At 73.1% G+C, this 56170-nt stretch carries 59 protein-coding genes (2 of these 59 cut by a window edge); 21 read left to right on the top strand and 38 right to left on the bottom strand.

The annotated features are described in order from the left end of the window. From gltB to hisI, 13 genes are all read right to left on the bottom strand, one after another. A protein-coding gene (gene gltB, locus E4198_RS21710) for a glutamate synthase large subunit (RefSeq protein WP_136185542.1) crosses the window boundary here: on the bottom strand, window positions 1-1907 show its start. Its footprint begins 2638 nt before the window's first position; 1907 of the gene's 4545 nt are visible here — the first part of the coding sequence; it begins with the start codon at window positions 1905-1907; its stop codon lies beyond the left edge, outside the window. Window positions 1908-2299: 392 nt separating this feature from the next. Then, window positions 2300-3031 carry a VIT1/CCC1 transporter family protein gene (locus tag E4198_RS21705; RefSeq protein WP_136184633.1) on the bottom strand — a complete coding sequence of 244 codons (732 nt, stop codon included), beginning with the start codon at window positions 3029-3031 and terminating at the stop codon, window positions 2300-2302. A gap of 199 nt (window positions 3032-3230) precedes the next feature. Continuing rightward, complete coding sequence (gene lgt / locus E4198_RS21700) at window positions 3231-4247, bottom strand: prolipoprotein diacylglyceryl transferase (protein WP_136184632.1); 1017 nt, start codon at window positions 4245-4247, stop codon at window positions 3231-3233. 223 nt (window positions 4248-4470) lie between these two features. After that, window positions 4471-5208, bottom strand: a complete 738-nt coding sequence (locus E4198_RS21695) for a thioredoxin domain-containing protein (protein ID WP_210732877.1) — start codon at window positions 5206-5208, stop codon at window positions 4471-4473. Window positions 5209-5362: 154 nt separating this feature from the next. Then, on the bottom strand, window positions 5363-6187 hold the full coding sequence (gene trpA, locus E4198_RS21690; protein WP_136184631.1) for a tryptophan synthase subunit alpha: 825 nt from the start codon (window positions 6185-6187) through the stop codon (window positions 5363-5365). Beyond that, window positions 6184-7455 (bottom strand): tryptophan synthase subunit beta, encoded by a 1272-nt coding sequence (trpB, locus tag E4198_RS21685; RefSeq protein ID WP_136184630.1) that lies wholly within the window; start codon window positions 7453-7455, stop codon window positions 6184-6186. Before trpB ends, trpA begins: the two co-directional genes overlap by 4 nt. Window positions 7456-7819: 364 nt before the next feature. Beyond that, window positions 7820-8008: a hypothetical protein gene (locus tag E4198_RS25845; protein ID WP_136184629.1), complete on the bottom strand. Its 189-nt coding sequence runs from the start codon at window positions 8006-8008 to the stop codon at window positions 7820-7822. A gap of 6 nt (window positions 8009-8014) precedes the next feature. Next, on the bottom strand, window positions 8015-8824 hold the full coding sequence (trpC, locus tag E4198_RS21675) for an indole-3-glycerol phosphate synthase TrpC (RefSeq protein WP_136184628.1): 810 nt from the start codon (window positions 8822-8824) through the stop codon (window positions 8015-8017). Window positions 8825-8960: 136 nt separating this feature from the next. Then, entirely contained in the window at window positions 8961-9401 is a 441-nt protein-coding gene (locus E4198_RS21670) for a DUF2752 domain-containing protein (RefSeq protein ID WP_168711489.1), read from the bottom strand. A gap of 169 nt (window positions 9402-9570) precedes the next feature. Then, complete coding sequence (locus E4198_RS21665; RefSeq protein WP_136184626.1) at window positions 9571-9786, bottom strand: HGxxPAAW family protein; 216 nt, start codon at window positions 9784-9786, stop codon at window positions 9571-9573. An 80-nt stretch (window positions 9787-9866) separates the two neighbouring features. Next, window positions 9867-10496 (bottom strand): TIGR02234 family membrane protein, encoded by a 630-nt coding sequence (locus tag E4198_RS21660; RefSeq protein ID WP_136184625.1) that lies wholly within the window; start codon window positions 10494-10496, stop codon window positions 9867-9869. Further along, on the bottom strand, window positions 10493-12061 hold the full coding sequence (locus tag E4198_RS21655) for an anthranilate synthase component I (protein ID WP_136184624.1): 1569 nt from the start codon (window positions 12059-12061) through the stop codon (window positions 10493-10495). The genes E4198_RS21660 and E4198_RS21655 overlap by 4 nt, the downstream gene beginning before the upstream one ends. A gap of 70 nt (window positions 12062-12131) precedes the next feature. Continuing rightward, window positions 12132-12506: a phosphoribosyl-AMP cyclohydrolase gene (gene hisI / locus E4198_RS21650; RefSeq protein WP_027762495.1), complete on the bottom strand. Its 375-nt coding sequence runs from the start codon at window positions 12504-12506 to the stop codon at window positions 12132-12134. Window positions 12507-12650: 144 nt separating this feature from the next. On the opposite strand from hisI, the gene E4198_RS21645 reads away from it, so the two are divergent. From E4198_RS21645 to E4198_RS21635, 3 genes are read left to right on the top strand one after another with little or no spacing between them, the layout of a single operon-like run. Continuing rightward, window positions 12651-13541 carry a hypothetical protein gene (locus E4198_RS21645; RefSeq protein ID WP_136184623.1) on the top strand — a complete coding sequence of 297 codons (891 nt, stop codon included), beginning with the start codon at window positions 12651-12653 and terminating at the stop codon, window positions 13539-13541. A 27-nt stretch (window positions 13542-13568) separates the two neighbouring features. After that, window positions 13569-14216, top strand: coding sequence for a TIGR03085 family metal-binding protein (locus tag E4198_RS21640; RefSeq protein WP_136184622.1), 648 nt, complete (start codon window positions 13569-13571; stop codon window positions 14214-14216). After that, window positions 14213-14941, top strand: coding sequence for a type 1 glutamine amidotransferase (locus tag E4198_RS21635; protein ID WP_247597790.1), 729 nt, complete (start codon window positions 14213-14215; stop codon window positions 14939-14941). The genes E4198_RS21640 and E4198_RS21635 overlap by 4 nt, the downstream gene beginning before the upstream one ends. A 76-nt stretch (window positions 14942-15017) precedes the next feature. Here E4198_RS21635 and E4198_RS21630 read toward each other — a convergent pair whose 3' ends face one another. Then, on the bottom strand, window positions 15018-15728 hold the full coding sequence (locus tag E4198_RS21630; RefSeq protein ID WP_136184621.1) for a phenylalanine--tRNA ligase beta subunit-related protein: 711 nt from the start codon (window positions 15726-15728) through the stop codon (window positions 15018-15020). Between the two features lie 310 nt (window positions 15729-16038). Here E4198_RS21630 and E4198_RS21620 point away from each other — a divergent pair, with 310 nt between their 5' ends. Next, window positions 16039-16863, top strand: a complete 825-nt coding sequence (locus tag E4198_RS21620) for a glycine betaine ABC transporter substrate-binding protein (protein ID WP_210732876.1) — start codon at window positions 16039-16041, stop codon at window positions 16861-16863. A gap of 34 nt (window positions 16864-16897) precedes the next feature. Here E4198_RS21620 and E4198_RS25090 read toward each other — a convergent pair whose 3' ends face one another. Further along, window positions 16898-17194 (bottom strand): acyl carrier protein, encoded by a 297-nt coding sequence (locus tag E4198_RS25090; protein WP_168711488.1) that lies wholly within the window; start codon window positions 17192-17194, stop codon window positions 16898-16900. A gap of 175 nt (window positions 17195-17369) precedes the next feature. Here E4198_RS25090 and E4198_RS21610 point away from each other — a divergent pair, with 175 nt between their 5' ends. After that, window positions 17370-17978 carry an HAD family phosphatase gene (locus E4198_RS21610; RefSeq protein WP_136184618.1) on the top strand — a complete coding sequence of 203 codons (609 nt, stop codon included), beginning with the start codon at window positions 17370-17372 and terminating at the stop codon, window positions 17976-17978. A 33-nt stretch (window positions 17979-18011) separates the two neighbouring features. On the opposite strand, the gene E4198_RS21605 is transcribed toward E4198_RS21610, so the two are convergent. Next, a complete protein-coding gene (locus tag E4198_RS21605) occupies window positions 18012-18899 on the bottom strand; it encodes a LysR family transcriptional regulator (protein WP_136184617.1) in 888 nt (295 codons plus the stop codon). Window positions 18900-18981: 82 nt separating this feature from the next. On the opposite strand from E4198_RS21605, the gene E4198_RS21600 reads away from it, so the two are divergent. Genes E4198_RS21600 through E4198_RS21590 form a run of 3 tightly spaced genes read left to right on the top strand, consistent with a single transcriptional unit; the run spans window position 18982 to window position 22413 of the window. Beyond that, window positions 18982-19683, top strand: a complete 702-nt coding sequence (locus E4198_RS21600) for a succinate dehydrogenase (RefSeq protein ID WP_136184616.1) — start codon at window positions 18982-18984, stop codon at window positions 19681-19683. 1 nt (window position 19684) lies between these two features. Next, entirely contained in the window at window positions 19685-21646 is a 1962-nt protein-coding gene (locus tag E4198_RS21595) for a fumarate reductase/succinate dehydrogenase flavoprotein subunit (protein ID WP_136184615.1), read from the top strand. A 17-nt stretch (window positions 21647-21663) separates the two neighbouring features. Then, on the top strand, window positions 21664-22413 hold the full coding sequence (locus E4198_RS21590; RefSeq protein WP_136185540.1) for a succinate dehydrogenase/fumarate reductase iron-sulfur subunit: 750 nt from the start codon (window positions 21664-21666) through the stop codon (window positions 22411-22413). A gap of 53 nt (window positions 22414-22466) precedes the next feature. On the opposite strand, the gene E4198_RS21585 is transcribed toward E4198_RS21590, so the two are convergent. From E4198_RS21585 to hisD, 11 genes are all read right to left on the bottom strand, one after another. Beyond that, entirely contained in the window at window positions 22467-23633 is a 1167-nt protein-coding gene (locus E4198_RS21585) for a helix-turn-helix transcriptional regulator (RefSeq protein ID WP_247597789.1), read from the bottom strand. Between the two features lie 93 nt (window positions 23634-23726). Next, a complete protein-coding gene (locus E4198_RS25615) occupies window positions 23727-24047 on the bottom strand; it encodes a hypothetical protein (protein WP_247597788.1) in 321 nt (106 codons plus the stop codon). Between the two features lie 107 nt (window positions 24048-24154). After that, window positions 24155-25114 carry an alpha/beta hydrolase gene (locus tag E4198_RS21580; RefSeq protein WP_136184614.1) on the bottom strand — a complete coding sequence of 320 codons (960 nt, stop codon included), beginning with the start codon at window positions 25112-25114 and terminating at the stop codon, window positions 24155-24157. Window positions 25115-25233: 119 nt separating this feature from the next. Then, the gene (gene hisF / locus E4198_RS21575) at window positions 25234-25998 is read right to left on the bottom strand and encodes an imidazole glycerol phosphate synthase subunit HisF (protein WP_136184613.1); all 765 of its coding nucleotides are present in this window, start codon (window positions 25996-25998) and stop codon (window positions 25234-25236) included. Between the two features lie 23 nt (window positions 25999-26021). After that, on the bottom strand, window positions 26022-26420 hold the full coding sequence (locus E4198_RS21570; protein ID WP_136184612.1) for a RidA family protein: 399 nt from the start codon (window positions 26418-26420) through the stop codon (window positions 26022-26024). Continuing rightward, the gene (priA, locus tag E4198_RS21565) at window positions 26417-27163 is read right to left on the bottom strand and encodes a bifunctional 1-(5-phosphoribosyl)-5-((5-phosphoribosylamino)methylideneamino)imidazole-4-carboxamide isomerase/phosphoribosylanthranilate isomerase PriA (RefSeq protein WP_136184611.1); all 747 of its coding nucleotides are present in this window, start codon (window positions 27161-27163) and stop codon (window positions 26417-26419) included. The genes E4198_RS21570 and priA overlap by 4 nt, the downstream gene beginning before the upstream one ends. Further along, window positions 27163-27801: an imidazole glycerol phosphate synthase subunit HisH gene (gene hisH / locus E4198_RS21560; protein ID WP_247597787.1), complete on the bottom strand. Its 639-nt coding sequence runs from the start codon at window positions 27799-27801 to the stop codon at window positions 27163-27165. Before hisH ends, priA begins: the two co-directional genes overlap by 1 nt. Next, window positions 27798-27962, bottom strand: coding sequence for a hypothetical protein (locus E4198_RS25085; RefSeq protein WP_027762513.1), 165 nt, complete (start codon window positions 27960-27962; stop codon window positions 27798-27800). The genes hisH and E4198_RS25085 overlap by 4 nt, the downstream gene beginning before the upstream one ends. An 88-nt stretch (window positions 27963-28050) precedes the next feature. Beyond that, complete coding sequence (hisB, locus tag E4198_RS21555) at window positions 28051-28653, bottom strand: imidazoleglycerol-phosphate dehydratase HisB (protein WP_136184609.1); 603 nt, start codon at window positions 28651-28653, stop codon at window positions 28051-28053. After that, window positions 28650-29777, bottom strand: a complete 1128-nt coding sequence (locus tag E4198_RS21550; RefSeq protein ID WP_136184608.1) for a histidinol-phosphate transaminase — start codon at window positions 29775-29777, stop codon at window positions 28650-28652. The genes hisB and E4198_RS21550 overlap by 4 nt, the downstream gene beginning before the upstream one ends. Further along, the gene (gene hisD, locus E4198_RS21545) at window positions 29774-31129 is read right to left on the bottom strand and encodes a histidinol dehydrogenase (protein ID WP_136184607.1); all 1356 of its coding nucleotides are present in this window, start codon (window positions 31127-31129) and stop codon (window positions 29774-29776) included. The genes E4198_RS21550 and hisD overlap by 4 nt, the downstream gene beginning before the upstream one ends. A gap of 155 nt (window positions 31130-31284) precedes the next feature. Between hisD and E4198_RS21540 the strand changes: the two genes are divergently transcribed. Genes E4198_RS21540 through ybaK form a run of 3 tightly spaced genes read left to right on the top strand, consistent with a single transcriptional unit; the run spans window position 31285 to window position 34309 of the window. Further along, window positions 31285-32898: an oxidoreductase gene (locus E4198_RS21540; RefSeq protein ID WP_136184606.1), complete on the top strand. Its 1614-nt coding sequence runs from the start codon at window positions 31285-31287 to the stop codon at window positions 32896-32898. A gap of 54 nt (window positions 32899-32952) precedes the next feature. After that, window positions 32953-33750 (top strand): LON peptidase substrate-binding domain-containing protein, encoded by a 798-nt coding sequence (locus E4198_RS21535; RefSeq protein ID WP_136184605.1) that lies wholly within the window; start codon window positions 32953-32955, stop codon window positions 33748-33750. A 55-nt stretch (window positions 33751-33805) separates the two neighbouring features. Then, on the top strand, window positions 33806-34309 hold the full coding sequence (gene ybaK / locus E4198_RS21530; RefSeq protein ID WP_136184604.1) for a Cys-tRNA(Pro) deacylase: 504 nt from the start codon (window positions 33806-33808) through the stop codon (window positions 34307-34309). A gap of 4 nt (window positions 34310-34313) precedes the next feature. Here ybaK and E4198_RS21525 read toward each other — a convergent pair whose 3' ends face one another. The 5 genes from E4198_RS21525 to E4198_RS21505 form a co-directional block, all read right to left on the bottom strand. Further along, window positions 34314-34676, bottom strand: a complete 363-nt coding sequence (locus E4198_RS21525; protein WP_247597968.1) for a hypothetical protein — start codon at window positions 34674-34676, stop codon at window positions 34314-34316. A 56-nt stretch (window positions 34677-34732) separates the two neighbouring features. Beyond that, window positions 34733-35323, bottom strand: a complete 591-nt coding sequence (locus E4198_RS21520; protein WP_247597786.1) for an ABC transporter permease — start codon at window positions 35321-35323, stop codon at window positions 34733-34735. A gap of 259 nt (window positions 35324-35582) precedes the next feature. Continuing rightward, window positions 35583-36383 carry an ABC transporter permease gene (locus E4198_RS21515; RefSeq protein WP_168711526.1) on the bottom strand — a complete coding sequence of 267 codons (801 nt, stop codon included), beginning with the start codon at window positions 36381-36383 and terminating at the stop codon, window positions 35583-35585. Window positions 36384-36525: 142 nt separating this feature from the next. After that, entirely contained in the window at window positions 36526-37530 is a 1005-nt protein-coding gene (locus E4198_RS21510; RefSeq protein ID WP_136185538.1) for an ABC transporter ATP-binding protein, read from the bottom strand. Window positions 37531-37877: 347 nt separating this feature from the next. Next, window positions 37878-39113, bottom strand: coding sequence for an NYN domain-containing protein (locus E4198_RS21505; protein ID WP_136184601.1), 1236 nt, complete (start codon window positions 39111-39113; stop codon window positions 37878-37880). A gap of 192 nt (window positions 39114-39305) precedes the next feature. Here E4198_RS21505 and E4198_RS25080 point away from each other — a divergent pair, with 192 nt between their 5' ends. Next, window positions 39306-39464 carry a hypothetical protein gene (locus tag E4198_RS25080; RefSeq protein ID WP_168711486.1) on the top strand — a complete coding sequence of 53 codons (159 nt, stop codon included), beginning with the start codon at window positions 39306-39308 and terminating at the stop codon, window positions 39462-39464. Between the two features lie 175 nt (window positions 39465-39639). Here the strand turns inward: E4198_RS25080 and E4198_RS21500 are convergent, their stop codons facing one another. From E4198_RS21500 to E4198_RS21490, 3 genes are all read right to left on the bottom strand, one after another. Continuing rightward, window positions 39640-40512: an AraC family transcriptional regulator gene (locus E4198_RS21500; protein ID WP_136184600.1), complete on the bottom strand. Its 873-nt coding sequence runs from the start codon at window positions 40510-40512 to the stop codon at window positions 39640-39642. A 113-nt stretch (window positions 40513-40625) separates the two neighbouring features. After that, window positions 40626-42230, bottom strand: a complete 1605-nt coding sequence (locus E4198_RS21495; RefSeq protein WP_136184599.1) for an MFS transporter — start codon at window positions 42228-42230, stop codon at window positions 40626-40628. Between the two features lie 63 nt (window positions 42231-42293). Beyond that, window positions 42294-42701, bottom strand: a complete 408-nt coding sequence (locus E4198_RS21490; protein WP_247597785.1) for a hypothetical protein — start codon at window positions 42699-42701, stop codon at window positions 42294-42296. Between the two features lie 276 nt (window positions 42702-42977). Between E4198_RS21490 and E4198_RS21485 the strand changes: the two genes are divergently transcribed. From E4198_RS21485 to E4198_RS21475, 3 genes are all read left to right on the top strand, one after another. After that, window positions 42978-43301 (top strand): hypothetical protein, encoded by a 324-nt coding sequence (locus tag E4198_RS21485; protein ID WP_136184598.1) that lies wholly within the window; start codon window positions 42978-42980, stop codon window positions 43299-43301. Window positions 43302-43423: 122 nt separating this feature from the next. Further along, a complete protein-coding gene (locus E4198_RS21480) occupies window positions 43424-43993 on the top strand; it encodes a TetR/AcrR family transcriptional regulator (RefSeq protein ID WP_136184597.1) in 570 nt (189 codons plus the stop codon). 51 nt (window positions 43994-44044) lie between these two features. Then, complete coding sequence (locus E4198_RS21475) at window positions 44045-45217, top strand: GDSL-type esterase/lipase family protein (protein WP_136184596.1); 1173 nt, start codon at window positions 44045-44047, stop codon at window positions 45215-45217. A 94-nt stretch (window positions 45218-45311) separates the two neighbouring features. Here the strand turns inward: E4198_RS21475 and dnaE are convergent, their stop codons facing one another. After that, window positions 45312-48854, bottom strand: a complete 3543-nt coding sequence (gene dnaE, locus E4198_RS21470; RefSeq protein ID WP_136184595.1) for a DNA polymerase III subunit alpha — start codon at window positions 48852-48854, stop codon at window positions 45312-45314. A 222-nt stretch (window positions 48855-49076) separates the two neighbouring features. Here dnaE and E4198_RS25075 point away from each other — a divergent pair, with 222 nt between their 5' ends. From E4198_RS25075 to E4198_RS21455, 4 genes are all read left to right on the top strand, one after another. Next, complete coding sequence (locus E4198_RS25075) at window positions 49077-49226, top strand: hypothetical protein (protein ID WP_168711339.1); 150 nt, start codon at window positions 49077-49079, stop codon at window positions 49224-49226. A 66-nt stretch (window positions 49227-49292) separates the two neighbouring features. Beyond that, entirely contained in the window at window positions 49293-49985 is a 693-nt protein-coding gene (locus E4198_RS21465; RefSeq protein WP_247597784.1) for a hypothetical protein, read from the top strand. Window positions 49986-50031: 46 nt separating this feature from the next. Beyond that, entirely contained in the window at window positions 50032-50952 is a 921-nt protein-coding gene (locus E4198_RS21460) for a thioredoxin domain-containing protein (RefSeq protein ID WP_136184594.1), read from the top strand. 106 nt (window positions 50953-51058) lie between these two features. Next, window positions 51059-52738, top strand: coding sequence for an alkaline phosphatase D family protein (locus E4198_RS21455; protein ID WP_136184593.1), 1680 nt, complete (start codon window positions 51059-51061; stop codon window positions 52736-52738). Window positions 52739-52755: 17 nt separating this feature from the next. On the opposite strand, the gene E4198_RS21450 is transcribed toward E4198_RS21455, so the two are convergent. Beyond that, entirely contained in the window at window positions 52756-53361 is a 606-nt protein-coding gene (locus tag E4198_RS21450; protein ID WP_210732875.1) for a dienelactone hydrolase family protein, read from the bottom strand. A 122-nt stretch (window positions 53362-53483) separates the two neighbouring features. On the opposite strand from E4198_RS21450, the gene E4198_RS21445 reads away from it, so the two are divergent. Further along, the gene (locus E4198_RS21445) at window positions 53484-54617 is read left to right on the top strand and encodes a mechanosensitive ion channel domain-containing protein (protein ID WP_136184592.1); all 1134 of its coding nucleotides are present in this window, start codon (window positions 53484-53486) and stop codon (window positions 54615-54617) included. A 231-nt stretch (window positions 54618-54848) separates the two neighbouring features. On the opposite strand, the gene E4198_RS21440 is transcribed toward E4198_RS21445, so the two are convergent. Beyond that, a complete protein-coding gene (locus E4198_RS21440; protein WP_136184591.1) occupies window positions 54849-55790 on the bottom strand; it encodes an RluA family pseudouridine synthase in 942 nt (313 codons plus the stop codon). A 138-nt stretch (window positions 55791-55928) separates the two neighbouring features. Between E4198_RS21440 and E4198_RS21435 the strand changes: the two genes are divergently transcribed. Next, window positions 55929-56170: the start of a peptidase M6 gene (locus E4198_RS21435; RefSeq protein WP_136184590.1), read on the top strand. 970 nt of this gene lie beyond the right edge of the window; only the first 242 of its 1212 coding nucleotides appear in the window; the start codon lies at window positions 55929-55931; its stop codon lies off the right edge, out of view.

Genomic DNA, 56170 nt, shown 5'->3' with positions numbered 1-56170 from the left:
ACGGCCGAGGTCAGCAGCAACGACGGGATGGGCGCGTGCTCGGCGTCGGAGTGCCGGTCGGAGAGCACGACGAGGCGTGCGCCGGCCGCTATGGCGGCGTCGGCCTCCTTGCAGATCTCCTTGATGCGGGCGGCCAGGCCCTCTCCCCCGTCGTGCACCCGGTACAGGCCGGACAGGGTCGTGGACTTGAAACCGGGCAGGTCGCCGTCGGCGTTGATGTGGATGAGCTTGGCCAGCTCGTCGTTGTCGATCACCGGGAACGGCAGCGTGACGCTGCGGCAGGACGCCGAGGTCGGCTCCAGGAGGTTGCCCTGCGGGCCGAGCGACGAGATCAGCGAGGTGACGAGTTCCTCGCGGATGGCGTCCAGCGGAGGGTTGGTGACCTGCGCGAACAGCTGGGTGAAGTAGTCGAAGATGAGCCGGGGCCGGGTGGACAGCGCGGCGATCGGTGAGTCGGTGCCCATGGAGCCGATCGGTTCGGCGCCGGTCTGGGCCATCGGCGCGAGGATGACGCGGAGCTCCTCCTCGGTGTATCCGAAGGTCTGCTGACGCCGGGTCACCGAGCGATGGGTGTGCACGATGTGCTCGCGCTCGGGCAGGTCGGCCAGCTCGATCAGACCGGCCTCCAGCCACTCCTCGTAGGGGTGTTCGGCGGCCAGCGTGGCCTTGATCTCGTCGTCCTCGATGATGCGGTGCTCCGCGGTGTCGACGAGGAACATCCGGCCGGGCTGGAGGCGGCCCTTGCGCACCACCCTGGACGGGTCGATGTCGAGGACGCCGACCTCCGAGCCGAGGACGACCAGGCCGTCGTCGGTGACCCAGTAGCGGCCGGGGCGCAGGCCGTTGCGGTCGAGCACGGCGCCGACCTGGGTGCCGTCGGTGAAGGTGACGCACGCCGGGCCGTCCCAGGGCTCCATCATCGTGGAGTGGTACTGGTAGAAGGCGCGCCGGGCCGGGTCCATGGATTCGCCGGAAGCAGAGTTCTCCCACGCCTCGGGGACCATCATCAGCACCGAATGCGGCAGCGAGCGCCCGCCCAGGTGCAGGAGTTCCAGCACCTCGTCGAAGGTCGCGGAGTCCGACGCGCCCGGCGTGCAGACGGGGAAGATCCGGGCCAGCTTCGCGTCGTCGCCGAACAGGTCCGAGGCCAGCTGCGATTCGCGGGCGCGCATCCAGTTGCGGTTGCCCTGCACGGTGTTGATCTCGCCGTTGTGCGCGACGAAGCGGTAGGGGTGGGCCAGCGGCCAGGAGGGGAAGGTGTTGGTGGAGAACCGGGAGTGCACCAGGGCGATGGCGCTGGTGAGCCGCCGGTCCGACAGGTCGGGGAAGAACGGCTCCAGCTGCCCGGTGGTCAGCATGCCCTTGTAGACCAGGGTGCGGGCGGACAGTGAGGCAAAGTAGGTGCCAGCCTCGCGCTCGGCCCGCTTGCGGGCGACGAACGCGATCCGGTCCAGGGCGACGCCGGTGCGCTCACCCGCCGCGTCGGCGAGGAACAACTGCCGGAACGTGGGCATGGTCTCGCGGGCACCCTCGCCCAGCAGCTGCGGGGCGACCGGCACCTCACGCCAGCCGAGGACGCTCAGGCCCTCCTCCGCCGCGATCTCACCGATCCGCGCGACGGCCTCCTCCTCGGCGGCCGGCTCGGCGGGGAGAAACGCCAGGCCTACGGCGTAGCCGCCGGCGGCGGGCAGGTCGAAGGGGACCTCCTCCCGCAGGAAGGCGTCGGGGACCTGGAGGAGGATGCCGGCGCCGTCGCCGGTGTCCGGGTCGGAACCGGTGGCACCGCGGTGCTCAAGGTTGCGCAGGACCGTCAGCGCCTGCTGCACCAGCTCGTGGCTGGGAACGCCGGTGAGTGTGGCCACGAAGCCGACGCCGCAGGCGTCGTGCTCGTACCGGGGGTCGTACATCCCCTGCTTGGCAGGGTGGGCCGCCTCGAATGCCGCACGCATCGGCTCTCCCGTCGTCGTCATGGCATGTGCTTGCGCCGAGGGACGACGTCGGCCCTGGCTGAACAGATTTTCGTGCAGGTTACAGGATGGCGCATCTTCCCAGCAGGCGGATTCCTCGTTCCAGCATGCGGACGACTCGCTCCGCGGCCGCAGCGCGGCGGAGGCCCCTGGGGCCGAAAACATGCAGGCCGGCGCGGGCATCGTTGCTCGCGGGCTTTCCAGCTTGTGCCCCGGAAGGCGGACGCTGAAACCGTCCGGTAACACGTGGATCATGCCCCGTCCGGAACGTCACACACCGTGTCCCGGGCCACACCGGCCACAGCGGGCCCCGTCTGCGTACCGCAGGGGCCTCAGCCCACGGCCACGCCGAAGACGGCACCCAGCCCGTAGGTCACCGCGGCCGCCGCGCCGCCCAGCAGCATCTGCCGCAGGCCGCTGTACCACCAGGACCGTGCAGTCACCCTCGCCACGACCGCGCCGCACAGGAACAGCGCGAGCAGCGCCACGACGACGGCCGGCCACAGGGCTCCGGCGCCGAAGAGGTACGGCAGTACGGGCACGGCCGCACCGACGGAGAAGGAGCCGAAGGACGACACGGCGGCGACCGTCGGGGAGGGGAGGTCGCCGGGGTCGACGCCCAGCTCCTCGCGGGCGTGCACGTCCAGCGCCTGCTCGGGGTCGCGGGATATCTGCTCGGCGACCTGCGCGGCCAGTTCCGGTTCCACGCCGCGGGCCTCGTAGGCGGCCGCCAGCTCCCGTATCTCGTCCTGCGGGTTGCTCCGCAGCTCGCGCCGCTCCACGTCCAGCTCGGCCTGCACCAGCTCGCGCTGCGAGGCCACGGAAGTGTACTCCCCCGCCGCCATGGAGAAGGCTCCGGCGGCGAGACCGGCCAGGCCGGCGATGACCACGGTCTGCTGGGAGGCCGAGGAGCCGGCGACGCCGGTCATCAGGCCGAGGTTGGAGACGAGGCCGTCCATCGCGCCGAACACCGCGGGACGCAGCCAGCCGCCGTTGACGTCGCGGTGACCGTGCGGTTCCGCGTCCGCGCCGGGGGTCGGCGTCTCTTTTTGGGCGCTGGCCATGGGGCGCACCGTCCTTCCTTCGCGGCCGTCGGATGCTTCGACCGTAGGCACGCCTGCGCGCTCCGCGCCACCAAGGAAGGCCGTACTTACCCCTCTGACCAGGTATTCTCCCCAGCCCCCGTCCTCACAAGACTCCGGGGTGCGGCCCCGGAGCCCGGCGAGGCACCCCGCCCCGGACGGGTGGGGGGAGGGGGGCGGTTCAGGTGCGGCGGCCAGGCCGCTCGCTGGGGGCCGTCGGTGCGTCGTCGGCGGCCGGGCCGGGAGCCGGGGGCTCGGTGCCCTCGTCGCTGCCCGCGCTCTCCGCTGCCGCGTCGCTCTGCGCGTCCTGGTCGCTCTGCGCACCCTCGTCGCTCTGCGGCGAGGCCGGCGGCGTGCCGTCGCCGTCGGCGGCGCCCGGTTCGACGACCTTCTCGCGCCCGGGCGACACCCGGTGGGAGATCACGATGTAGGCCACCGCGAGCAGGAACACCCCGAGCGCCGTCCAGTTGTTCAGCCGCAGCCCCAGTACCTGGTGGGCGTCGTCGATGCGCAGGTACTCGATCCAGAAGCGCCCCGCGGTGTACGCGGCGACGTACAGCGCGAACGCCCGCCCGTGGCCCATGCGGAAGCGCCGGTCGGCCCAGATGACCAGGAAGGCCACGCCGATGCACCACAGCGACTCGTACAGGAAGGTCGGGTGGTAGGTGGCGGCGTCGAGGGATTCGACGGGCCGGTGGGCGCGGTCGATCTCCACGGCCCACGGAAGGTCGGTGGGGCGCCCGTACAGCTCCTGGTTGAACCAGTTCCCCCAGCGCCCGACGGCCTGGGCCAGCGCGATGCCGGGTGCGACGGCGTCCGCGTAGGCGGGCAGCGGAATGCCGCGGCGGCGGCAGCCGATCCACGCGCCGACGGCACCCAGCGCGATCGCGCCCCAGATGCCCAGTCCGCCGTCCCAGATGCGGAAGGCGTCCACCCAGTTGCGGCCCTCGCCGAAGTACAGCTGGTAGTCGGTGATCACGTGGTAGAGCCGGCCGCCCACCAGCCCGAACGGCACCGCCCAGACGGCGATGTCGGCGACCGTCCCGGTACGGCCGCCACGGGCGGTCCATCGCCGGTTGCCGAGCCAGACGGCGAGGAAGACGCCGATGATGATGCAGAACGCGTAGCCGCGCAGCGGGACCGGACCGAGATGGATCTCTCCGGCCGAGGGGCTGGGAATGAAGGCAAGGGTGTTCATGGCTCCCCCGACGCTACCGTGCCCGGCCGCCGGGGGCCGCCGCCCGGCACAACGGCTGGATAACGCTGCCCGGGACGCACCGGGGAAACGTCGCGCAAAGGCACCGGAAAGGGCCTCGGAAAGGCGCCGCCGACGACGCCCGCGGACGTGCCCGCCGCCGACGCCCGGACCGCCGAAAGGGCCCGGGCGCCGGCGGCGGGCACGGAACAGTCCACGGCCGCGGTCAGTTCTTCCTCTCCACGATCTGCCGCAGCTTCTGCGGCGTCAGCGGGTCGGCCGGGTCGGCACCGGCCGGCTTGCCGTCGATGAGGACGGTGGGGGTCTGGTTGATGCCCGCATCGAGGAACGCGTTGTTCGTGCGGGCGACGCGGTCGGCGTTGTGACCGTCCCGCACGCACGTCTCGAACTCGGCGGTCGACAGCCCTTCGACCTGGCGGGCGAGTCGCAGCAGGTACTTCCTGTCGCCGAAGGCGTCCTTCTGCTCCGGCGGCTGGTTCGTGTACAGCAGGTCGTGGTACGGGACGAACCTCCCGGCGTCGTTCGCGCACATCGCCGCCTCGGCGGCGTACTGGGAGCCCTGGCCCCCGAGGTTGTCGTCGATGAGGGTGACGAGGTGGTACTCCACCCGCAGCTTGCCCGCGTCGCGCAGGTCGTTGATCGTCTCCCGGTACTGCGACTCGAATGCCTCGCATCCGGGGCAGCGGAAGTCCTCGTACACCGTCATGGTCACCGGCGCCCCGACCGGACCCGTGGTCACGGGGCGGGCCTCCCCCGACGCGTTGTCGCCCTTGCCGGTCACGGACACCGCCACGGCGACCAGCGCCGCGACCGCGAGCACGAGGACGACCAGGCCGGCCATCTTCAACGTCCGCAGCCGCTTGGCTGACTGGCGCTCGCGCTCCCGCTCCACGCGCAGGCGCTCGCGGGCGCTCGCGGCTCCCGGGGGCTTGTCGTCGGTCATCACACTGTCGCGATCCATCTGACTCGTCACGTCATGCTGCAACGAGCCGGGGGCGTCGCGGCATGCGCCCCGGAACGGGAGTTCCCCCGAAAGGGGTCCCCGCACACGGTGCGCTCCGCTGCGGGGACCCCTCACGGGGCGGGTTGGCGTCCCGTCAGGCTCGCGCCGCCCGGCGCACGCCGGAGGCGAGTTCGCCGGCCAGAGTCCGCACGTCGGCCAGGCCCGCCTCCAGGTCGTCCGCGGCGGCGAGCAGGCGTTTGACGAAGGCCGAGCCGACGATCACGCCGTCGGCGAAGGTGGCGACCTCCGCCGCGTGGGCCGCGCTGGACACGCCGAGGCCCACGCAGACCGGGAGCTCGGCGGTCGCCCGGGTGCGGGCGACCAGGTCCTTCGCCTCCAGCCCGACGGATTCCCGGGTGCCGGTGACGCCCATCAGGGACGCCGCGTAGACGAAGCCGCTGCCGGCCGCGGTGATCCTCGCCAGCCGCTCGTCCCGGCTGGAGGGCGCGACGACGAAGACCGTGGCCAGGGAGTGCTGCTCGGCGGCCTTCGTCCACGCGCCGGCCTCCTCGACCGGGAGGTCGGGGAGGATGCAGCCGGCGCCGCCCGCGTCGGCGAGCTCGGCGGCGAAACGCTCCACCCCGTACCGGTCGACCGGGTTCCAGTACGTCATGACCAGGACCGGCGCACCCGTCGCGGCGTGCGCCTCCCGGACGGTGCGGAGCACGTCGGCGATGCGGACGCCGCCGCGCAGGGCGATGTCGTCGGCAGTCTGGATGACGGGGCCGTCCAGGACCGGGTCGCTGTGCGGCAGACCGACCTCGACGACGTCGCAGCCGCCCTCCAGCAGGGCGGTACAGGCGCGGATGCCGCCGTCCACGGTGGGGAAACCCGCAGGGAGGTAGCCGATCAGCGCGGCCCGGTTCTCGTTCCGGGCGCGGGCCAGGGTGGCGGTCAGGAGTTCGATGTTTCCGCTCACTGGTCGCTCCCCGGGGTCTCGGTGCCGCCCGGCTGGTCACCCGGCTGGTCGTCGTAGAGCCCGAAGTAGCGGGCGGCGGTGTCCATGTCCTTGTCGCCGCGTCCGGACAGGTTGACCAGGATCAGCCCGTCCGTGCCGAGTTCGCGGCCGAGGTCGAGCGCACCGGCGAGGGCGTGGGCGCTCTCGATCGCCGGGATGATCCCCTCCGTCTCGGAGAGCAGGCGCAGCGCGCGCATCGCCTCGTCGTCGGTGACGGGCCGGTACTCCCCGCGCCCGCTGTCCTTGAGGTAGGCGTGCTCGGGGCCGATGCCGGGGTAGTCCAGGCCGGCCGAGATCGAGTACGGCTCGGTGATCTGGCCCTCGTCATCCTGGAGGAGGTAGCTGCGGGAACCGTGCAGGATGCCCGGCTCGCCCGCCGTGAGGGTCGCCGCGTGCTCGCCGGAGGCGACGCCGTGTCCCGCGGCCTCGCAGCCGACCAGCCGGACGCCGGGGTCGTCGAGGAAGGCGTGGAACAGGCCGATCGCGTTGGAGCCGCCGCCGACGCAGGCCACGGCGGCGTCCGGCAGCCGGCCGGTGCGCTCCTGGATCTGGCGCCGTGCCTCGACGCCGATCACCCGGTGGAAGTCCCGCACCAGTGCCGGGAAGGGGTGCGGGCCGGCCGCGGTGCCGAAGAGGTAGTGGGTGCGGTCGACGTTCGCGACCCAGTCGCGGAACGCCTCGTTGATCGCGTCCTTGAGCGTACGGCTGCCGGAGGTCACCGGTACGACCTCGGCTCCGAGCATGCGCATCCGGGCCACGTTCAGCGCCTGCCGCTTTGTGTCGACCTCGCCCATGTAGACGGTGCACTCGAGGCCGAAGAGCGCGCAGGCCGTCGCGGTGGCGACGCCGTGCTGCCCGGCGCCGGTCTCCGCGATGACCCGGGACTTGCCCATGCGGCGGGTGAGCAGGGCCTGCCCCAGCACGTTGTTGATCTTGTGCGAGCCGGTGTGATTGAGGTCCTCGCGCTTGAGGAAGACGCGGGCGCCGCCGGCGTGTTCCGCGAAGCGCGGCACCTCGGTGAGGGCGCTGGGACGTCCGGTGTAGTGGACCAGGAGGTCCTCGAGCTCCGCGGTGAAGGCGGGGTCCGCTTTGGCCTTGTCGTACTCGATGGCGACCTCGTCGACGGCGGCGACGAGGGCCTCCGGGATGAACTTGCCGCCGAAGGCCCCGAAGTAGCCCTCGGGTGTGGGCACCCGGCCCTCCGGGTCGGGGATGAAGTAGCGGGACATCTGCGTGGTGCTCCTTGCGGTTCGTCGTCTGAAGGGGGAGCGCCGGGTGGGCGCGGGGGGCCGGCTCCAGCCTCCTGCGGGGCCCGGGCGGCACGGCGGGGACGCGCCGACGGCAGGCCATCGCCCGCCTGCTCGGCCGTGCGGGGCGTGGACGGCGCCGCCGGAGCGCGGGCCGCACGCGCGGCGCCGTGGCAGGGTGGCGGAGGGTCCCGCCGACGGCGGTGCCCCTCGTCCCGGGTGCCGTCGGCGTCCCACTGTCATGAGGGGACGCCGACGGCACCCGTGGCGGGCGGGGTCCCGGGCGGGGCGGTGCCACGCGGCGTCACGGCCGGGCGGGCGGGGTCGGGAGCAGGTGCGGGTGCGGTCAGGCCGTCGCCGCGGCGGCGGGCCATCGCCGGCCGTTGACCTGACCGGGTTCGCAGCCGATGTGGTAGCGGACGCGACGCCCGTGCACCCGCCGCGCCGGGGCGCGGCACCCGCGGGGGCGGCAGCCGCGGCGCAGGCGCGCGTACGGGTCGCGCGGCGCGGCGGCGCGGTGCGGTCGCCGGTCCACCGGAGGTCAGCCCTTCCCGTGGCGCAGCGCGGGGTGCGCGCCTGCGGCGACGAGGTCGGCGACGGCGCTCTTGGGGTCCTTGCCTGTGACCAGGGACTCGCCGACGAGGACGGCGTCGGCGCCCTCGTTGGCGTAGGCGATCAGGTCGTGCGGGCCGCGTACGCCCGATTCCGCGACCTTGACGATGTGGTCGGGAATCTCGGGTGCGACGCGCTCGAAGGTGCCGCGGTCGACCTCGAGGGTCTTCAGGTTGCGGGCATTGACGCCGATGATGCGCGCGCCGGCGTCGACGGCGCGGGCGGCCTCCTCCTCGTCGTGGACCTCGACGAGCGGGGTGAGGCCGAGGGACTCGGCACGTTCGACGAGGGAGACGAGAGCCTGCTGTTCCAGGGCGGCGACGATGAGCAGCACGACGTCAGCGCCGTAGGCTCTGGCCTCCCAGAGCTGGTAGGACGTGACGACGAAGTCCTTGCGGAGCACGGGAATGTCGACCTTGGCGCGGACGGCCTCGAGGTCGGCGAGGGAGCCGCCGAAGCGGCGCTGCTCGGTGAGGACGGAGATCACGGACGCGCCCCCGGCCTCGTAGTCGGCGGCAAGGCCGGCGGGGTCGGCGATGGCGGCGAGCGCGCCCTTGGACGGGCTGGACCGCTTGACCTCGCAGATGACCCGGACGCTGTCGCCCTTGAGTGCCGCGACGCCGTCCTTGGCCTGGGGGGCGGCCGCGGCGCGCTGCTTGAGGTCGTCGAGGCTGATCCGCGCCTGCCGTTCGGCGAGGTCTTGGCGAACGCCGTCGATGATCTCGTCAAGCACACTCACGCGAGCGGCCCCCTTCGTGGCTGGGTTCGTGGCTGAGAAATGTCGATGGTCGGGCACTGCGATGGTATCCGGCCATGAACGGAGGGCCTGCATCCGGTTACCCCAAATCCCACATTGCGGACAGTTCCCACGAAACTCAGGGGGCGAGCGCCGCTCCGAAGGGGAGGTTGCGGACGACCGTGAAGACCAGGACCAGCCCGGTGCCGAGCCACAGGTGCACGGGTCGCACGGGCACGGTCACGGGCCGGGCTCGGATCACCCTGACGCACCAGTGGAGCAGGAAGAGGACGGCCAGAGCCATGCCGGCCAGCGCGAGCGCGTTGGCTCCGAGGGCCGCGGCCAGGTCGCCGTGGGAGACGGCGTGAGCGGAGCGCAGACCACCGCAGCCGGGGCAGAGGATGCCGGTGAGCTGCAGCAGCGGGCAGGCCGGGTAGTGGCCGGGCGCATTGGGGTCGCGAGCGGCGACGTACGCGAAGGCCCCTGCCACGGCGGCCAGGGCGCTCAGCGGGGCGGCGAGCCGGGTGAGGGTGCCTGGGGTGCGGGCGCCGGCGGGGGTGGGGGTGGGGGCGTGGGTCACTGTCCCAGCCTGTCTGGTGCGGGCGGTCGGCGCCAGCGCGTTTCCGGCGGAGTGTCCGGCCGGGCGGACGCCGGAGCGGTCCCGGCGTGCCGCGCGCGGCGCACGGGGTGTGCGCCGCGCGGGCGGGACGCCACCGGGGTGGCGGCCGTCGTAGAGGTCGGCGGAGAGGTCAGTGCGGGGCGTCCGGGTTCGGGTCGTGGCCGAGTCCCATGGAGCGCATCACCAGGCCGGCCACGCCGCCGAGGCCCACCACGACCAGGCCGGCCACCACTCCGATCGGCTGGGCCGTCACGGTGAAGGCACCGCCGATGCAGAAGCCGATGAAGGCGATGATGACGCCGGTCCAGGCCGCCGGGCTGTTTCCGTGGTGGTAGTGCTTCGCCATGGGTTGCTGCTCCTCGTCGTTTCCCTCGGTGGGCGGGCGCGCCGCCCGCACCATTGTGTCCGTTGGCCGTTCGCGGTGGATCACGGGGTGCCGTGCGTGGGGTCCTCGCCGCGGTCGAGGGCCTTCCACAGGTCCTCGGGCCGGTCGGGGTCGACGGGCGGCGGAGTGTCGCGGCGGGGGGCACGGGTCCCGCGCTCGTACCGGCCGGTGCCTGCCATGGAGGGCCAGCGCCGCCCGTACCCCAGGGCCAGCAGTCCGGCGAGCAGCAGCAGGGCTCCGCCCGTCGTGGAGATCCACGGCCAGGCGCTGACCTGCACGGCGTCGATGGCGCCTTCGGTGAGGCCGCTTGCCCGCGCGGCCTTCTCGGTGAGCGCGGCATGGTCGCGGGCACCGGCCACGGCGGCGGCGACGGTGCCGGCGCCGCTGAGGGCGAGCAGGCCGGCGACGACGACGCGGACCGCGCGGCGGACGGCGAAGACGGCGACCAGGGCCGCGAGGCCGGTCAGGGCGAAGGCGCTGGGCAGGCCGGTGATGTCGCTGCCGGTGGCGGTCACCGGAAGGGTGCCGCCGGCGAAGGTGGTGGTGGTCTCGCTCCACACCTGCCCGGCGGCGATCAGTGCCAGTGCCGCGCCCAGCGGGCCACTCAGCAGCGCCGCCGCGAGGGCGCGCCGGGGTGTGCGGGAGGTGCGGGGCGGTGGTGCGGAAGTCACGGGCCCACGCTACCGCCGGGGCCGGCGGCCCGGGGGGCGCCCCCGAGGTGTGCGGCGGTGTGCACGGCACGCAGCACGGCGGCGGCCTTGTTCTGGCATTCGGTGTCCTCGGCGGCGGGGTCGGAGTCGGCGACGACACCGGCCCCGGCCTGCACGTAGGCGGTGCCGTCGCGGAGGACTGCGGTCCGGATGGCGATGGCGGTGTCGGCGTCGCCGGCGAAGTCGAGGTAGCCGACGCAGCCCCCGTAGACGCCGCGGCGGGTGGTCTCGAGTTCCTCGATGATCTGGAGCGCGCGGGGCTTGGGGGCGCCGGAGAGAGTGCCGGCGGGGAAGCAGGCGGTGAGGGCGTCGAAGGCGGTGCGGTCGGGGGCGAGGCGGCCGGTGACGGTGGAGACGATGTGCATCACGTGGCTGTACCGCTCGATGGACATGAAGTCGACGACCTCGACGCTGCCCGGCCGGCAGACGCGGCCGAGGTCGTTGCGGCCGAGGTCGACGAGCATGAGGTGTTCGGCGCGTTCCTTGGGGTCGGCGAGGAGTTCGTCGGCGAGTGCGGTGTCGCGCTGCGGGGTGGCGCCGCGCGGCCTGGTGCCGGCGATGGGGTGCATCAGGGCCTGCCCGTCCTCGACCTTGACCAGCGCCTCCGGGCTGGAGCCGACGACGTCGAAGCCGCCCGCGCCCCCGTCGTCCGCCTCCCCGGCGAAGCGGAACAGGTACATGTACGGGCTGGGGTTGGTGGTGCGCAGGGCGCGGTAGACGTCGAGGGCGGAGGCCTGGCAGGGGGTCTCGAAGCGCTGTGAGGGGACGACCTGGAAGGCCTCCCCGGCACGGATGCGTTCCTTGATGTCCTCCACGGCCGCGCGGTAGGTGGCGCCTCCGCCGGTACGGGAGACCTGCTCGGGAAGGGCGGAGGGCGGCAGGGTCGCGGCGCCCGCGGGTGCGGGGCGGTCGAGGTCGGCAGCCATCGCGTCGAGGCGGGCCACGGCGTCGTGGTAGGCCTCGTCGACGCCGGTGTCGAGGTCGTTGTGGTTGATGGCGTTGGCGATGAGCAGCACGGTGCCGTCGCGGTGGTCGAGCACGGCGAGGTCGGAGGCGAGCTGCATGGTGAGCTCGGGGAGGCGCAGGTCGTCGCGGGTGCTGTCGCCGATCCGCTCCAGGCGGCGTACGACGTCGTAGCCGAGATAGCCGACCATACCGCCGGTGAACGGCGGGAGTTCGCCGCTCTCGTGGAGGTCGCGCGGGGTGTGCAGGGCCTCGACGGTGGCGCGCAGCGCGTGCAGCGGATCGCCGTCGGTGGGGACGCCGGCGGGCGGGTCGCCGAGCCAGTGGGCGCGGCCGTCGCGGACGGTGAGAGTGGCGGCGCTGCGGACACCGACGAAGGAGTACCGGGACCAGGTGCGGCCGTTCTCGGCGGACTCCAGGAGGAAGGTGCCGGCGCGTGAACCGGCGAGCTTGCGGTACAGGCCTACGGGCGTGTCGCCGTCGGCGAGGAGCCGGCGGGTGACGGGGATGACGCGGCGGTCCTTGGCGAGCTGGCGAAAGGTGTCGAGGTCCGGAGTGGTCATGTGGGCCTTGGGTCCTGTTCCTGGGGTCCGTGACGGGTGCGTGGCGGCGGGGCCGGGTGCGTGCCGGCGGTCAGCCGTCGGCGGTGACGGGCAGGGGCGCGGCGTCGAAGCAAGTGCGGTCGCCGGTGTGGCAGGCGGCGCCGGTCTGGTCGACCCTGACCAGGACGGTATCGCCGTCGCAGTCCAGGGCCACGGACTTGACATGCTGGACGTGGCCCGACGTGTCGCCCTTGACCCAGTATTCCCCGCGGCTGCGCGACCAGTAGGTGCAGCGGCCGGTGGTGAGGGTGCGGTGCAGGGCCTCGTCGTCCATCCAGCCGAGCATCAGCACCTCGCCGGTGTCGTACTGCTGGGCGATGGCGGGGACCAGCCCGTCGGCGTTGCGGCGGAGGCGGGCGGCCACGGCGGGGTCGAGTGCGGAGGAGTCGGCGGGGACGCGGGTCATGGGTCCATTCTGCCGCCGCTGGCGGTATGGTGCGCAACGCCGTTCGGGGTGCCGGTGTGACGTGCGGGGCGGGCATGATCGGGCATGTACCGGACATTCTCCCCCGCGGCCCCGGATGTCCGTGCCATGCGGCATCCTTGCGCCATGAGTCTTCCTCCGCCGCCGCAGGACCCGCAGGCCCACGGCAGTTCAGGATCGTCGGGCTTCGGACCGCCGCAGGGATTCGGGCCCGCGCCCGGCGGACCGGCTCCTCAGGGGCAGCCGGTCGGCGGCGGCTTCGGCCCACCCGGCAGCGGAGCGGGGACGGGTCCGGGCGGCGGATTCCCGCCCCCTCCGGGGTACGGCGCACCGCACGGGCAGCCCGGCTTTCCCGGCAGCCAGCCGTACGGGATACCCCCGCAGCCGCCCGGCGGCGGCAATCGCGGCGCAAAGGTCGCGGCGATCGTGGTGGGCTCGGTGCTGGCGGCGGCGGTCGCGGTCGGCGGCGTGGTGCTGCTGGTCGGGGGCGACGGCGGCAGCAGCAGGGCCGAGGCCACCGGAGACCATTCACCCGGCGCGGAGGAGGAGCCCGGCGCGGGCGCCGCCGACCCCTCCGGTGCCCCGGACGTTCCGGCCCCGGGCGCCTCGGAGGAGCCGGACTCCTCCCTGCCGACCTCTCCGGGGCAGGATCTGGTGCCGTTCGTCGTGCTGGAGCCCGGTCAGTGCTTCGACCACCCGGCGCTGAGCAGCGACGTCTCCCTGGTGGAGACGCGGTCGTGCGACGAGTCGCACGACGGTGAGGTCATCACCAACGACACGCTCAGCGGCACCTTCGCGGACGAGCAGGCGCTGCGCACGAAGGTGATGGAGCTGTGCCACTCCGACGTGAACACCCGGCTGAACTCGATGCCCAAGGACGGCCGGGTGTACTACTACTACGCGATCTACCCGGCGCTGCCGACGTACCAGCTGGGCGACGACGACACGATCTCCTGCGCGATCACCCTGAGCGACACGCTGGACGGCCCGAAACTCACCGCTCCGCTCCCGGACTGAGGAACCGCACGGGCGTACGCTGACGGCATGTCGACTCATGCCAGGCGGGAACGTCTGCTTCTCGCCGACCTGCTGGAGAGTGCCGGGCCGGAGGCCGAGACGCTGTGCGGCGACTGGCGGACACGTGATCTCGCCGCGCACCTGGTGGTGCGCGAGCGGCGCGCAGACGCCGCGGGCGGGATCGTCCTCAAGCCGCTTGCCGCGCGTCTGGAGAGGGTGCAGGCCGAGTTCCGGGACAAGCCGTACGAGGAGCTGATCCAGCTCATCCGCACCGGCCCGCCGAAGTTCTCCCCGTTCTCACTGAAGCAGGTCGACGAGGCGGCGAACGTGGTGGAGTTCTTCGTGCACGCGGAGGACGTCCGCCGGGCGCAGCCGGACTGGACGCCGCGCGAGATCGATCCGGTGTTCGCCGACGCGCTGTGGCGCCGGTTGGAGACCGTCGCACGGCTGTCCGGGCGCCGCTCGCCGGTCGGCTTGGTCCTGCGCCGCCCCAACGGCCAGACCGTGGTGGCGCACAAGGGCACCCCGGTGGTCACGGTGAGCGGTGAGCCGGCGGAGCTGCTGCTGTTCGCCTACGGGCGGCAGCGGGTGGCCCGGGTCGAGACGGAGGGCGACAAGGACGCCGTGGCCCGGGTGCTGGAGGCGGAGCTGGGCCTGGGAGACTCCCAGGCATGAGCGATCCTGCGGGGATACCCCGTGTGCTGGTGGTACAGAACGGCCCGGACGGCGGTCCGGGCCGTTTCGGCGCGTGGCTGACCGAGGCCGGGCTGGCGCTGGACGTGGCGCACGGCTACCGGGCGGAGGGTCCACCGGTGCCGGAAGAGCTCTCCCAGCAGGCGGTGGTGGTGCTGGGCGGCGGCTACCTGCCGGACGCCGACGACCGCGCGCCCTGGCTGGCGCGGACACGTGCGCTGGTGACGCGGGCACTCGAGCGGGAGGTGCCGGTGTTCGGCATCTGCCTAGGCGGGCAGTTGCTGGCGCAGGTCGCGGGCGGCACGGTCCGCGGGGAGCACGGGGCGCCGGAAGTCGGCAGCACCGCGCTGACGCTGCGCGCGGAGGCCGGTGAGGACGTGCTGTTCCGCGGCCTGCCCGAACGTTGCACCGCGATCGAGAACCACGTGGACGCCATCACCGCGCTGCCGCCGGGCGCGCCGTGGCTGGTGGAGAGCGAGCACTGCCCGTACCAGGCGTTCCGGGTCGGCGAGCGGGCCTGGGGCGTGCAGTTCCACCCCGAGGCGAGCGCCGCGCAGACCCGCGGCTGGGACCCGGAGCGGCTGCGCCGGCTGGGGTTCGACCCGGACGACGTCCCGGCGGGGGCGGAGCGTGACGAGGCGGCAGCGACACCGGTGTGGCGCGAGGTCGCGCGGCGATTCGCCGGCGTGGTGCACGCGGCGGCTTAGCGCGGACGCGTCCAGGCGCCGGAACGGCTCGCGCGGGCGGCCGGTCAGCGGGGCGGCCCGTCAGCCGGTCGGCCGGTCAGCCGGTGACGACCCGGGAGGCGAACGCGGCGCCGGGGCTGCCGTCGGCCAGCGCTTCGACCAGCGCCTCACCGGCGGCGTGCAGCGCGTCGTCGGTCATGGCGCCGAGCGCGTCAAGCACGAAGAAGGCGCGGGTCGTCTCGTGCGTGAGTCGGGTGCGGGCGCACTGGCGCCAGTTCCACCGGCGGCAGGTGACACCCGCGTCGTCCCGCCACACCACCTCACCCGGGCGGGGGTGTTCGACGGTCGGCTCGCCGCCGGCGACGACCTCGAACGGCTCGCTGCCGTCGGCCCGGACCAGCCGGGCCGGACCGCGATAGTGGTCGAGGTCCTCGCCGCCGAGCGGCACCAGGTGCGCCACCGAGACGGCGTTGTACACGTCGGTGAGCCGGTCGATGCGGGGCAGGCCGTCGTCCAGCCGGCGCAGCAGCGCCTCCGCGCTGGGGCGGGTGCGCCGGGGCTTGGCCCCGAAGGCCCGGAACGCCTCCTGCCAGGCGGCGAGGTGCGGGTGCTCCTCGGGCGGGAGGCCGCCCAGCAGGTCGCGGGCCCGCTTCTCGGCCGCCGCCAGATGCCGTTCGCCCGTCTCGTCGCTCGGTCCGGGCCGCAGGCCCTCGGCGACCACGACGAGCGAGCGGTAGTCGGGGCGCAGCGCGAAGACGGCCGCGTCGATACGGACAGCGTCGAGCCAGTGCTGTGCTTCGGCGGTCACGGTTCTCCCTGTGGGACGAGCACGACTGAGGTCATCATGCTGCACTTTGCGGTACACCGTACTGCATCGTCGCGGGCTCCGGTTGTCTGCACCGCAACCACCCTTGCGACCTGCGCCGACGGCCCGGTAGAACGCGCCCCCAGGGCGGGGAGAGACCCCGGGCCGGACAGCGGAGAGGGGTGATCCGCCGTGCGGATCGCACTGGCGCAGACCGACTGCGCGCTCGGGGACGTGACGGGCAACCTCGAGCGCGCCCACCGGATCGTCCGGCGCGCGGCGGCGGAGGGCGCCGATCTGGTCGTCCTTCACGGTGGGATCGAAGGAGTTCACCGAGCAGAAGATCCTCGGCAGCATCACGCAGTACGCGCTGCGTGCGGCGGGCGCCCGGACGAAGGACCAGACCGGGCTGAGCGGTTCGACCATCGTTCGCGGCGCACTGGAGAGCCGCGAGATCGACATGTACTGGGAGTACTCCGGCACCGGCTGGACGCAGTACCTCGGCCACGACCGGCCCGTGGAGGGCGCCCGGGAGCAGTTCCGCCGCACCGCGGCGGAGGACCGGGAGAAGAACGGCGTGGTGTGGCTCGGACCGACCCGCTTCGGCAACCAGTACGCGCTCGCGCGGGCGAGCGACGTCACCGGCGACCTCGCGGACGTCGACGAGCTGAGCGACCTGCGGCAGTACGGTGCCGCGCACCCGGAGGAGATGACGCTCTGCGGGGCGGCGGAGTTCCTGGACCGCGAGCTGCGGGCGATACAGAAGACGTACGACGTCGGTTTCCCGGCGCCTCAGGTCTACCAGAACGCGCTGGCGCTCAACTACGTCAACGTCGCGAAGGGCAGCCCGTGCACCTTCGCGGAGGTCTTCACCACCGACGCGCGCATCGAGTCCCTGGACCTGACGGTGGTGAAGGACGACCGGTACCACTTCACCACGGAGCTGGCCGCGCTGACGGTGCGTGAGGAGACGCTGAAGAAGCACCCGGAGCTGGAGCAGCTCGCACAGCGACTGGGCAAGAAGCTGACCGAGGACACGATGATCGAGCTCAACGGCATGGTGGACCTGGAGGGCCGCTCTACCGACGAGGCGGCGCTGCACTTCCTGCGGGAGCACGGCTTCATCGGCGGGCCGTGACCGCCTGAGCGCTCGCGCGGGCGGCGGAAAGGTTTCAGGCCCTCGCGCGGGCGGCTTCGACGCGCTGCTGCTCCTGCTCGGCGGCGGCCATGCGGTCCAGGTACGCGTCGGCCGCGTCGTCGATCAGGTCGGCGGCCTCGGTGAGCGTGATCTTGACCGGGAACGGCGGCACGGACAGGCCGGTGCGCTCCTCAATGAGCACGCTCAGCTCGGTGAGCGACAGCGAGTCCATCTCGAGCTCGGCGAAGGTGGCGTCGGGGTGCAGGTTCTGCTTGGGGAGGCCGAAGGTCTCCATGAGGATCTGCATCAGCAGGTTGAAGGCCACGGTCATGGCATCCTCCCGGTGGCGTGGACGGCCGCGCATCTCCCACAGTGCCGCCGCACCCCTGGGCCCCGGCGTATCCGCGGGGCGGAGGCCGCCGCGCTTCACCCGCGTGGGCCATGGCTCGCTCCGCGGTGTGGGCTGGTGGGGCTGGTGGGCGGGGTGGGAGGGTGACGGGGTGACGATGCCTTTCGACGCCGTGCTGTGCGACATCGACAACGTGATCCGGTACTACGACCACACCGAACTGGCGCGGCTGGAGGAGGCCGAAGGGCTGGAACCGGGGACGACGGCGAAGGTCGCGTTCTCCGACGGGGTCGACGGGCCCCTGCTGCGCGGCGAGATCACCAAGAGCCAGTGGCGGGAGTCGATCGTCCGGGGGCTCACCGGGCAGGTGCCGGAGGATACGGCGCGGAGGCTGGTCCGGGCGTTCGGACGAACGCCGACACGGGCGGACGAGACGGTCGTGGAGCTGCTGCGACGGGCGCAGCGACACGTGCCGGTGGTGCTGGTGACCAACGCGACGCGCGAGCTGGCGGAGGAGCTGGAGCCGTTGGGGCTGCTGGCGCACTTCGGTGACCGGATCGTCAACAGCGCGCTGGTGGGGGTGGCGAAGCCCGACCGGCGGATCTACCTGCGGGCGGCGGAGCTGGCGGGGGTGCCCCCGGAGCGGTGTGTGTTCGTCGACGACCGGGCGGAGAACGTCGAGGCGGCGGCCGCGATGGGGATGACCGGTGTGCACTTCCGCGGGGTGGAGGACCTGGCGCGGGCGCTGGAAGGGCTACCGGGGTGAGGGCCGAGCCGTGCCGCACGCCCCGGACAGGCCCTACGTGCGGCTGTGACCGTGCTCGGTGAGGATCCGCTGGAGTTCGCGGGCGGCACGGGGCGGTGAGACGTCGCTGCGGTGGGCTACGGAGACGGTGCGGTGCAGGCCGGGCGGGGCGAGCGGGGTGCGGCGCAGGCCGGAGCGGGCGGCGACCATGCCGGGGACGACGGCGACGCCGAGGCCGGCGCGGACGAAGCCGAGGACGGCGTCCATCTCGCCGCCCTCCACGGCGAACACCGGGTCGAATCCGGCGGCACGGCACGCGGAGACGGTGAGGTCGCGCAGGTCGTAGCCGCGGCGGAACATCACCAGGGGCCGGTCGCGCAGGTCGTCGATGCGCAGGCGGCGCCGGTGGGGGAAGCCGGTGCCGGGTGCGGAGACGACGACGAGTTCCTCGGTGAGGAGTTCGGTGGTCGTCAGCGCCGGGGCGGGCCCGGCGAGCGGGGTGATGACGAGGGCGAGGTCGAGCTCTCCGGCGGCCAGCACGCGCACCAGGTCCTGCGAGCCGCTTTCGTGGACGACGAGGTCGACACCCGGGTAGCGGGCGCGGAAGGTGCTGAGCACGTCCGGGACGAAGCCCGCGCACAGGCTGGGCGGGGCGCCGAGTCGGACGCGGCCGCGGCGGAGCCGGGCGACCTCCTGGACCTCGCGGCGGGCGGTCTCGGTGTCGGCGAGGATGCGGCGGGCCAGCGGGAGCAGGACCTCACCCGCGTCGGTGAGCGAGATGTGGCCGCGGGCGCGGTGGAACAGTTCGGCGCCGAGTTCCTTCTCCAGCGCACGGATCTGCTGGGAGAGCGAGGGCTGGGCCACGAGTTCGCGGGCCGCGGCGCGGGTGAAGTGCCGGGTCTCCGCGACGGCGGTGAAGTAGCGGAGCTGCTGGAGCTGCATCCACCCAGCATAGGTCTTCTCTATGGAAGGCAGCGTTTTCATGTCTTGGACGGATGAGCGTGGGGCTTCCTACCGTCGGGGCATGGCACTGGTGACGCGGGAGCGAAGGCCCTCCCTGGCGGGCATGCTGTGGCGTTCGACCGTCGGGAAGAAGGCCGTGATGGCTGTGACCGGCCTGGCGATGCTGCTGTACCTGGTCGCGCACATGCTGGGGAACCTCAAGGTGTTCCTCGGTCCCGGGGACATGAACGGCTACGCGCACTGGCTGCGGACGATCGGGGAGCCGTTCCTGGGGCCCGGCTGGTTCCTGTGGTTGGCGCGAGTGGCGCTGGTGGCCGCAGTCGTCGCGCACGGCGTGGCCGCGTACCAGCTGAGCCGCCGGGACCTGGCCGCGAGGCCGGTGGGGTACGCGCACCGGCGGCGCCGGGCGAGCTACGCGACGAGGACGATGCGCTGGGGCGGGATCATCCTGGCGCTGTTCGTGGTGTGGCACGTGCTGGACCTGACGACGGGGACGGTGCACCCCGGGTTCGAGCAGGGCCGTCCCCACCAGAACGTCGTGAACACCTTCTCCACCTGGTACGGCAACGTCGTCTACAGCGTGGCGATGCTCGCGGTGGGGCTGCACGTGCGGCACGGCTTCTGGAGCGCGGCGCAGACGCTGGGGGCGAACCGGCCGCACCTGGACCGTGCGCTCAGGCGCGCCGCGGACGTGCTCGCGGTGGCGCTGACCGCCGGGTTCCTCGCCGTACCGATCGGTGTGATGACGGGAGTCGTGAGCTGACATGAGCACGGACGGCACGGGTTTCCGGGTGGGTGAGCCACTGACGGACTCGGCGGCCCCGGACGGCCCGATCGCGGAACGCTGGCGGCGCCGGCGCTTCGAGGCGAAGCTGGTCAGTCCGGCGAACCGTCGCCGGCACACCGTCATCGTCGTCGGCACCGGCCTGGCCGGCGGGGCAGCGGGCGCGACGCTGGCCGAACAGGGTTACCGCGTCGTGCAGTTCTGCTTCCAGGACTCGCCGCGCCGCGCCCACTCGGTCGCCGCGCAGGGCGGCATCAACGCCGCCAAGGACTACCGCAACGACGGCGACTCCGTGCAGCGCCTTTTCTACGACACGGTCAAGGGCGGCGACTTCCGCTCCCGCGAGTCGAACGTGTACCGGCTGGCGGAGGTGTCGGTGGAGATCATCGACCAGTGCGTGGCGCAGGGCGTGCCGTTCGCCCGCGAGTACGGCGGGCTGCTGGACACCCGCTCGTTCGGCGGGGTGCAGGTCGCCCGGACCTTCTACGCGCGCGGGCAGACGGGGCAGCAGCTGCTGCTCGGCGCGTACCAGGCGCTGTCGCGGCAGATCGCCGCCGGGCGGGTGGAGATGCACCCGCGCACCGAGATGCTGGACCTGATCGTGGTGGACGGCAGGGCGCGCGGCATTGTGGCCCGCGACCTGGTGACCGGCAGGGTGGACGCGTACTTCGCGGACGCGGTGGTGCTGGCGAGCGGCGGGTACGGCAACGTCTTCCACCTGTCGACGAATGCGAAGAACTCCAACGCGACCGCCGTGTGGCGCGCGCACCGGCGCGGGGCGTACTTCGCCAACCCCTGCTTCACTCAGATCCACCCCACCTGCATCCCGCGCTCCGGCGCGCACCAGTCGAAGCTGACGCTGATGAGCGAGTCGCTGCGCAACGACGGCCGCATCTGGGTGCCGCGGAGGGCCGGGGACGGACGGGCGCCCGGCGAGATCCCGGAGGAGGAGCGGGACTACTACCTGGAGCGGCTGTACCCGGCGTTCGGGAACATGGTGCCGCGCGACATCGCGTCCCGGGCGGCGAAGAACGTGTGCGACGAGGGCCGCGGCGTCGGGCCGGGCGGGCAGGGCGTGTACCTGGACTTCGCCGACGCGCTGGCCCGGCTGGGGCGGGACGCGGTGGCAGAGCGGTACGGGAACCTGTTCGAGATGTACGAGCGGATCACGGCGGAGGACCCGTACGGGGTCCCGATGCGGATCTACCCCGCGATCCACTACACGATGGGCGGGCTGTGGGTCGACTACGACCTGCAGACCACCGTGCCCGGACTGTTCGCGATCGGCGAGGCGAACTTCTCCGACCACGGAGCCAACCGGCTGGGCGCGTCCGCGTTGATGCAGGGTCTCGCGGACGGCTACTTCGTGCTGCCGGCGACGCTGGGCGACTATCTCGCCCGCGGGGCCGCGGCGGGGGCGCTGGGCGAGGTGGGGCACGACCACCCGGCCGTGCACGAGGCGGTGTTCGCCGTCACCGACCGGCTGTACGCGCTGCTGTCCAACAACGGCGACCGCACCCCGGAGTCGTTCCACCGGGAGCTGGGCGCGCTGCTGTGGGACGCGTGCGGCATGTCCCGGACGGAGGGAGGGCTGCGCCGCGCGCGGGAGCGGATCCTGGAGCTGCACGCCGGGTTCTGGGAGCGCGTGCGGGTGCCGGGCGGCGGCGAGCAGCTCAACCAGTCGCTGGAGCAGGCCAACCGGGTCGCGGACTACTTCGAACTGGCGGACCTGATGTGCCGGGACGCGCTGCACCGCGAGGAGTCGTGCGGTGGCCACTTCCGGGAGGAGAGCCGCACCCCGGAGGGCGAGGCGCAGCGCGACGACGAGCGGTTCGGCTACGTGGCGGCCTGGGAGTTCACCGGCCCGGGCGTGCCGCCGGTACTCCACCGCGAGCAGCTCGCCTTCGCGTACGTCCACCCCACCCAGCGGAGCTACCAGTGAGCACGACACCGACGACGATGACGCTGACCCTGCGGATCTGGCGCCAGCCCGGCCCGGACGCGCCCGGACGGATGACGCCGTACCGGGTGCCGGGCGTCAGCCCGGACATGTCGTTCCTGGAGGTGCTCGACACCCTCAACGAACGGCTCGCCCAGGATGGCGAGGAGCCGGTGGCGTTCGACAACGACTGCCGCGAGGGCATCTGCGGCGCCTGCGGCGTGGTGATCGACGGGCAGGCGCACGGGCCGGAGCGCACCACCGCGTGCCAGCTGCACATGCGGCACTTCGAGGACGGCGCGACGATCGACGTCGAGCCGTGGCGCGCCGGCGCGTTCCCGGTGGTGCGGGACCTGGTGGTGGACCGTTCGGCGCTGGACCGCGTGATCGGCGCGGGCGGGTACGTGACGGCGCCGACCGGCAGCGCACCCGACGCGCACGCGGTGCCGGTGCCGAAACCGGCGGCGGACACGGCGTTCGACAACGCCGAGTGCATCGGCTGCGGCGCCTGTGTGGCCGCCTGCCCGAACGGGTCCGCGATGCTGTTCACGGCGGCCAAGGTCGTGCACCTGAACGCGCTGCCGCAGGGGGAGCCGGAGCGGGAGTCGCGGGTGCTGGACATGGTCGGGCGGATGGACGACGAGGGGTTCGGCGGCTGCACCAACACCGGCGAGTGCGCCACGGCCTGCCCGAAGGGCATCCCGCTGGCCAGCATCGCTACCATGAACCGCGAGTACCTCCGCGCCGCCCGCCGGCGCCCCGGGAGGTAGGCCGGAGCGGCGCCGCCTCGCGGGCCGTGGCCTCCGGGCGCCGTCGGGCCCGCTCAGCGCAGGCGCCGGGCGAGTTCGACGCGGGAGCGGACACCGAGCGTGGCGAACGTGTTGCGGAGGTGGTGTTCGACGGTCCGGGTGCTGACGGAGAGCCGTTCGGCGATCTCCCGGTTGGTGGCTCCCTCCGCCACACAGCGCGCGATCCGCAGCTGCTGGGGCGTCAGCGCCCGCAGGGCGTCGCCCGGTTCGGGATCCGGGCCGTCCACCGCCGCTCCCGTGGCGCGCAGTTCGGCGCGGGTGCGCGCGGACCAGTGGACGGCTCCACACCGCTCGAAGCCCGCGAGCGCGGACCGCAGCCGGTCACGCGCTTCGAGCAGCCTGCGAGCCCGCCGCAGCGCCGTGCCCCAGAGCAGTTCGGTGCGGGAGCGTTCGAAGTCGGCGCCCGCGTCGTCGTGCAGGGCGAGCGCACGGACGTAGTGGCTGCCCGCGCGGCCGGGGTCGGCGGCCAGCAGGGCCCGGCAGCGGGCCAGTTGGCCCGGCGCCTGCGGGTCTGCCGTCCACGCGGTCCACTCGGCGAACTCTGCGACCGCCTCCGCCGTGCCCTCCATCCGGCCCGCGAGGACGGCCGCCTCCACGAAGCAGGGCACGGCGAGCATGCGCAGGGCCCAGTGGCCGACCGGCGCGGGGGGCTGCACGAGCGGGGCGAGCCGGCCCACCGCCTCGCGGGGGCGCCCGGCGGCCAGGTCGGCGCGGGCGAGCGCCCAGGCGGCGAGGGCCCGCGTCATACCGAGTCCGTGCGCGGCCGCGGTCTCGGTGGCGGCACCTGCGTGGGCGAGGCAGCCCGGAGTGTCGCCGGTCACGAACGCCGTCATGGCGAGAAGGGCGTGGTGGTGGGCTGCCGCGTTGCGCTGCCCGGTCCTCTCAGCGAGACGGAGACCCTGGGTGGCGTGCGCGTGGGCCCGTGCGTGGTGTCCGGCGCGCAGCTCCGCGTACGCGAGGTACTCGGTGATCTGCGGCAGGAGGGTGCCGCGGTCCTCCGTGCGGGCGAGCGCCAGCGCGCGGGTCGCGGCGTCGAGGGCGGCGGTGATGTCGCCGACGACCAGGGCCACGACGCAGATCCGCAGCAGCTCGGCGGGCGTGGAGCTCGGAAGGCCGCGGGCCAGGGCTCGCGCGAGGAGGGACGCGCCCTCGGCGAAGCGGCCGTGGAGCACTGCGGTCATGCCGGTCAGGTAGGCGTCGGGCGGCGCGGACGCCGGATGCAGAGCGAGTCCCCGGGCGAGGGCGTCGCGGAAGGTGTCGAGGTCGCCGTCCAGTCAGGCGGCCTCGGTCGCTGCGTGGACGGCCTCCAGGGCGAGCCGGCGGTCGTGCGGGGCCAGCAGGCGGGCCGCGAGCAGGAGGAGTTCGCGGGCGTCTCCCACCGGGCCGCCGCGGAGGTCGAGCAGGCCGCGGGCCAGAGCGGCACGGCCACGACGCACGTCGGAGTCGGATGACGGCGGCCCGGGGACGCGTCCGAGGAGTGCTTCGGTGCGGCCCGGATCGTCGGCGAGCCGGTCGAGGAGGGCTTCGATCGCGGCCAGTTCGGGCGTGCGGGGACACAGGCGGAGCGGACTGGTGCTGATCGGCATACCGGTCACCCCGTCGAGGTTACGGAAAGGCGGGGACGGGTGGAACGGTGCGGGCGACGCCGCCCTCCCCCACCGGAGGGCGGCGTCGCCGGGCACTGCGCGGGGACGGCGCGGGGTCACCCGCCGTGCGGGCAGTTGCCGCGGTACTCCTCGATCTCCGTGCTGGGGCCGGGGATCGGGCAGAGGAACTGCTCGTACCGGGTGTCGTCGTCGATGAAGCGCTTCAGCCAGGAGATGCTGTACTTCGCGATCATGGTGTCCGGCGAGTTGGGCGCGAAATGGTTGGCCCTGTTGAGTTCGAGGTAGGCCCGGTCCAGGGAGCCGGGCAGGCCCTCGTAGAAGGGCTCCGCATGCGACGAGACGGGGGCGATCGAGTCGCCGTCGGCGCCCACGATCAGCGTCGGGACGCCCCCGTCCCGCCAGGTCTTGTCGAGGTTCCACGGGGTGAGCGGAATCGCCGCCTCCAGCGAGGGCCGGTCGACGGCGGCCTCCAGGCTGCCGCCGCCTCCCATGGAGTGGCCCATCACGCCGAGCCGGGAGGCGTCGATGCGGTCCCTCACGGAGCTCCGCTCCGTCAGGTAGTCGAGTGCGGCGAGGAGCTGGCGGCCGCGGGAGGCGGGCTGGTCGAGCCGGGTGAGGGTGTCGATGGTGAAGACGACGAACCCGCGGGAGGCCAGCCGCGGCCCGTACCAGGCCATGCTGGACTGGTCAGCCGTGTAGCCGGGGGCCACGGCGACGGCGCCGAACGTGCCGTCGGAGGTCTCCGTCGGGTAGTAGACGGTGCCGCCGCCGAACCCGGAGACCTCCAGGGAGGACACCCGGTCCTCGGCGACGTCGTAGTGGCCCCGGGGCGCCTCGACGCTGTCCTCGGTGGGGTCGGGACCGCGCTCGTAGGGGTTGTCGGCGGCGGGCGCGGTCGCCGGGGCGGGAGCGGGGGCCGCCTGGGCGCCGGGGGCCGGCCCGGTCAGGGTGGCGAGGCCGAGGGCCAGGGCGGCGGTGAGCCCGGTGCCGGCGGCGCGGACCCTGCCGCCGCGCGCGGGGCTCCTGCGGGGGGTGGTGCCGGGGTGCTGACGCATGGGGGGGGAAGCACATCCTTCCGGTCGCGGATGCCCTCACGGTGCCCTCGTGCGCTGCTCCGCGCATCGGTGGAATCACCGGTCTCCCCTGCGGCGGTCCCCCGCTGCGGTGGAGGCGTTCAGCGCACGGCGTGGCCCGCGTCGCGGAGGGTGTCCTTGACCTGGCCGATGCGCAGATCGCCGAAGTGGAAGACGGAGGCGGCGAGTACGGCGTCGGCGCCCGCGTCGATGGCGGGCGGGAAGTGGTCCAGGTGCCCGGCGCCCCCGCTGGCGACGACGGGGACGGTGACACAGCCGCGGACGGCCGCGATCATCTCGGTGTCGTAGCCGTGCCTGGTGCCGTCGGCGTCCATGGAGTTGAGCAGGATCTCCCCGGCGCCAAGTTCGGCGGCTCGCTGCGCCCACTCGACGGCGTCCGTACCCGTGCCCCGACGGCCGCCGTGAGTGGTGACCTCGTAACCGGACGGCGTGCCGGCGTCGCTGCGGCGGGCGTCGACGGACAGCACCAGGACCTGGCGGCCGAACCGTTCGGCGATCTCCCGGATGAGTTCCGGCCGGGCGATGGCGGCGGTGTTGACGCCGACCTTGTCCGCTCCGGCGCGCAGCAGCCGGTCCACGTCGGCGGCGGTGCGGACGCCGCCGCCGACGGTGAGCGGGATGAAGACCTGCTCGGCCGTGCGCCGCACCACGTCGTAGGTGGTCTCGCGGTCGCCGGAGGAGGCGGTGATGTCGAGGAAGGTCAGTTCGTCGGCGCCCTCGGCGTCGTAGACCTTGGCCATCTCGACCGGGTCGCCGGCGTCGCGCAGGTTCTGGAAGTTGACGCCCTTGACGACCCGGCCGCCGTCCACGTCCAGGCAGGGGATGACTCGTACGGCCAGCGTCATGCGGTCTGGTGCTCCATCGTCGTTCAGGGGGTGCGCAGGGCTTCGACCTCGACCTCGACCAGCACCCGGGAGTCGACGAAGCCGGAGACCACAACCAGGGTGGCGGCCGGGCGTACGGCGTCGAAGATCTCCTTGTGGGCGCGGCCGACGTCGTCGACGTCGCGGGCGTGGGTGAGGTACATCCGGGTGCGGAGGACCGCGTGCTTGTCGAGGCCGAACCGCTCCAGGGCGGCGAGGGCGTTGCCGAAGGCTGCCTTGGCCTGCTGGTAGGGGTCACCCTCGCCCTGGAGGACGCCGTGCACCAGCGGCATGGTGCCGGAGACGAGGACCCGGTCGCCGGCGGCGACCGCGCGCGCGAAGCCGATGGACTCCTCCCACGGGCTGTCGGTCTGCACGCGCTCCACGCGCCGGTCGGTCGTCATGACGAAACCGCCTCCAGTGCCTCTTCCAGGGTGAACGCCTTGGCGTAGAGGGCCTTCCCGACGATCGCGCCCTCGACTCCTTCGGGAACGAGACCGGCGAGAGCGCGCAGGTCGTCCAGGGAGGAGACGCCCCCGGAGGCCACGACCGGACGGTCGGTGGCGCCGCACACGGTGCGCAGCAGCTCGAGGTTGGGGCCCTGGAGAGTGCCGTCCTTGTTGATGTCGGTGACGACGTAGCGGGCGCAGCCCTCGGAGTTCAGCCGCTCCAGGGTCTCGTACAAGTCGCCGCCGTCGCGGGTCCAGCCGCGACCGCGCAGCGTGGTGCCGCGTACGTCGAGACCGACGGCGATGCGGTCGCCGTGCTCGGCGATGACCTTGGCGACCCACTCGGGGGCCTCCAAGGCCGCCGTGCCGAGGTTGACACGGGTGCAGCCGGTGGCCAGCGCCGCGGCGAGCGTGTCGTCGTCGCGGATGCCGCCGGACAGCTCGACCTTGATGTCCATGCGCCCGGTGACCTCGGCGATGCGGTCCCGGTTGTCGCCGGTGCCGAAGGCGGCGTCCAGGTCGACCAGGTGCAGCCACTCGGCGCCGGCCTGCTGCCAGGCCAGGGCGGCCTGGAGCGGGTCCCCGTAGGAGGTCTCGGAGCCGGATTCGCCGTGCACCAGCCGGACGGCCTGGCCGTCGCGGACGTCGACGGCGGGGAGGAGTTCGAGCGTCGGCGCGTCGGGCGTCACGTCGGGCATCACAGGGTCTCGATCCAGTTGCTCAGGAGTTGGGCTCCGGCGTCGCCGGACTTCTCGGGGTGGAACTGGGTGGCCCACAGCGGGCCGTTCTCGACGGCGGCGACGAACGAGCCGCCGTGCGTGGTCCAGCTGACGGTGGGCGCCGTCATCGCGGCGTGGGTGGCCCGGAACTCCCAGTCGTGCACGGCGTAGGAGTGCACGAAGTAGTAGCGGGCGTCGGCGGGCAGGCCGGCGAACAGCCGCGAACCCTCCCCCGCCTCGACGGTGTTCCAGCCCATGTGCGGGACGGCGTGTTCGGCGTCGGCCTTGAGCGGGCCGACGGTACCGGGCCACTCGTCGAGGCCGTCGGCCTCCACGCCGTGCTCGATGCCACGGCTGAAGAGGATCTGCATGCCGACGCAGATGCCCAGCACGGGGCGCCCGCCTGCCAGGCGCCGTTCGACGATCCAGTCCCCGCGGGCCTCGCGCAGCCCGGTCATGCAGGCGGCGAACGCGCCGACGCCGGGAACGAGGAGCCCGTCGGCGTTCATCGCGGCGTCGTAGTCGCGGGTGATCTCCACCTCGGCGCCGGCGCGGGCGACGGCGCGTTCGGCGGACCGTACGTTGCCGAAGCCGTAGTCGAGGACGACGACCTTCACGACCACACCTCCAGCCGGAGGATGCCGGCGACGAGCGCCAGCACGGCGCCGATGCCGAGCACGGCGATGACGCCCTTCGGCATCTTCTGCTTCCAGAAGGAGACCGCTCCGCCCAGCAGGAACAGCCCCACGAAGATCAGCAGCGTCGACAGCCCGGTCACAGCATCCCCCCGTGAGCTTCTCCGCCCGCGCGGCGCAGAAGCGCACGCCTCGTCGTCGTCCGCGGCACGGCGGCCGCGCGTCCGTCGCTCACAGCGCGCCCTTCGTCGAGGGGACGCCGGTCTGCCGCGGGTCGATCTCGGACGCGTACCGCAGGGCTCGGGCGAGGGCCTTGAACTGGCACTCCACGATGTGGTGCGCGTTGCGCCCGTAGGGCACGTGGACGTGCAGGGCGATCTGCGCCTGGGCGACGAAGGACTCCAGGATGTGCCGCGTCATGGTGGTGTCGTAGTCCGGGCCGATCATCTGGGCCATGCCCTCGGGCTCCGTGTGCACGAGGTACGGCCGGCCGGACAGGTCGACGGTGACCTGCGCCAGCGACTCGTCCAGCGGCACGGAGGCGTTCGCGAACCGCACGATGCCCCGCTTGTCGCCGAGCGCCTGCCGGAACGCGGCGCCCAGCGCGAGGGAGGTGTCCTCCATCGTGTGGTGGCTGTCGATGTGCAGGTCGCCCTCGGTCTTGACGCTGAGATCGAACAGCCCGTGGCGGCCGAGCTGGTCGAGCATGTGGTCGTAGAAGCCGACGCCCGTGGCGACGTCCACCCGGCCGGTGCCGTCGAGGTCGATCTCAACGACGACGGAGGTCTCCTTCGTGGTGCGCTCCACACGCCCGGTGCGGCTGGGGCGGGTCATGTCGCGTCCTCCTTCATGAGCTTGCGTACCGCGTCGAGGAACGCGTCGTTCTCTGCGGGGGTGCCCGCGGTGACCCGCAGGCGGCCGGGGACACCGTTGTCGCGTACGAGGACGCCTTCGTCGAGCAGCCGCCGCCAGAAGGCGTGCGCGTCGTCGAAGACGCCGAACTGGACGAAGTTGGCGTCCGAGTCGGTCACCTCGCAGCCGGTCGCCCGCAGCTCGTCGACCAGCCGGTCGCGTTCGGACTTGAGCTGTGCGACGTACCCCAGCAGCGTATCGGTGTGCTCCAGGGCGGCGAGCGCGGTGGCCTGGGTGACGGCGGAGAGGTGGTACGGCAGCCGCACCAGCTGCACGGCGTCCACCACGGCCGGGTCTGCGGCCAGGTAGCCCAGGCGCAGCCCGGCGGCGCCGAACGCCTTGGACATGGTGCGGGACACCACCAGGTGCGGGCGACCCTCGATCAGCGGCAGCAGCGAGGGCCGGTGGCTGAACTCGCCGTACGCCTCGTCGACGATCACCATGGACGGCTTCGCCGCCTGCGCCGCCTCGTACAGGGCGAGCACGGTCTCCGCGTCGACGGCGGTGCCGGTGGGATTGTTGGGCGAGCAGACGAACACCACGTCCGGCCGGTGCGTGGCGATGGCGTCCACTGCTGCGTCCACGTCGATGCGGAAGTCCTCGGTGCGGGGCCCGGCCAGCCAGCCGGTGCCGGTGCCGCGCGCGATGAGGGCGTGCATCGAGTAGGACGGCTCGAAGCCGAGCGCGGTGCGGCCCGGCCCGCCGAACGCCTGGAGGAGCTGCTGGAGCACCTCGTTGGAGCCGTTGGCCGCCCACACCTGGTCGGCGGTGACGCGGTGGCCGCAGGTGCGGCTGAGGTAGGCGGCCAGGCCGGTGCGCAGCTCGGCCGCGTCGCGGTCGGGGTAGCGGTTCAGCGCGCGGGCCGCGTCGGCGACACGCTCGGCGATCCGGGCGACCAGGGCTTCGGGCAGCGCGTAGGGGTTCTCGTTGGTGTTGAGCCGCACCGGCACGTCGAGCTGCGGCGCGCCGTACGGGGACTTGCCCCGCAGTTCCTCGCGCACGGGCAGCTCGACGTCCCGGGGGCGGTCAGGGGTCGGGCCGGTCACTTCGGCAGGTACCTTCCCGTCTCTGCGGCCTGCTCCTCGACTCCGGCGAACCGGTGCTTGAGGGCGTCTCCGTGCGCGGGCAGGTCCTCGGCCTCCGCGAGGGCCACCACGTGGTGGGTGACCTCGGCGAGGGCGTCGCGGGTGTAGTCCACGACGTGGATGCCGCGCAGGAAGGACTGGACGGACAGGCCGGAGGAATGGCAGGCGCAGCCGCCGGTGGGGAGCACGTGGTTGGACCCGGCGCAGTAGTCGCCGAGGGACACCGGGGCGTAGGGACCGACGAAGATCGCGCCGGCGTTGCGGACCCGGGCGGCCCAGCCGGCGGCGTCGGCGGTCTGGATCTCCAGGTGCTCGGCCGCGTAGGCGTCGACCACGGCGAGTCCGTGTTCCAGGTCGTCCACCAGCACGATGCCGGACTGCCGGCCTGCCAGTGCCTCGGTGATGCGCTCTCGGTGCCTGGTCGCGGCGACCTGGGTCTTCAGCTCGCGCTCGACCGACTCCGCCAGCGCCTCGGACGGGGTGACCAGCACGGCGGCGGCGACCACGTCGTGCTCGGCCTGCGAGATCAGGTCGGCGGCGACGTGCGCCGGTTCGGCGGTGTCGTCGGCGAGGATCGCGATCTCGGTCGGCCCGGCCTCCGAGTCGATGCCGATACGGCCCTTGAGCAGGCGCTTCGCGGCGGCGACGTAGATGTTGCCGGGGCCGGTCACGAGCTGGACGGCGGGGCACTCCTCCGTGCCGTGGGCAAACATCGCGACGGCCTGTGCGCCCCCGGCCGCGTACACCTCATCGACGCCGAGCAGGGCGCAGGCGGCGAGGATGGTCGGGTGCGGCAGTCCGTCGAAGTCGGCCTGCGGCGGCGACGCGACGGCGAGCGAACCGACACCGGCCTCCTGCGCGGGCACCACGTTCATCACCACGGACGACGGGTAGACGGCGCGGCCGCCGGGCACGTACAGGCCGACCCGTTCGACCGGCACCCAGCGCTCGGTGACGGTGCCGCCGGGCACGACCTGGACGGTGGAGTCGGTGCGCCGCTGCTCGCGGTGCACGATGCGGGCACGGCGGACGGACTCCTCCAGAGCCGCCCGCACCTTCGGTTCCAGCTCCTCCAGCGCACGGGCGAGCTCGCCCTCCGGGACGCGGATGCGCTCCAGCGTGCAGCCGTCGAACCGCTGCGCGTAGTCGATCAGCGCCGCGCTGCCGCGATGGTGCACGTCGTCGCAGATGGGCCGCACCGTCTCTAGGGCGGCTTCCACGTCGAGTTCGGCACGGGGCAGCAGGTCGGGGTCGATCCCGGCGCCGGAGGAGCCGGCGGAGAACGTTCCACGCAGATCGATTCGGGAGATCACGGACCCATTCTCGCAGACCGCGCCCGAGGGACGGACAGCCGTATCGAGGCGTGATACACACCCGGAGTGATGATCGTCGCAGGCGGCGTCCACGCGGTCACACAGGGCACATCGGGGGTAAGGGACCGTATGACCAGGGGGAAGGGGAAGGGCAGATGAGTCAGCCTTCGAACGGGGGCGAGCCGCCCGGCGACCTGACCGCCGCCGAGGTGTGGGTGTGGCAGGCGTTCCGCAACGGCAGCAGTCTCGACCTGCGCAGCGGCGAGCCGGAGCTGGACGATCCGGACGGCGAGCACGAGTGGGGGCCGGAGCGGACCGTGCGGGCGCGGGTGCTGGCCCGCCTGCTGCTGGACGACGAGGCGACGTCGCTGCCCGGGCGGGTGGCGTCGCTGCACCTGACCGGCGCGTACGTCACGGGTTCGCTGACACTGTCCGGCGGCGAGATCGACAAGTTCATGGAACTGCGGCACTGCCGGTTTGAGGAGGAGGTGCGCCTCACCGAGGCGCACCTGCGCACCGCTCGGCTGCTCGGGTGCCGGATACCGCGGCTGGAGGCGGCCCGGGTGAAGGTGGAGGGCGACCTGCACCTTGCGCGGTGCGTCATACCGGACGGCATACGGCTCACCGACGCGAACATCGGCACGGACCTGCTGCTGAACGAGGCCCGGGTGGGCAGCGGGAACCGGACGCGGGCCATCGCCGCGGACGGCCTGTCGGTCTCCCAGGAGGTGCAGGCCAGCCTGCTCACGGTGGACGGCGAGCTGGGCCTGCGCGGCGCGACGATCGGCGGCTCGCTGTTCATGTACGGCAGCGTGCTGCGCAACACCCAGGGCCGGTACGCGCTGCACGCGCCGCAGCTGACCGTGGAGCAGTCGGCGCACTTCGCCGACCCGAAGCGGGAGAACGCCCGCCTGATCCAGGGCAGCACGCCCCCGGCCGGCACCTACGGGCCGTTCGGCGCGGCCGGAGCCCGGCCGCCGCGGTCGCAGCACTTCGAGTGCACGGGCGGGGTGAAGCTGGACGACAGCCGCTTCGGCGGGTCGCTGGTGCTGGACAACGCCCGCTTCGCCCTGGAGCGCGATCAGGAGATCTCGCTGCGCCGGCTCAGTACTCCCGAACTGTGCTTCACCTCGCCGGCGCCGGAACGGGGCCTGATCGTGCTGTCCGGTGCGACGGTGGAGAACCTCGTCGACAAAGTCAGCAGCTGGCCGCGCGACGAACGGCTGTGGATGGCCGGGTTCACCTACCAGCGGCTGATCCACCGCGGTCACTTCTCGCTCCAGCAGCGGCTGGACTGGCTGGCCGCGGCGACGCCCGAGTACTCCCCCGGCCCGTACGAGCAGCTGGCGGCCGTCTACCGGGCGGGTGGCGAGGACGCCGACGCGCGGGCGGTGCTGCTGGAGAAGCAGCGCCGCCGCCGCGAGACGCTTCCCGTGGCCGGCAAGCTGTGGGGGCTGATCCAGGACTGGACGGTCGCCTACGGGTACCGGCCGGGGCAGGCCGCGCTGTGGATGGTGCTGCTCTGGCTGGCGGGATTCGGGGTCTTCTCCCGGCACGAACCGCCGCCGCTGAAGCTGGACGAGTCTCCGCAGTGGAACGCCGCCCTCTACACGCTGGACCTGCTGCTCCCGGTGATCAGTTTCGGCCAGGACCAGGCGTGGGCTCCTGAGGGCGGCTACCAGTGGCTGGCCGCAGTGATGATCCTGCTCGGCTGGATCCTGGCCACGACTGTCGCGGCGGGCGCGACACGGCTGCTGCGCCGGCAGTGACGGGCGGGCAGGGGGGCGGCGCCCGGCCGGCGACAGGCCGTAGGCTTACCAGTCGTGACGACCGCACTTCCCCTGTTCCCGCTGAAATCGGTGCTGTTCCCCGGCCTGGTGCTGCCGCTGAACATCTTCGAGGCGCGGTACCGCGCGCTGATGCGCGATCTGCTGGCCGTACCGGAGGACGAGCCGCGGCGTTTCGGCGTGGTCGCGATCCGCGACGGCCGGGAGGTGGCGCCCACAGCGGTCGGCCTGCCCGAGGAAGTGACCGGCGCGGCCGGCACGGATCCGGCCGGCGGCTTCGGTCCCGACCTGATGTCCTCCTTCCACACGATCGGGTGCGTCGCGGACGCCACAACGATCCGCAAGCGGCCTCCGCGGGGCTCGGCGCCCACCGGGGGCGCCGAGGAGGGGCCGGAGAACGGCGACGACAGCGCCGGCTATGAGGCCCTGGCCACCGGCACCACCCGTTTCCGGCTGCTCTCCGTCGATGCGGGCGGACCGTACCTGACCGCCGAGGTGGAGGAGCTGCCCGAGGAGGAGGGCGAGGGCGCCGGAGCGCTCGCCGCCGGAGTGCTGCGGGCCTTCCAGACCTACCAGAAGCGGCTGGCCGGGGCCCGCGAGCGGACGCTGGCGGCGGGCCAGGAGCTGCCGGACGACCCGTCGGTGGTGTCGTACCTGGTCGCGGCGGCGACCGTGCTGGACACCCCCGCGAAGCAGCGGCTGCTCCAGGCGCCGGACACCGCGTCCCGGCTCGCGGAGGAACTGCGGGTGCTGCGCCGCGAGTCCGCGGTCATCGGGCAGCTGCCGTCGCTCCCGGCGGTGGAACTGACGCGGAAGCCGACGAGCTTCAACTGACGGACGGCGGACGGCCGATGGCGGCCGACGGACGACGAACAGCGGACGGCGGGGCATGGCGAAGAAGCAGAAACGCAAGCAGGAGCAGGCCGGTGCGACACCGGCGACGGTCGCGGCGACGCGCGCCGGCGTCTCCTTCTCCACGCACGCCTACGCGCACGACCCGGCGGCGCCCTCCTACGGCGAGGAGGCCGCCGAGGCGATGGGCGTGGAGCCGGAGCGGGTGTTCAAGACGCTGGTCGCGGACGTCGACGGCGTGCTGACGGTGGCGGTGGTGCCGGTGTCCGGATCGCTCGACCTCAAGGCGCTGGCCGCGGCGGTCGGCGGCAAGCGCGCCACGATGGCGGACCCGGCAGCGGCCGAGCGGACCACCGGGTACGTGCGGGGCGGGATCTCGCCGCTGGGACAGCGCAAGCGGCTGCCCACGGTCGTCGACGCCTCGGCGGCCGGGCATGCGACGGTGTGCGTCTCGGCGGGACGCCGGGGGCTGGAGATCGAGCTGGCGCCCGGTGACCTGGTCACCCTTACGGACGCGGTGACGGCTCCCGTCGCGCGGTGACCGTCTACGCCTCCCGGCGCCCGGCGGGGCCGCGTCCGATCCGCATGCCCGGCCGGCGGGCGTGCACGGTCACGTAGGACAGCCCCTGCGGACCGGCCGCCAGCCGCCGGCTGGACGCGCGCGGCAGCCAGCACAGGGCGCCCGGAGCGAGCGGCTCGGTGGTGTCGCCGGAGGACAGTTCGCCCTCCCCGGCGACCACCAGTATCAGGACGTCCAGTTCGGGTTCGGTGTGCGTGTCGACCACCGCTCCCGGAGGCAGCCCGACCACGTTCGCGTCGAGCTGGCGTCCGGGCTCGGCGAGCTTCCACCGCACTCCGGCGGTCTGCCCCGCCGTACCGGCGGAGGCGTCGTCCACGTCGCACAGCACGCGCGCCGCGCCCGGCGCGGGTCGTTCGGAGAATGCGGGCACCACGGTCTCCTTCCTCACTGCGCGGGCGGCGGCGGAGGCGGTCCCCAGGGCGCCGGGCCGACCGGTTCCGGGTCGCGCCTGCCGAACAGCGCGGTGCAGGCGAGGTGGGCCAGGAGCGCCCCGAAAGGGTACGCCAGGAGGGCGCCCTTGGCCTTCAGCTCCAGCGGACCGTCGAAGACCGCCCCCTTACCCACAGCACGTGCGTGGGCGACCAGGTCCTCCGTGGGGCCGAGCCACACCCCCAGCCGCCAGGCGAGCACCGAGCCCAGAACGCCCCCCACGGCGAGGCCGACGACCAGCCCGACGCCGCCGGCTCGCCGCAGCAGGAAGACCACGGCTCCGGCGACCGCGCCGACCGCGACGCCGAGCAGCACGAAGGTGCCGTCGGCGCCGATGGCGTCCTCGCCCTCGGGACGTTCCAGGAAGACGGCGCTGCCGTCGGAGACGAGCGGCACGCGGGGAGCAAGCCACAGCCACAGGAGCCCGAGCACGACACCGAAGGCGGCCACCCCGAGACCGACCAACACGCCTTCGCGTGCCGCGCGGGCCGGGTCCGCGGCGGGCGCTTCGCCGGGCCCGCCGAGCGGGCCGGGTCCGAACGGCACGTTCCCGTGCCCGGCCGCGTCGCCGGAAGGTGGAGGCGCGTCGCCGTTTCGGCCGGCGGCTGGGTTCGGCGGGCCCGCCGGGGGGCGGGGACCAGTGGACGCGTGCTTCGCCCACGGGTCGTAGCGGGAGCCGTCGCTGCCGGAAGAGGGTGTCGGTGCCGTCACCCGGCCATCGTGCCAGGTACCGGCGCCCGATCCGGAACGGGGCCGCGTCTTGCGGGGTGTCCCCGCGCCCGCGCCGGGCGGACGGGTGAGGGGGTCAGCGCACCGCGGCGCGCCGGTAGGCCCAGGTGGCGATGGCGAGGGACAGCACCCCGACAGCCGCGCAGACGCCCAGGTCCAGCACCACGTGCCCCCAGTCGGGGCGGGCCGCGAACGTCCGGCCGAGCGCCTCCACCCCGTAGGTGGAGGGCAGCAGGTCGCGCAGCCACTGCACGGGTTCGGGAAGCCGCCCGCCCGGCAGGACGCCGAGCAGCAGCGCCGCCGACATGCCCAGCTGCCCGCACACGGTGGCGAGTTCCGCACGGGGCGCGAGCAGGCCCAGCGCGGCGCCGAGCCCCGCCAGCGCCGCTCCGGTCAGCGGGATCACGGCGAGCAGGACCCAGAGGCCGCCGAGCGGCAGGGAGTACAGCAGGCACCCCACGACGGCGGTGACGACCACTCCCGGCACGGTGAACGACGCGTAAGCCCCGGCCGCGCCCAGCACCACCGCGGCGGCAGGCACCGGCAGCGTGGCGTAGTGGTCGAGGCCGCCGCTGGCGCGGAGCTGGCCGAAGTACTGGGCGAGCAGGTTCAACGCCACGAACGCCACGACGAGCACGCTGGAACCCGCGACGACCGCGCGCGCCTCCGCGCCGCCGTCGACCACGCCGCGCATCAGCACCATGATCCCCAGCGACTGGAAGGTGGCGACGAACAGCAGCGGGATGCGGGCGACGCGGGCGCGGGAGAGCTGGGCGCGGTAGACGGCTACCAGCGCCGGCCAGGTGGCGGCGCGCGGGGCGAGCGGCGCGGGTCCGGCGGCGGACGGCACGGTCCCGCGGAGCGGCGCGTGCGGCACGGAGCGGTCCGCGGCGGCGCGGTCCCGGGGAGACGGCCCGGCGAGACGGCCCGGCGCGGCGCCTGCTCCGGTGGCCTGGGCCGCGACGACATCGTCGTGGGCAGCTGTGGTGCTCACCTGGCGCTGCTCCTCGGGTCGTGGTTCACGCTTTCACCAGTCCCTCCGTGCGACCCCCGAGTGCAAGGTAGACATCCTCCAGGCTCGGGGTGGCGAGCGTGAAATCGTCCAGCGCGGCGAAGGCGGGTCCGCAGGTGACGGCGGTGACGGCCGTCCGCGCGGCCGCAGGCGTCATCCGCAGCGTCCAGCGCCGCCCGGACACGGCGGCGTCCGCGCGCAGCGCGGCGATCTCGGGCACGTCGAGCGGCGGGCCCTCCCGCCACACCAGCTCCAGCCGCACGTCCTCGCCCACCAGCGCCTTCAGCCCGCCCGGGGTGTCGCAGGCCACGACCCGGCCGCGGTCCAGCACGGCCACCCGGTCCAGCACCGTCTCCGCCTCGATGACGTTGTGGGTCACCAGCACCACCGTGGTGCCGTGCTCGGCGCGGCGGCGGTCCACCGCGGCCCATACGGCGCGGCGGGCCAGGGGGTCCATGCCGGTCGTCGGCTCGTCCAGCACCAGCAGCTCGCGGTCGCCGACCAGCGCGGCGGCGACACACGCCAGGCGGCGCTGCCCGCCGGAGAGCTTGCTCAGCGGGCGCCCGGCGAGCGGGCCGAGCTCCAGCTCCTCCAGCACGGCGTCCCGGCTGCGGCGCGCCTCGTGGGCGCCCATGCCTCGCAGCCGTCCGGTGGTCTCCACGGCGAGGGCGACGGTCAGCTCGTCGAGGGCGGTCGAGTGCTGGCTCAGGTACGCCAGCAGCCGCGCCGCCCGCTCCGGGTGACGCACGAGGTCGTGCCCCAGCACCTCGACGGCGCCCACGTCCGGGCGCAGCAGCCCGGTGAGCTGCCGCACCAGGGTGGACTTTCCGGCTCCGTTGGGGCCGAGCAGCCCGAAGATCTCGCCGCGCCCGACGGTGAGGGTCACGCCGTCCGAGGCGCGGACGGCGGGGGTCGCGGGTGCGCCCCGCCGCGCGCGGGACGCAGGGTAGGTCTTGACCAGGCCGGTCGTCCGCACGGCGGGCCGCGGGGGTGTCTCCACGCCGCTCACCACCTGCTCCGTGCCCGTCTCCACGAGCTACGAGGGTACGCGCCTCCGCGCCCACCTCTCGCCGCGGGTGGCCTCCGCGGCGCCCGCCACACCCGCGTGTGTTCCGGCCGTACGCACCGGCTGTGCGTACCGGTTCCCCCTGCCGGCGCGAGCGCGGGCACTGCGGCGTCCGTCCCCGCCTCGTCCGGGAGCCCCGGAGAACCGGGCCGGCCGACCGGTGCCGCCGCTGCGGCCATGAAGGGGACGGACCTGCCGCCGGAGTGCGGCGGGCGGAGGAGAGCCCACAGTCGGGGCGGGACGTGCCCGCCCTCATCGGGAGCACCTCCTCGGCGGACGCGCGTCCCGGAGGGCTACGCGTCGGGGTGGGTCCGTTCCGTGCCCGTCCGCGTGTCGACCTCGCGCCAGAAACCGGCCCGGATCGCGTACCGGTCGTGTTCGTCGATCTGGTCGTCCTTGTGCGCGAGCAGCCCGAAACGGGCTGCGTACCGCAGGAGTTCGCCGTCGATGCGGTGCGGAATGCGCGGGTACTCCCCGGAGAGGTGCTCCAGGTGGACGGGCGTTCCCAGGCGTTCCGTCCAGCGGCGGGCGAAGACCTGGCCGACCTCGAAGGGGTCGCCGCCGACGGCGGTGATGTCCTCCTCGCGGTCGGCCCAGCGCTGTTCGGCCGTGGTGAGCTGTGCCAGCATCGGAAGGGCGGCGACCTCGGCGCTCTCCGGAGGGACGCTGGCGCGTTCGACCCAGCCGCGGTCGGAGGACCAGCGCAGTGTCGCGCTCTGGGGAGCCGCGTGCGCGGGGGTGGGGGCGGGGCGGCCGAGTCCCGCGAGGTCCTTCGGCGTGGGCACGCCCTTGGCCGCCGGTGCCTCGGGGCCGGAACCGGCGCCGCCCCCGGCGGCCGACTTACCGGCGGCCCCCTCGCCACCCTCGGCGGGGCGGGGCCGTGTGCCGCCGCCGTTCTTGGCGGCGTCGGGCAGCGGCGCGGCGAGGATCGCCGCAATCTCGGGCCGGGTGGCGGGCTGGGGCGGGCAGACTCCGGCAGGTTCCCGCGCGCGTACCGCCCGGGTGATCCAGGTGCGGTCCAGTACGCGTCGTTCGTCGGCCTCGGCGACCAGGTCCTCGGACTGGTTGTAGTCGCCGTCGGCGGCCTGGACGGCCCACAGGTGGACGGCGACGCCGTGTTCCTTCGCGGACATCAGGCCGGGCAGCAGATCCCCGTCACCGGTGATCAGGACGATGTCGGAGCAGGCGCGGTTGCGGGCGAGTTCGGTCAGCTCCGCGTGCATCGCGGCGTCGACGCCCTTCTGCGCCCAGCGTCCCTCGCTGCGGGTCAGCGCGCCCAGGCGCACGGTGACGCGCGGCATGACGCGGAGCCGGCGGTGTTCGGGCTGGGGCACCCGGTCGGGCGCACCGTCGAACCAGTAGATGCGCAGCAGCGGCTGATCGGTCTCGCTCTCGGCACGCTCCCGCAGCGCCTGGATGAGAGCGGCGTGGTCGACGCTGATCCGGGAGCGGGTGGGTTCTCCGGCGAGCAGGCTGGCGGCGGCGCCCAGCAGGTAGCCGGCGTCCACCAGGACGACGCAGCGGTCCACGTTCCACCTTCTTCCCCAGCACGGTCCCCTTGAGTCTGCCCGACGGCGCGGTGGTTGACAGCCCCGCCCCGATCATCGGCGTGGCGGAGGACACGGATCAGCCTCACTCATGGTGATTGCCCGAAATGCGGCTTCTGTGACGACATGTAACTCTGATTCCGGCCTTACCCCACGGATCACCTGGAGGCGATCATGGCCAAGCAGAAGAAGCAGGACCGGAGTCGGGCGCAGAAGCAGGGTGCGGAGCGCGCCACGGAGCAGGGCCAGAAGGGCTCCGACGCGCGGGAGCAGACGGGTTCGCCGGCGGACATCGCGCGCAAGGGCAAGAAGCCCTCGTTCGGCCACAACTGACGGGGCCCGCGCCGCTGCGCGGACCAGCGGGTGGACGGGAGGGAGGGCGCGCTCCGGGGTGCGCCCTCCCTCCCGTGCGTGCCCGGGACTCCCTGTACCACGAGCAGTCCCGGGTCACCCGCCGCGCCGAGGCACGCACCACCTCGGGGCGCGCCGCGCGGATGCCGGACGGCCGTCAGTCCGGCTCGACCGGGATCCAGAGTTCGGCGTCGGCGTGGGTGCCGTCCGCGGAGAGGCGAGTGGCGCTGATCTCCGGTCCGGGGCGGCTCCGGTAGGGGTTGGAAGGGAACCACTGGGTGAAGACGTCCCGCCACAGGTACTGGAGCGCCTTCGGGAACTCGCCCGAGCTCTCGAAGACCGCCCACGTGCCCGCGGGGACCTCCAGCGCGTCCACGCCCCGAGGCGGCTCGGCGGTGGTCACCACTCCGTGGTGGTAGTCGAGTTCACCGCCCTCCCGGCGTCGTTCGGGCACGTTGTGGCTCGCGGAGACGATGCCGCGGGGCTCCTGGTCGGACAGGCCCGCCAGGCTTTCCAGGACCGCCGGGTCGATGCCCCGGACGAATTCCACGATGGCCGGGTTCATCCCCTCGTGCACCAGCGGGACCCGTGTGCTGGGCCCCACCAGCCGGAAGGCGGACTTGACCACGATCCGGTACCGCATGCTGCTGCTCCCTTCGACGACGAGGCGGAAGGTCATCCGGGGCTGTGCCTCCAGTGCGGCGCCGCGTCGACGGGCGTCCGCCGGGCCCACGCCGTGCTGGGCGCGGAAGGCGCGGGCGAACGCCTCGCCCGAGCCGTACCCGTGGCGGACGGCGATGTCGAGCAGACTCTCCCCTCCCGCGAGCACCTCCGCGCCCGCGAGGGTGAGCCTGCGGCGGCGCACGTAGACGGACAGCGGCATCCCGGCCAGCGCGGAGAACATCCGCCGGAAGTGATACTCCGACGTCGCGGTGAGGCGGGCGAGTTCGCCCGCCTCGACCGGCTCCCCGGGGCTCTCGCCGAGGCGTTGCTCGACGTGCTCCATGGCCGCGTTCCACCGCTCCAGCACCCTGATCACCTTCCCGTTCCGCTGTCGAAGCTACGGGCGCCGGGATGGTCCGCACCCGACATCTGCCGCCCCGGTCCGGTCGGGTGGCGCAGTGCGGCTGGGCAGGGCCGGACTCAGCGCCGGGAAGGCGTGCGCACCAGCAGCAGCCACGCGGGGATCGACAGCAGCGTCAGGACCCCCAGCCAGAGCATCACCATGGCGAAGCCGTGCGCGATTCCGGCGGCGGCACCCTCGCGGACGGCCTGCCGCGCCGCCGGGCCGAGGCCCTGTTCGACGACGCTGAGACGTTCGCCCACCCCTGTCAGCAGCCGGTCCACCCGCGCGTCGTCCCGCGGGGGCACACCGGCCTCGGCCAGCCGCGCGTTCAGGCGAGCGGCGCCCGTGGAGAGGAACACCAGGGTGCCGATGGAGACGACGAGCGCGGCAGCGAGGTAGCGCACCACATTGATGATGCCCGCGCCCTCCCCCGCGTGCTGCGGCGGAAGGGCGCGCAGCCCGGCGCCGGAGGGGGACGAGAGGGTGATGCCCACACCGATGCCGAGGACGGCCGTGGCGGGCCACAGCTCCGCGTAACCGGTGGCGGCGTCGGTGCGGGCCAGCAGCAGCGCCCCCACCGCGGCGCAGACGAGGCCGCCGGCCACCGGCAGCCGGAAGCCCACGCGGTCGCAGAGCCGGCCGATGAGCAGGGACGCGGCGAACACGCAGGCCCCGTACGGCAGGAGTGCGGCGCTGGCGAGGAGGGCCGAGTAGTCGAGGGCGGCCTGGGCCTGGGCGTAGAGGTTGAAGAAGTACAGCAGCCCGATGAGGAACAGGGCGTTGACGCAGGTGCCGAGGCAAGCCGCGATCACGGCGGGTTCCCTCAGCAGGCGCAGGTGCAGCAGCGGTGAGCGGCGCCGCGACTCCACCGCGACGAGGGCGACCAGTCCCACCGCCGCCACCACGAAGGCAGCGACGACCGCGGGCGACCCGGCGCCCCACACCGGGATCTGCTGGAAGGCGAGGACGAGGGCCGGCAGCGCCACCGCGAGCAGCAGCGCCCCGGGGACGTCCAGTCCGGTCCAGGGTTCCCGGCCGGGCAGCCCGCGCAGCGCGTACTGGCCGACGACGGTCACCAGCAGGGCCCACAGCGCGCTCCCCCACCACACCCAGCGCCAGGAGAGTTCGTCGGTGAGCACGCCCCCGATCAGTGGGCCGACAGCGAACGCGATCCCGGCGACCGCGCCCCACACTCCCTGCGCGAAGCCTTGCCGCTCGGGCGGGTACGCCAGCCGCAGCACGGCCATCGTGCCGGGCATCATCAGCGCGGCGCCCACCCCCTGGACGAACCTGCCGACCAGCAGCAGCGGCGTCGCGGTGCAGACGGCGACGAGGACCGCGCCGACCGCGAAGACCAGCAGACCCGCGGTCAGGACGGTGCGCTGGCCGAGCATGTCGCCGAGCCGCCCGCCGACCACCACCAGGGCGGCGACGACCAGCATGTAGATGCCGACCGCCCAGCCCAGGGCGGTGGCGCCGATGTCCAGGTCCCCGGCGATCGCGGGCAGGGCGGCGTTGATGGCCGTGGTGTTGACGCCGAGCAGGAACAGCGCGGCGCAGCCGGTGGTGAGCACCGCCGCCGGGGGAACGTCCCGCGGACCGGGGCGCTCACCCGTGCCGCGGTGTTCGGCGTGATCCGTCACGTGCAGCAGGCCGGCGCTGCGGGCCCGTCCGAGGTTCATCCTGCCGACGCTAGGCGAGCGACGCCGCCGGGCACCGGGTCGCGCGGGCGGGCGCGGGCGCGCTCACCCCGGTGGCGCACACCGGGCCTCGGCCGCCGCGCACCTCTCCGCCGCGCTCGGACCGGGGCGGGGCCCGGTCCGCGCAGTCCGCGTCGTCGCAGGGGCGCCGGAAGGGCAGTCCGGGCAGGTGCTCCCGCCACTCGGCGGGGTCAGCACACCGCGGGTGCGGGCGCACACCGTGTCCGCGGCCCGGTCCGCGTCCAGGGTCCACAGGCGTGCCGTCAGGTCGTACCCGGCGGACCGCCAGGGTGGTTTCGCCGGGCTGAAGGGGACGGTGGTGACGGTGTCGACATGGCCGGTCAGCGGCTGTCCCAGTGGTTCGGCCGAGGCGGGTGCCGCGACATCCCACAGCCGCACGGTGCGGTCGGCGCCGCCGCTGGCGAGCGTCCGGCCGTCCGGGGAGAACGCCACGGCGAGGACGCCGCCCTCGTGCGCGTCCGGCGAGCCGTCCAGCGCCCGCGGCCGTCCGGGGTCGGTAATGCGTCACGCGCACCCTCTCCGCTGCGGGCTGCTCCTCGCGGCGGCACTGGTCGCCCCCGCCTGCTCCTCGGCGGCTCCGGCGGCACCGGATCCGGGGCCGGCTCCGGTCCGGCCCCGGCGACGCGGCGCCGGACCGTTCGACGAGCGGCACGCCACACGCCGAGACGTCCGCCCCTCCCGCCCTCCTGGCAGCTGGACGGATCCGATGTGTCGACGTGTCGCGAGGCGGACTGCGAGATTTTTGTCGACGGCACGGCGGACGTTCCGCTCGCGTCCCGCTTCGGGGTGACGGACTTCCAGGTCACCTACGAGAATCCGAACAAGGTCACCTTCGACTACGCCCGCCCGGAGACCACGCACGTCGCCGAGATCAAGGGCACCGGCTTTCTGGGGCTGGCCGACGGCGTCAAGGTCACGATCAAGGACGTCGACGACACCGGTGCCGTGCTCCGTTTCGAGCCCGAGACCGTAGGCCCGGCCAACGACCAGGCTGGCGGCTCCCACGGCGTGTACCTCCACGTCGAGGGCTGACACCGCCGCGGAAGGCCCTTCACCACCGGCCACCGGCTTCACCCCCTCTCTCTCCAGCACTGCTATGGTCACCGCCTAAAGGATTTAGGTAGTGACCATATGCATGAAGGCTGGAGGCTCACGTGCCGCGCAGAGGACTGACCGCCGAGCGCCTGATCCGCGCGGGGGCGGAGCTGGCCGACGAAGCCGGCTTCGAGCAGGTGACGCTCACGGCGCTCGCCCGGCGGTTCGACGTCAAGGTCGCCAGCCTGTACTCCCACGTGCAGAACTCGCAGAGCCTCAGGACCGGCATCGCGCTGCTCGCCCTGGAGGAGATGGCCGACCGGGCCGCCGACGCGCTCGCCGGACGCGCCGGCCGGGACGCGCTGACCGCGTTCGCCGACGTCTACCGCACCTACGCGCGCGAGCACCCCGGCCGCTACACCGCGGCCCGCCTGCCGCTCGACCCGGAGACGGCCGCGGCGAGCGCGGGAGTGCGGCACGCGCAGATGATGCGCGCCCTGCTGCGCGGCTACGACCTCGCCGAGCCGGACGAGACGCACGCCGTTCGCCTGCTGGGCGGCGTCTTCCACGGCTACGTCAGCCTCGAACTGGCCGGCGGCTTCGACCACAGCGCGCCCGACCCGCAGGAATCCTGGCGCTGGATCGTGGACCGCCTCGACGCCCTGCTGCGCCGCACATCCACTCCCTGACACGCCCCTCCCCCGCCACGCACGGAACGCACCGAACGGGACGACGACACCATGAACGCCCGACACGCCTGGATCACCACACCCTTCACCGCCGGCCTCCTGCGCGGCGCGCTCGATCTGGAACGCACCCCGCACGGCGTGCTGCCGCACCGGCTGCCCGCACGTGCCCGCGCGCAGTGCGCCGACCCTCAGCTGGCGATGGCCGAGGCCCAACCCTCCGGCGTACGGCTGGCGTTCCGCACCCGCGCCACAGCCGTCGAGCTGGAGACGCTGCCCACCAGGCGGCAGTACGCGGGCGCCCCCGACCGCCTGGAGGGGGTGTACGACCTACTCGTGAACGGACGTCTCACCGATCAGGCGAGTGTGACCGGAGGCAACGTCGTCCGCATCGACATGTCGACTGGGGCAACCGAGCATGTCCCCGGACACCCCGGAACGCTCCGCTTCACCGGCCTGCCCGGCGACGAGAAGGACGTCGAGATCTGGCTGCCGCACAACGAGATCACCGAACTCGTCGCCCTGCGCACCGACGCACCCGTGGCACCCCTCCCCGACCGGGGCCGCCGGGCGTGGGTGCACCACGGCAGCTCCATCAGCCACGGCTCCGAGGCGGCGAGCCCCACCACCACCTGGCCGGCCCTCGCCGCCTCGCTCGGCGGCGTGGAGCTGATCAACCTCGGGCTGAGCGGCAGCGCCCTGCTCGACCCGTTCACCGCCCGCGCCGTCCGGGACACCCCCGCGGACCTGATCAGCCTCAAGCTGGGCATCAACCTGGTCAACGCGGACCTGATGCGACTGCGGGCCTTCACTCCGGCGGTGCACGGCTTCCTCGACACGATCCGCGACGGCCACCCCACCACGCCGCTGCTGGTCGTCTCGCCGCTGCACTGCCCGATACACGAGGACACTCCCGGCCCCTGCGCCTTCGACCTCGCGGCGCTGGCCGAGGGCCGGCTCGGTTTCGTGGCGACCGGCGACCCCGCCGAGGTCGCGGACGGAAAGCTCACGCTGCGCGTCATCCGCGACGAACTGGCCGGCATCGTGCGGCAACGCGCCGCCGAGGACCCCCACCTGCACCACCTCGACGGCCTCGCCCTGTACGGCGCGTCCGACGCCGCCGCTCACCCCCTGCCGGACGGCCTCCACCCCGACGCCGCCACCCACCGGCTCATCGGCGAACGCTTCGCCCACCACGCCTTCACCCGCACCGGCCCCTTCGCCTGAGCCCATGCCTGGCGGGGCCCAAGAGGCCGGGAATCCGGCGGGGGTGCCGGTCCGGCAGGGGGTGACGGACCGGCGCGCCGGAGGGACGAGGGCGTCAGCCCGTGAGGCAGGCGGGGCCCAAGAGCTGCTTGAGGTCGCCGAAGAGGGCGGGGTCGACGGTGACGCGGTGGCGGTCCAAGCGCAGGACCGTGGTCTTGCGGGCCCCCTGGAGACGGACCCGGACCTCAGTGTTGCCGCGGTGATGAGTCAGCACCTCGCCGAGTTTCTCGACCAGCGGAGGCGTGATCTTCACCGTGGGGATGGTGAGGGTCACCGGCGCGTTGGCGGAGGCCTCGCTCAAGTCGGGGATCATCAGCTCCATGGCCACCAGCCGGGGGACGTCCTCCCGCTTGTCGAGGCGGCCCTTGACGAAGACCACGGCGTCCTCGACGAGCTGGGTCGAGACGAGCTGGTACGTCGCGGGGAAGAACATGCAGTCGAGGGAGCCGGCCAGGTCCTCGACGGTGGCGATGGCCCACGCGTTGCCCTGCTTGGTCATCTTCCGCTGGAGGCCGGAGATGATGCCGCCGATGGTGACGATCGAGCCGTCGGAGTAGTCGCCCCCGGTGAGCTGGGCGATGGCGGCGTCGGCCTTGTCGTTGAGGACGTGCTCCAGGCCGAAGAGGGGGTGGTCGGAGACGTACAGGCCGAGCATCTCCCGCTCCTGGGCGAGCAGGTAGGTCTTGTCCCACTCGATGTCGGAGAACTCCACGTCCAGGCCGAAGGCAGGGGTGTCGTCGGCGGTGTCGTCACCCATGCCGCCGAACAGGTCGAACTGGCCCTCCGCCTCCTTCCTCTTCACCTGCACCACGTTGTCGATCATGGTTTCGAAGTGGGCGGTGAGGCCCTTCCGGGTGTGGCCCATCTCGTCGAACGCCCCGGCCTTGATGAGCGATTCGACGGTGCGCTTGTTGCACACCACGGCCTCGACCTTGTCGAGGAAGTCCGGGAAGGAGGAGTACTTCCCCTTCGACTTCCGGCACCGCACGATCGAGTCGACGACGTTGTTGCCGACGTTCCGCACGGCGGTGAGGCCGAAGACGATGGTGTCGTCGCCCTGCGGCGTGAAGTTGGCGTCGGACTCGTTGACGTCCGGCGGGAGCACCTTGATGCCCATCTTGCGGCACTCGTTGAGGTAGATCGCCGACTTGTCCTTGTCGTCGCGCACCGAGGTGAGCAGCGCCGCCATGTACTCGGCGGGGTAGTTGGCCTTGAGGTACGCCGTCCAGTAGGTGACCAGCCCGTACGCGGAGGAGTGGGCCTTGTTGAAGGCGTAGCCGGCGAAGGGGACCAGCACGTCCCACACGGCCTGGATCGCCTCGTCGGAGTAGCCCTTGTCCCGGGCGCCCTTCTGGAAGTTGACGAACTCGGCGTCCAGGACCTCCTGCTTCTTCTTGCCCATGGCGCGGCGCAGCAGGTCGGCCTGTCCGAGGGAGTAGCCGGCGAGGACCTGGGCGGCCTTCTGCACCTGCTCCTGGTAGACGATCAGGCCGTAGGTGATGCCGAGGACCTCCTTGAGGGGCTCCTCCAGCTCCGGGTGGATCGGGGTGATCTCCTGCTGGCCGTTCTTCCGCAGGGCGTAGTTGATGTGCGAGTTCATGCCCATCGGGCCGGGCCGGTAAAGGGCCGAGACGGCGGAGATGTCCTCGAAGTTGTCCGGCTTCATCAGCCGCAGCAGCGAGCGCATCGGCCCGCCGTCGAACTGGAAGACGCCGAGCGTGTCGCCGCGGCAGAGCAGTTCGAAGGTCTTGGGGTCGTCCAGCGTCAGGTCGAGCAGGGTGAGTTCGACGCCCTTGTTCTTCTTGATGAGCTTGACGGCGTCGTCCATGATCGTGAGGTTCCGCAGGCCCAGGAAGTCCATCTTGAGCAGGCCGAGGGCCTCACAGCTGGGGTAGTCCCACTGGGTGACGACCGTCCCGTCGTTCTTCGGGGAGAACACCGGCACGTGGTCGATGAGGCGTTCGCTGGACATGATGACGCCGGCGGCGTGCACGCCCATCTGCCGGACCAGGCCCTCGATACCGCGGGCGGCGTCGATGACCTTGGTGACGTCCGGCTCGTTCTCGTACATCCCGCGGACCTCGCCGGCCTCGCTGTAGCGCGGGTGGTCCTTGTCGGTGATGCCGGAGAGCGGGATGCCCTTGCCCAGCACGTCGGCCGGCATCGCCTTGGTGATGCGGTCACCCATCGCGTACGGGTAGCCCAGCACACGGGAGGCGTCCTTGATGGCGGCCTTCGCCTTGATGGTGCCGTAGGTGCCGATCATGGACACCTTGTCGGCGCCGTACTTCTCGGTGACGTAGCGGATCACGTCGCCCCGCCTGCGCTCGTCGAAGTCGATGTCGACGTCGGGCATGGTGACGCGCTCGGGATTGAGAAACCGCTCGAAGATCAGCCCGTGCTCGATCGGGTCGAGGTCGGTGATGCCCATTGCGTAGGACACGATCGAACCGGCCGCGGAGCCGCGGCCGGGGCCGACGGCGATGCCGTTGTTCTTGGCCCACATGATGAAGTCGGCGACCACCAGGAAGTACCCGGGGAAGCCCATGTCGATGACGACCTTCATCTCGTAGTCCGCCTGGGCCTGGCGGTCCTCGGGAACGCCGGACGGGTAGCGGCGGGCCATGCCGCGGCGGACCTCCTCCTGGAACCAGGAGACCTCGTCGTACCCCTGCGGCACGTCGAACCGGGGCATCAGGTCGCGCTTGGCGAACATGCCGGTGGTGTCCACCCGGTCGGCGATGAGTCGCTGCGTGTTGAGGCAGCCCTGCTGCCAGGCGTCGGAGTTGTCGATCGCGTACATCTCGGCGGCGGACTTCAGGTAGTAGCCCGCCCCGTCGAAGCTGAACCGGTCCGGGTCGGAGAGGTTGGAGCCGGTCTGGATGCACAGCAGCGTGTCGTGCGCGCTGGCCTCCCGCTCGTAGGTGTAGTGCGAGTCGTTGGTGACCACGAAGGGCGCGTCGAGCTTGCGGGCGATCTCCTCCAGGCCGGCCCGCGCCCGCTTGTCGATGTCGATGCCGTGGTCCATCAGTTCGACGAAGAAGTTCTCCTTGCCGAAGATGTCCTGGTACTCGCCGGCCGCCTTCAGCGCCTCGTCCATCTGACCGAGACGGATACGGGTGCTCACCTCGCCCGACGGGCAGCCGGTCGTGGCCATCAGGCCGTCCGCGTACTCGGCCAGCAGCTCGCGGTCCATCCGTGGTTTGCGGAAGAAGCCCTCCAGACCGGCCCGCGACTGGGCGCGGAAGAGGTTGTAGAGGCCTGTGCTGTTCCGCGCCCACATGGTCATGTGGGTGTAGGCGCCGTTACCGGAGACGTCGTCCCGCTTCTGGTGCGGGGTGCCCCACTTCACCGGACGCAGGTTCCGCCGCGACTCCGGGGCCAGGTACGCCTCGATGCCCATCACGGGGGTGACGCCGGCGGCCTGCGCCTGGTGGAAGAAGTCGTACGCGCCGTGCAGGTTGCCGTGGTCGGTGATCGCGATGTGCGACATGTTCATCTCGTTGCACGCCGAGAACATGTCCTTCAGACGCGCGGCGCCGTCCAGGAGCGAGTACTGCGTGTGCACATGCAGATGGGTGAACGGCTGCTCTGACACGGGGCGGGCCACCTCCGGCGCGGGTCCTGGGCGGGTCTTCTGGGGCGATTGAGGAGTCTACGGGCCGCCACTGACAACGCCCGACGCGACGCGGAAGGCGCCGCCCGCTCCCGTCCCGCAGGCCCGGGCCGGGCCGGGTCTGCGGGACGGGAGCGGACCCCACGCCTACGCTCGCACGAGGAGACCGCCGACACGGCGCGCGCGGCAGAAGGGGCGAGCGACATGACAAGCCAGCAGACCGGCCCGGACGAGGAGGGCTTCGCGCGGATGCTCGTTGACTTCGCCCACGCCCACGCCTACGGCGCGCGCACGCGCCGTGACCACCGGATCTTCGTCGACCTGTTCCGTAACGGACGCATTCCGGGCCTGTAAGGGAAGGCCCTGAGCCGGACCGTTTTAGTGCCGCTTTACGCCCCGGCGTGGCACACTCGGGCCGCGATGGACATGGCGACCACAGGGACGACGACGGGACTCCGCGCCACGCGCGCCGCGGTCTTCACCGCGTTGTGCGTCGCGCTGTCCAGCGGCGCCCACGTGCTGCTGTCCGGCTCCCCCGTGCCGCCGGTGACCCTCGGCGTGATCGGCGTCGCGGTGTTCCTGGTCGCGTTCGCCCTCGCCGGCCGGGAGCGCGGCTTCTGGCGCATCGCGGCGCTGCTGATCCCGCTGGAGCTGTTCGCCGACACCGTCTTCACCAACGGCCGGCACGCCTGCTACGGCCCCGGAGGCGGGCCGGTGACGGGCCCGCTGCGTTCGGTCGGGATCGACGTGCTGTGCGCGGGGGGCGAGGTCGGCACTCCGCTGGCCCAGGTGGCTGCCTCCGGCGGCACCGGCCTCGGCGGAACACTCCAGCAGGGCTCTCCCTGGCTGCTGCTTGCCGCGCACGTCGCCGTCGGCCTCGCCGCCGCCGGCTGGCTGCGCCGCGGCGAGGCCGCGGTGGCGCGGCTGCTGCGCGCGGCGGCAGCCACCGCGTTCCGGCCGCTGCTGCTGGCCGCCCGGGCCCGTCCGGTGCCGTCGGACGCGCCCGCACGCCCCCGGCACCCGGCCGCCGTACCCGCGTCGCGTCCGCTCCCCCTGCTCCTCCACTCCGTGCTGCGGCGCGGACCGCCCGTCGCTCCGGCCCTCGCGGCCTGACCGGCGCACGTCCGCAACCACCCCCACCACGCACGGAGAACCCGACATGAGCAAGCGCAACAGCCAGGAAGCCAAGCGCGCCGCCCGCGAGCGGCTGCGCATCGAGCGCGAGAAGCAGGCCAAGAAGGAGAAGATGCGCCGCACGCTGGCGATCAGCGGCGGCATCGTGGCCGTGCTCGCACTGGCCGGCGGCATCGGCTGGGCCGTCACCAACCTGACCGGCGGCGAGGGCCACTGGGAGACGGCGGCCCAGGTGGCCAAGGAGGGCCCCGGCGCCTCCGCCGACGGCGTGACCTACAAGGCGCCCGAGAACACCTTGGGCATGGGCGGCACCGACATCGTCATCGGCGACGAGTCCGCCAAACACACCCTCGCCATCTACGAGGACATGCGCTGCCCGGTCTGCGCCGGCTTCGAGCAGAACGTCGGCGAGACCGTGAAGAAGGGCATGGAGGACGGGGACTACAAGGTCTCGTACACCTTCGGCACCTTCATCGACGAGAACCCGACCTTCAGCGGCACCGGCTCGAAGAACTCCCTGAGCGCCCTGGGCGCGGCGCTGAACGAGAGCCCCGAGGCCTTCATGGCCTACAAGGAGGTCCTGTTCTCCAAGGACGGCCATCCGGAGGAGGCCGACGACAAGTTCGGCGACGACGCCTACCTGATCGACCTCGCCCAGAAGGTCGACGGGCTGAAGGGCAACAAGGAGTTCGAGAAGGCCGTCGAGAACGGCACCTACGACGCCTGGGCCATGAAGATCTCGCAGCAGTTCCAGGACGAGAAGATCCAGGGTACCCCCACCCTGAAGCTGGACGGCGAGAAGCTGACCGTCGACGGCCAGAGCCCGCCCATGATGCCGCAGCAGTTCACCTCGCTGATCGAGGAGAAGCTCGGTGGCGGCGACGGCGGTAGCGGCGGTGACGCGGGAGACGGCCACGGCGAAGGCGATGGCCACGACCACGGCTGAGAGACCGGGGAGCGGCCTCGGCAGCTCCTGACATGACGGTGACGGGCAGGCCAACTTCGCGAGGCGGCCTGCCCGTTGGCCGTACCGAACGGTAACGTCTGCGGGCGTGACTGACGCAGAGAGCACCACTCCCCGCAGATCCGTTGCACCCCGCGCGCACGCACCCCGACGGCGTACCGTCGTCGCCGCGGGTGCGGCATCCGCCGCGCTGCTCCCGCTCGGGCTCGGTATATCCGGGCCGGCCCTGGCGGCCGTGGGCCCCGCCTTCCAGCACGGTGTCGCCTCCGGCGACCCGCTGTCCGACGGCGTACTGCTGTGGACCCGGCTGACCCCCTCCCCCGACGCGACACCCGGCTCCGGACGCGGCGCGGCCACCGAGGTGCGGTGGCAGGTCGCCGAGGACGACGCCTTCGCCTCCCTGGCGGCCGAAGGTTCGGCGACCACGTCCGCCGCCACCGACCACACCGTCAAGGCCGACGTACGCGGCCTCCGCCCGGACACCACCTACTGGTTCCGCTTCACCGCCGGGGGCGCCACCTCGCCCGCCGGCCGCACCCGCACCGCGCCCGCGGCCGACGTCACCGCGGGCAACCTTCGCTTCGCCACGGTCTCGTGCGCCAACTGGGAGAGCGGCTGGTTCGCCGCCTACCGGCACCTGGCCGCCCGCAACGACCTGAACGCCGTGGTCCACCTCGGCGACTACGTCTACGAGTACGGCACCGGCGAGTACCCGCTCGAAGAGGACAAGATCCGCGAGATCTTCCCCACCCACGAGGTGCAGAGCCTCTCCGACTACCGGGCCCGCCACGGGCACTACAAGACGGACGCCGACCTCCAGGCGATGCACGCCGCCCACCCGCTCATCGCCATCTGGGACGACCACGAATTCGCCAACGACGCCTGGTCCGGGGGCGCGGAGAACCACACGCCCGGAGCGGAGGGCGACTGGGCGGCGCGCGTACGGGCCGCCAAGCAGGCGTACTTCGAGTGGATGCCGGTGCGTCCGGCCACCGAGGGCACCACCTACCGGCGGCTGCGCTTCGGCCGGCTGGCCGACCTGCACCTGCTGGACCTGCGGTCGTTCCGGGACGCGCAGCCGTCCCTGGGCGACGGCGACGTCATCGACGACCCGGACCGCACGATGACCGGGCGGCGGCAGCTGGACTGGCTGAAGGCCGGGCTCAGCGCGTCCGAGGCGACCTGGCGAATGGTCGGCACCTCCGTGATGATCTCCCCCATCGCCTTCGGGTCGGTGCCCGCCTACCTGCTGCGTCCGCTGGCACAGCTGCTCGGCATCCCGGCGGGCGGGCTCGCGGTGAACGTCGACCAGTGGGACGGCTACACCGACGACCGCCGCGAGCTCCTCGCCCACCTCCGCGACAACGGCATCGACGGCACGGTGTTCCTCACCGGCGACATCCACATGCACCTCGCCAACGACGTGCCCGTGGAGGCCGCGACCTACCCGTGGGACGAGCCGGTGGCCGCCGAGTTCGTCGTGTCCTCGGTGACCTCGGACAACGTCGACGACATCGTGCACGCCCCGCCGCACACCGTCTCCACGGTCGCCGAGGTGGCGGTCAAGGCCGCCAACCGGCATGTGCGGTGGGTGGACATGGACTCCCACGGGTACGGCGTGCTCGACCTCACCGCCGAGCGGGCGCAGATGGACTACTACGCCATCGGCGACAAGACCGACGCCGGCACCGGGACGCAGCACCTGCGCTCGTACCGCAAGCCGGCGGGCGGCGGACGCCTGGAGCGTACGGACGACCCGGTGGCCTGACGCCGCCGGCAGCGGGATCAGGCCGGGGCGACGTCCGCCAGGAAACCCAGGGCGGTGCGCCATGTCGCCTCGGCCGCCTCCGCGTCGTGGTCGGGCAGCTCGGGGTCGGTGTAGAGGTGCCCGGCGCCGCGGTGGCGGAACACCTCGACGTCGGCCCCGGCCCGCCGCATCCGCAGGTACCAGGCGTTCAGCCAGTCGTGCGTCTCGAACGGGTCGGGGTCGGCGACGTGCAGCTGCACGGGCAGGTCGTCGACCGCCGCGTCGTCCGGCAGGTCGGAGGTGCCGTGCAGGAGGAGCAGGCCGCGGGCCTGCGCGTCGGCGAGCGCGAGGTTCTGGGCGAGGGCCGCGCCGAGCGAGAACCCGGCGTAGACGAGGCCGCCCTCGGAGTGCGGCGCGGCGGCGGCCACGGCCCGCTTCAGCAGTTCCTCGTGGCCGATCGCTTCCTCGATGTCGCGTCCGTCCTCGACGCTTCCGGCGACCCGGCCGTCGTACAGGTCGGGGACGTGCACCGTGTGACCGGCCTCACGCAGCCGGTCCGCGGCGGCGTGTACGGCGGGCCGCAGCCCATGGACGGAGTGGAACAGCAGGACGGTTGCCACGATCGTGTCTCTTCCCACAGGCATGCGACTTCGTACATTCTCATCCTGCCAGCTAGCGTTTCGACCGTCGGGACGGTGGTCGGCCCGCCCTGCGGGCGCCCGGCCCGAACCGCCCGATTCCGCCGAGGAGAGGAGCTGCGTCCTTCATGGAGGCCCTGCTGCGTCCGCTCATCGTGATCGGCTGCACGGTCGCGCTGACCCTGCTGGTCGGCTGGGTCGTCGACCGCCTGCTGCACGCCGCGGACCGCAGACATCCCGAGACGCCGCTGTGGGGGCTGCTGCGCGGCTGCCGCATCCCGCTCCAGGTGGTGCTGGTCACCGGCGTCTTCCAGGCCACCTACGGCTGGTCGGGCATCGACACCGACCACGACAGGGTCGTCCTCAAGTGCCTGGCGCTGGTGACGGTGGCCGGCACCGTGTGGCTCGCGGTGCGCATCGCCTCCGCGATCGCCGAGACCTCGCTGACCCGGTTCGCCGCCAACACCCGGGACCCGCGCCGCATCCGCCGCTTCCGCACCCAGCTCACGATGATCCAGCGGGTGGCGACGTTCCTGATCGCGGTCGTCGCGGGGTCCGTCGCGATCCTGGCGCTCTTCCCCGGCATGCGGACGCTCGGCGCGTCGCTGCTCGCCTCGGCGGGCGTCATCGGCATCGTCGCCGGTGTCGCCGCCCAGTCGATGCTGGGCAACCTCTTCGCCGGCCTCCAGGTCGCCTTCGGCTCGTCGGTGAAGATCGGGGACACCGTGGTCGTCGAGGGCGAGTGGGGCGTCGTGGAGGAGATCAGCCTGGCCTTTCTGACGGTGCGCATCTGGGACGACCGCCGGCTGACCATGCCGGTCTCGTACTTCAACAGCAAGCCGTACGAGAACTGGTCCCGGGGCGGCACGGAACTGACCTGCACGGTCTACCTGCACCTCGACCACGCGACGCCGGTCAAGGCCCTCCGGGAGTACCTGCGGGAACTGCTGGAGTCCCGCGACGACTGGGACCGGCGTACGTGGAGCCTCGTCGTCACGGACTCCACGCCCACGACGATCCAGGTGCGGGCCGCGATGTCGGCGAGGGACACCGACGACTGGTGGACGCTGCAGTGCGGGGTGCGGGAGGAGCTGCTGGAGTGGGTGCGGCGCGAGCACCCGTACGCCCTGCCGCGGATCGCGACGGCCCCGGCTCTGGGAGCCGGGCACGCCCGCCCGGATGAGGCCGCGCCCCGCCACCCCGTACCGGCGCAGGGGGCACGCGGCGGACCCCCGGACGGCGACGGCTCCCCCGAGGCCTGAACCCCGGCCCGGCGGGCGCGCTACGCGCGCACCCCGCCGTGGCCGCAGAAGCTGCGGACGTCGAGCCGGTGGAGGACGTTCGACGACCTCCGGGTCGGTTTCGGGCTCGTTGAGGCCCTGCACCAGCAGGGTGGCCAGCACGACGGCGAGGGGACGCTGAGCCGTTCGGCCACCGGCACCATGACGACCGCCCCGAGCAGCAGGGCGAAGACAGGGCGAGTTGGTCCACCCCTACGAGCTCTCCGCCCGCACGGTCTCCAGTGCCTGCGCGAGATCGTCCGGGTAGTCGCTCTCGAACTCCACCCAGCGGCCGTCCGCCGGGTGCGTGAAGCCGAGCCGCACGGCGTGCAGCCACTGGCGGCCCAGTCGCAGCCGCTTGGCGAGCGTGGGGTCGGCGCCGTAGGTGAGGTCACCGACGCAGGGGTGGCGGTGGGCGGACATGTGGACGCGGATCTGGTGGGTGCGGCCGGTCTCGAGCTTGATGTCGAGGAGGCTGGCGGCGCGGAACGCCTCGATCAGGTCGTAGTGCGTGACCGACGGCTTGCCCGCGGCGGTCACGGCCCACTTGTAGTCGTGCTGCGGGTGGCGGCCGATCGGCGCGTCGATGGTGCCGCTGAGCGGGTCGGGGTGGCCCTGGACGAGCGCGTGGTACCGCTTGTCGACGGTGCGTTCCCGGAACTGCTGCTTGAGCAGGGTGTACGCCCGCTCCGACTTGGCGACGGTCATGAGCCCGGACGTGCCGACGTCCAGCCGGTGCACGATGCCCTGGCGCTCGGCCGCGCCGGAGGTGGTGATGGTGTAGCCGGCGGCGGCGAGACCGCCGATGACGGTGGGCCCGGTCCAGCCCGGGCTGGGGTGGGCGGCCACGCCGACCGGCTTGGCGACGACGACGACGTGCTCGTCGTCGTGCACGATGTCCATGCCCTCCACGGGCTCCGCGACCACCTGCACCGGAGCGGCCGGAGCGGGCATCTCGACCTCGATCCAGGCCCCGCCGCTGACGCGGTCGGACTTGCCGGCCGCCGAACCGTCCAGCCGCACCTTGCCGCCGGCCGCGAGCTCGGCCGCCTTGGTGCGGGAGAAGCCGAACATGCGGGCCAGCGCGGCGTCGACGCGCTCGCCCTCCAGGCCGTCCGGTACGGGCAGGGTGCGGATCTCGGGAAGCGTACTCACCTGCTCGAGTATGCCGGACCGCCCGTCCGCCGCCTGCGGCCGGACCTCACCCGCGCGGCCCCCCTCCGCATGCGCCGACGCCACCTCTTCGTGACCGTGTGACTACGTCGGGACACCTTTCCCGGAGGGAGCCTCTCCATGTCCGCAGCGGCCGGCCACAGACGGATACCCGGCAGCAGATCCATCGCGGTGGCCACCGCCACCGCCCTGACCGCGGTGGTCATGGCACTGGACCCGCAGCACGGTTCCGCGGCTCCGGCCATCTCCGGGGACTGCGCGATCGCCGGGTCGGCCGGCTTCAGCGAAGGGCCGATGACGGAGGAGTTCATCCATCCGACAGGACACAAGAAGGCGATCATGATCATGGTCGACTTCGAGGA

Origin of the sequence: Streptomyces sp. RKND-216 (assembly GCF_004795255.1) — a bacterium.
GTDB lineage: Bacteria > Actinomycetota > Actinomycetes > Streptomycetales > Streptomycetaceae > Streptomyces > Streptomyces hazeniae.
Note: the sequence above shows the minus strand (reverse complement) of the source record. Positions and strands in the feature narration are given on the sequence as shown.

Coding starts and splice junctions, on each gene's coding strand:
- E4198_RS21465 (WP_247597784.1), top strand. CDS start 49,293: ATGGACATGGCGACCACAGGGACGACGACGGGACTCCGCGCCACGCGC.
- E4198_RS21655 (WP_136184624.1), bottom strand. CDS start 12,061: ATGACCACTCCGGACCTCGACACCTTTCGCCAGCTCGCCAAGGACCGC.
- E4198_RS21495 (WP_136184599.1), bottom strand. CDS start 42,230: ATGAACCTCGGACGGGCCCGCAGCGCCGGCCTGCTGCACGTGACGGAT.
- E4198_RS21460 (WP_136184594.1), top strand. CDS start 50,032: ATGAGCAAGCGCAACAGCCAGGAAGCCAAGCGCGCCGCCCGCGAGCGG.
- ybaK (WP_136184604.1), top strand. CDS start 33,806: ATGGCGAAGAAGCAGAAACGCAAGCAGGAGCAGGCCGGTGCGACACCG.
- E4198_RS25075 (WP_168711339.1), top strand. CDS start 49,077: ATGACAAGCCAGCAGACCGGCCCGGACGAGGAGGGCTTCGCGCGGATG.
- E4198_RS25080 (WP_168711486.1), top strand. CDS start 39,306: ATGGCCAAGCAGAAGAAGCAGGACCGGAGTCGGGCGCAGAAGCAGGGT.
- E4198_RS21540 (WP_136184606.1), top strand. CDS start 31,285: ATGAGTCAGCCTTCGAACGGGGGCGAGCCGCCCGGCGACCTGACCGCC.
- E4198_RS21445 (WP_136184592.1), top strand. CDS start 53,484: ATGGAGGCCCTGCTGCGTCCGCTCATCGTGATCGGCTGCACGGTCGCG.
- E4198_RS21585 (WP_247597789.1), bottom strand. CDS start 23,633: ATGACCGCAGTGCTCCACGGCCGCTTCGCCGAGGGCGCGTCCCTCCTC.
- E4198_RS21640 (WP_136184622.1), top strand. CDS start 13,569: ATGTCGACTCATGCCAGGCGGGAACGTCTGCTTCTCGCCGACCTGCTG.
- E4198_RS21580 (WP_136184614.1), bottom strand. CDS start 25,114: ATGCGTCAGCACCCCGGCACCACCCCCCGCAGGAGCCCCGCGCGCGGC.
- E4198_RS21600 (WP_136184616.1), top strand. CDS start 18,982: ATGGCACTGGTGACGCGGGAGCGAAGGCCCTCCCTGGCGGGCATGCTG.
- hisI (WP_027762495.1), bottom strand. CDS start 12,506: ATGACCCGCGTCCCCGCCGACTCCTCCGCACTCGACCCCGCCGTGGCC.
- E4198_RS21595 (WP_136184615.1), top strand. CDS start 19,685: ATGAGCACGGACGGCACGGGTTTCCGGGTGGGTGAGCCACTGACGGAC.
- trpB (WP_136184630.1), bottom strand. CDS start 7,455: ATGTCCCGCTACTTCATCCCCGACCCGGAGGGCCGGGTGCCCACACCC.
- E4198_RS21665 (WP_136184626.1), bottom strand. CDS start 9,786: ATGGCGAAGCACTACCACCACGGAAACAGCCCGGCGGCCTGGACCGGC.
- E4198_RS21610 (WP_136184618.1), top strand. CDS start 17,370: ATGCCTTTCGACGCCGTGCTGTGCGACATCGACAACGTGATCCGGTAC.
- priA (WP_136184611.1), bottom strand. CDS start 27,163: ATGCCCGACGTGACGCCCGACGCGCCGACGCTCGAACTCCTCCCCGCC.
- E4198_RS21645 (WP_136184623.1), top strand. CDS start 12,651: ATGAGTCTTCCTCCGCCGCCGCAGGACCCGCAGGCCCACGGCAGTTCA.
- E4198_RS25090 (WP_168711488.1), bottom strand. CDS start 17,194: ATGACCGTGGCCTTCAACCTGCTGATGCAGATCCTCATGGAGACCTTC.
- hisF (WP_136184613.1), bottom strand. CDS start 25,998: ATGACGCTGGCCGTACGAGTCATCCCCTGCCTGGACGTGGACGGCGGC.
- hisB (WP_136184609.1), bottom strand. CDS start 28,653: ATGACCCGCCCCAGCCGCACCGGGCGTGTGGAGCGCACCACGAAGGAG.
- E4198_RS21570 (WP_136184612.1), bottom strand. CDS start 26,420: ATGACGACCGACCGGCGCGTGGAGCGCGTGCAGACCGACAGCCCGTGG.
- E4198_RS21635 (WP_247597790.1), top strand. CDS start 14,213: ATGAGCGATCCTGCGGGGATACCCCGTGTGCTGGTGGTACAGAACGGC.
- E4198_RS21475 (WP_136184596.1), top strand. CDS start 44,045: ATGAACGCCCGACACGCCTGGATCACCACACCCTTCACCGCCGGCCTC.
- lgt (WP_136184632.1), bottom strand. CDS start 4,247: ATGAACACCCTTGCCTTCATTCCCAGCCCCTCGGCCGGAGAGATCCAT.
- E4198_RS21450 (WP_210732875.1), bottom strand. CDS start 53,361: ATGCCTGTGGGAAGAGACACGATCGTGGCAACCGTCCTGCTGTTCCAC.
- E4198_RS21695 (WP_210732877.1), bottom strand. CDS start 5,208: ATGACCGACGACAAGCCCCCGGGAGCCGCGAGCGCCCGCGAGCGCCTG.
- E4198_RS21590 (WP_136185540.1), top strand. CDS start 21,664: ATGACGCTGACCCTGCGGATCTGGCGCCAGCCCGGCCCGGACGCGCCC.
- E4198_RS21605 (WP_136184617.1), bottom strand. CDS start 18,899: ATGCAGCTCCAGCAGCTCCGCTACTTCACCGCCGTCGCGGAGACCCGG.
- E4198_RS21705 (WP_136184633.1), bottom strand. CDS start 3,031: ATGGCCAGCGCCCAAAAAGAGACGCCGACCCCCGGCGCGGACGCGGAA.